Annotated in this window: 42 protein-coding genes and 2 pseudogenes; 19 read left to right on the forward strand and 25 right to left on the reverse strand. The window is 45.6% G+C overall.

All coding sequences use genetic code 11. The features are described from left to right. The 5 genes from CH376_RS12855 to CH376_RS12880 form a co-directional block, all read right to left on the reverse strand. The coding region (locus CH376_RS12855; protein ID WP_207769139.1) for a flagellar basal body P-ring protein FlgI at positions 1–475 on the reverse strand (475 nt) is incomplete at its 3' end. Further along, positions 472–1,194 (reverse strand): flagellar basal body L-ring protein FlgH, encoded by a 723-nt coding sequence (locus CH376_RS12860; RefSeq protein WP_100784266.1) that lies wholly within the window; start codon positions 1,192–1,194, stop codon positions 472–474. The genes CH376_RS12855 and CH376_RS12860, both read right to left, overlap by 4 nt. Continuing rightward, positions 1,191–2,084, reverse strand: coding sequence for a flagellar basal body P-ring formation chaperone FlgA (gene flgA, locus CH376_RS12865; protein WP_100784265.1), 894 nt, complete (start codon positions 2,082–2,084; stop codon positions 1,191–1,193). The genes CH376_RS12860 and flgA overlap by 4 nt, the downstream gene beginning before the upstream one ends. An 18-nt stretch (positions 2,085–2,102) precedes the next feature. After that, complete coding sequence (gene flgG / locus CH376_RS12870; RefSeq protein WP_100784264.1) at positions 2,103–2,897, reverse strand: flagellar basal-body rod protein FlgG; 795 nt, start codon at positions 2,895–2,897, stop codon at positions 2,103–2,105. A gap of 558 nt (positions 2,898–3,455) precedes the next feature. Then, positions 3,456–4,616 (reverse strand): DNA methyltransferase, encoded by a 1,161-nt coding sequence (locus tag CH376_RS12880; protein WP_100784263.1) that lies wholly within the window; start codon positions 4,614–4,616, stop codon positions 3,456–3,458. Positions 4,617–4,969: 353 nt separating this feature from the next. Here CH376_RS12880 and CH376_RS12885 point away from each other — a divergent pair, with 353 nt between their 5' ends. The 3 genes from CH376_RS12885 (at position 4,970) to CH376_RS12895 (ending at position 8,834) form a co-directional block, all read left to right on the forward strand. Continuing rightward, entirely contained in the window at positions 4,970–5,488 is a 519-nt protein-coding gene (locus CH376_RS12885) for a hypothetical protein (RefSeq protein WP_100784262.1), read from the forward strand. 15 nt (positions 5,489–5,503) lie between these two features. Beyond that, positions 5,504–6,367 (forward strand): penicillin-binding transpeptidase domain-containing protein, encoded by an 864-nt coding sequence (locus tag CH376_RS12890; RefSeq protein ID WP_243394673.1) that lies wholly within the window; start codon positions 5,504–5,506, stop codon positions 6,365–6,367. 241 nt (positions 6,368–6,608) lie between these two features. After that, positions 6,609–8,834 carry a cation:proton antiporter gene (locus tag CH376_RS12895; protein ID WP_100784260.1) on the forward strand — a complete coding sequence of 742 codons (2,226 nt, stop codon included), beginning with the start codon at positions 6,609–6,611 and terminating at the stop codon, positions 8,832–8,834. Here CH376_RS12895 and CH376_RS12900 read toward each other — a convergent pair. From CH376_RS12900 to CH376_RS12930, 7 genes are all read right to left on the reverse strand, one after another. Then, positions 8,820–10,043 carry a multiheme c-type cytochrome gene (locus tag CH376_RS12900; protein WP_100784259.1) on the reverse strand — a complete coding sequence of 408 codons (1,224 nt, stop codon included), beginning with the start codon at positions 10,041–10,043 and terminating at the stop codon, positions 8,820–8,822. The genes CH376_RS12895 and CH376_RS12900 overlap by 15 nt on opposite strands. Next, on the reverse strand, positions 10,031–11,476 hold the full coding sequence (locus CH376_RS12905; RefSeq protein ID WP_100784258.1) for a sulfurtransferase: 1,446 nt from the start codon (positions 11,474–11,476) through the stop codon (positions 10,031–10,033). Before CH376_RS12905 ends, CH376_RS12900 begins: the two co-directional genes overlap by 13 nt. 12 nt (positions 11,477–11,488) lie before the next feature. Further along, complete coding sequence (locus tag CH376_RS12910; RefSeq protein ID WP_100784257.1) at positions 11,489–12,439, reverse strand: hypothetical protein; 951 nt, start codon at positions 12,437–12,439, stop codon at positions 11,489–11,491. A gap of 87 nt (positions 12,440–12,526) precedes the next feature. Next, positions 12,527–12,895, reverse strand: a complete 369-nt coding sequence (locus tag CH376_RS12915) for a hypothetical protein (RefSeq protein WP_207767159.1) — start codon at positions 12,893–12,895, stop codon at positions 12,527–12,529. 87 nt (positions 12,896–12,982) lie between these two features. Beyond that, entirely contained in the window at positions 12,983–14,413 is a 1,431-nt protein-coding gene (locus CH376_RS12920; protein ID WP_100788123.1) for a rhodanese, read from the reverse strand. A gap of 273 nt (positions 14,414–14,686) precedes the next feature. Beyond that, positions 14,687–15,295, reverse strand: coding sequence for a helix-turn-helix transcriptional regulator (locus CH376_RS12925; RefSeq protein ID WP_100784497.1), 609 nt, complete (start codon positions 15,293–15,295; stop codon positions 14,687–14,689). Between the two features lie 248 nt (positions 15,296–15,543). Beyond that, positions 15,544–16,758, reverse strand: a complete 1,215-nt coding sequence (locus tag CH376_RS12930) for a DUF2029 domain-containing protein (protein ID WP_100784255.1) — start codon at positions 16,756–16,758, stop codon at positions 15,544–15,546. A 173-nt stretch (positions 16,759–16,931) separates the two neighbouring features. Here CH376_RS12930 and CH376_RS12935 point away from each other — a divergent pair, with 173 nt between their 5' ends. Continuing rightward, positions 16,932–18,023, forward strand: a complete 1,092-nt coding sequence (locus CH376_RS12935; protein ID WP_100784254.1) for a DNA-methyltransferase — start codon at positions 16,932–16,934, stop codon at positions 18,021–18,023. Here CH376_RS12935 and arsS read toward each other — a convergent pair. The 3 genes from arsS to CH376_RS12950 all read right to left on the reverse strand — a co-directional run bounded on the left by arsS (position 17,972) and on the right by CH376_RS12950 (position 19,959). Continuing rightward, positions 17,972–19,015, reverse strand: a complete 1,044-nt coding sequence (arsS, locus tag CH376_RS12940) for an arsenosugar biosynthesis radical SAM (seleno)protein ArsS (protein ID WP_100784253.1) — start codon at positions 19,013–19,015, stop codon at positions 17,972–17,974. The genes CH376_RS12935 and arsS overlap by 52 nt on opposite strands. Before the next feature lie 29 nt (positions 19,016–19,044). After that, the gene (locus tag CH376_RS12945) at positions 19,045–19,383 is read right to left on the reverse strand and encodes an arsenosugar biosynthesis-associated peroxidase-like protein (protein WP_100784252.1); all 339 of its coding nucleotides are present in this window, start codon (positions 19,381–19,383) and stop codon (positions 19,045–19,047) included. A gap of 90 nt (positions 19,384–19,473) precedes the next feature. After that, entirely contained in the window at positions 19,474–19,959 is a 486-nt protein-coding gene (locus tag CH376_RS12950; protein ID WP_100784251.1) for a DUF4395 domain-containing protein, read from the reverse strand. A 242-nt stretch (positions 19,960–20,201) separates the two neighbouring features. Here CH376_RS12950 and CH376_RS12955 point away from each other — a divergent pair, with 242 nt between their 5' ends. From CH376_RS12955 to CH376_RS12990, 7 genes are all read left to right on the forward strand, one after another. After that, the gene (locus CH376_RS12955) at positions 20,202–21,077 is read left to right on the forward strand and encodes a sulfurtransferase (protein WP_100784250.1); all 876 of its coding nucleotides are present in this window, start codon (positions 20,202–20,204) and stop codon (positions 21,075–21,077) included. Continuing rightward, positions 21,074–22,450 (forward strand): multiheme c-type cytochrome, encoded by a 1,377-nt coding sequence (locus CH376_RS12960; protein WP_165783625.1) that lies wholly within the window; start codon positions 21,074–21,076, stop codon positions 22,448–22,450. The genes CH376_RS12955 and CH376_RS12960 overlap by 4 nt, the downstream gene beginning before the upstream one ends. Continuing rightward, complete coding sequence (locus CH376_RS12965) at positions 22,447–23,157, forward strand: glycosyltransferase family 2 protein (protein WP_100784248.1); 711 nt, start codon at positions 22,447–22,449, stop codon at positions 23,155–23,157. The genes CH376_RS12960 and CH376_RS12965 overlap by 4 nt, the downstream gene beginning before the upstream one ends. After that, positions 23,154–24,569 carry an MptA/MptB family glycosyltransferase gene (locus CH376_RS12970; RefSeq protein WP_100784247.1) on the forward strand — a complete coding sequence of 472 codons (1,416 nt, stop codon included), beginning with the start codon at positions 23,154–23,156 and terminating at the stop codon, positions 24,567–24,569. Before CH376_RS12965 ends, CH376_RS12970 begins: the two co-directional genes overlap by 4 nt. Before the next feature lie 160 nt (positions 24,570–24,729). After that, complete coding sequence (locus CH376_RS12975) at positions 24,730–28,023, forward strand: efflux RND transporter permease subunit (protein WP_100784246.1); 3,294 nt, start codon at positions 24,730–24,732, stop codon at positions 28,021–28,023. A 791-nt stretch (positions 28,024–28,814) separates the two neighbouring features. Next, positions 28,815–30,389 (forward strand): FAD-dependent thymidylate synthase, encoded by a 1,575-nt coding sequence (locus CH376_RS12985; protein WP_100784244.1) that lies wholly within the window; start codon positions 28,815–28,817, stop codon positions 30,387–30,389. Positions 30,390–30,435: 46 nt separating this feature from the next. Continuing rightward, entirely contained in the window at positions 30,436–31,617 is a 1,182-nt protein-coding gene (locus CH376_RS12990; protein WP_100784243.1) for a M20 metallopeptidase family protein, read from the forward strand. 552 nt (positions 31,618–32,169) lie between these two features. Here CH376_RS12990 and CH376_RS12995 read toward each other — a convergent pair. The 4 genes and pseudogenes from CH376_RS12995 to CH376_RS13015 form a co-directional block, all read right to left on the reverse strand. Further along, a pseudogene (locus CH376_RS12995) lies at positions 32,170–34,353 on the reverse strand (SpoIIE family protein phosphatase); the annotation flags it as partial. 202 nt (positions 34,354–34,555) lie between these two features. Continuing rightward, on the reverse strand, positions 34,556–35,845 hold the full coding sequence (locus CH376_RS13005) for an aminopeptidase P N-terminal domain-containing protein (protein ID WP_100784241.1): 1,290 nt from the start codon (positions 35,843–35,845) through the stop codon (positions 34,556–34,558). Continuing rightward, positions 35,842–36,873 (reverse strand): glycosyltransferase family 9 protein, encoded by a 1,032-nt coding sequence (locus CH376_RS13010; RefSeq protein WP_100784496.1) that lies wholly within the window; start codon positions 36,871–36,873, stop codon positions 35,842–35,844. Before CH376_RS13010 ends, CH376_RS13005 begins: the two co-directional genes overlap by 4 nt. Positions 36,874–36,889: 16 nt before the next feature. Next, positions 36,890–38,008: a thiolase family protein gene (locus CH376_RS13015; RefSeq protein WP_165781692.1), complete on the reverse strand. Its 1,119-nt coding sequence runs from the start codon at positions 38,006–38,008 to the stop codon at positions 36,890–36,892. 146 nt (positions 38,009–38,154) lie between these two features. Between CH376_RS13015 and bfr the strand changes: the two genes are divergently transcribed. The 4 genes from bfr to CH376_RS13035 all read left to right on the forward strand — a co-directional run bounded on the left by bfr (position 38,155) and on the right by CH376_RS13035 (position 41,470). Then, entirely contained in the window at positions 38,155–38,622 is a 468-nt protein-coding gene (gene bfr / locus CH376_RS13020; RefSeq protein WP_100784239.1) for a bacterioferritin, read from the forward strand. Beyond that, positions 38,619–39,872, forward strand: coding sequence for a THUMP domain-containing class I SAM-dependent RNA methyltransferase (locus tag CH376_RS13025; protein WP_100784238.1), 1,254 nt, complete (start codon positions 38,619–38,621; stop codon positions 39,870–39,872). The genes bfr and CH376_RS13025 overlap by 4 nt, the downstream gene beginning before the upstream one ends. A 15-nt stretch (positions 39,873–39,887) precedes the next feature. Beyond that, entirely contained in the window at positions 39,888–41,012 is a 1,125-nt protein-coding gene (locus CH376_RS13030) for a hypothetical protein (protein WP_100784237.1), read from the forward strand. 113 nt (positions 41,013–41,125) lie between these two features. Then, entirely contained in the window at positions 41,126–41,470 is a 345-nt protein-coding gene (locus CH376_RS13035; protein WP_100784236.1) for a DCC1-like thiol-disulfide oxidoreductase family protein, read from the forward strand. On the opposite strand, the gene CH376_RS13040 is transcribed toward CH376_RS13035, so the two are convergent. The 3 genes from CH376_RS13040 to CH376_RS13050 are packed head-to-tail and all read right to left on the reverse strand — an operon-like array spanning position 41,447 to position 44,470. After that, on the reverse strand, positions 41,447–42,142 hold the full coding sequence (locus CH376_RS13040) for an iron-containing redox enzyme family protein (RefSeq protein ID WP_100784235.1): 696 nt from the start codon (positions 42,140–42,142) through the stop codon (positions 41,447–41,449). The two genes, CH376_RS13035 and CH376_RS13040, sit on opposite strands and share 24 nt — an antisense overlap. An 8-nt stretch (positions 42,143–42,150) precedes the next feature. Then, entirely contained in the window at positions 42,151–43,215 is a 1,065-nt protein-coding gene (locus tag CH376_RS13045) for a D-alanine--D-alanine ligase family protein (RefSeq protein WP_100784234.1), read from the reverse strand. Next, positions 43,208–44,470, reverse strand: coding sequence for a KamA family radical SAM protein (locus tag CH376_RS13050; protein ID WP_100784233.1), 1,263 nt, complete (start codon positions 44,468–44,470; stop codon positions 43,208–43,210). The genes CH376_RS13045 and CH376_RS13050 overlap by 8 nt, the downstream gene beginning before the upstream one ends. A 98-nt stretch (positions 44,471–44,568) precedes the next feature. Here CH376_RS13050 and CH376_RS13055 point away from each other — a divergent pair, with 98 nt between their 5' ends. From CH376_RS13055 to CH376_RS13065, 3 genes are all read left to right on the forward strand, one after another. After that, entirely contained in the window at positions 44,569–45,243 is a 675-nt protein-coding gene (locus CH376_RS13055; RefSeq protein WP_100784495.1) for an HAD family hydrolase, read from the forward strand. Positions 45,244–45,286: 43 nt separating this feature from the next. After that, positions 45,287–46,105, forward strand: coding sequence for a GerMN domain-containing protein (locus tag CH376_RS13060; RefSeq protein ID WP_100784232.1), 819 nt, complete (start codon positions 45,287–45,289; stop codon positions 46,103–46,105). Between the two features lie 131 nt (positions 46,106–46,236). Continuing rightward, on the forward strand, positions 46,237–47,469 hold the full coding sequence (locus CH376_RS13065; protein WP_100784231.1) for a GGDEF domain-containing protein: 1,233 nt from the start codon (positions 46,237–46,239) through the stop codon (positions 47,467–47,469). Here CH376_RS13065 and CH376_RS13070 read toward each other — a convergent pair. The 3 genes from CH376_RS13070 to mqnC form a co-directional block, all read right to left on the reverse strand. Then, the gene (locus CH376_RS13070; RefSeq protein ID WP_100784230.1) at positions 47,456–47,818 is read right to left on the reverse strand and encodes an LIC11299 family lipoprotein; all 363 of its coding nucleotides are present in this window, start codon (positions 47,816–47,818) and stop codon (positions 47,456–47,458) included. The genes CH376_RS13065 and CH376_RS13070 overlap by 14 nt on opposite strands. Continuing rightward, positions 47,802–47,936, reverse strand: a complete 135-nt coding sequence (locus tag CH376_RS24740) for a hypothetical protein (RefSeq protein ID WP_276328255.1) — start codon at positions 47,934–47,936, stop codon at positions 47,802–47,804. Before CH376_RS24740 ends, CH376_RS13070 begins: the two co-directional genes overlap by 17 nt. Before the next feature lie 290 nt (positions 47,937–48,226). After that, the gene (mqnC, locus tag CH376_RS13080; RefSeq protein WP_100784228.1) at positions 48,227–49,327 is read right to left on the reverse strand and encodes a cyclic dehypoxanthinyl futalosine synthase; all 1,101 of its coding nucleotides are present in this window, start codon (positions 49,325–49,327) and stop codon (positions 48,227–48,229) included. Positions 49,328–49,772: 445 nt separating this feature from the next. On the opposite strand from mqnC, the pseudogene CH376_RS13090 reads away from it, so the two are divergent. Further along, a pseudogene (locus tag CH376_RS13090) lies at positions 49,773–50,450 on the forward strand (Fe-S oxidoreductase); the annotation flags it as partial. Positions 50,451–50,478: the final 28 nt, after the last annotated feature.

The following is a 50,478-nucleotide window of genomic DNA, read 5'->3' on the forward strand; positions in this document are numbered from 1 at the left end:
TTCCGCGACCGTTAGTTCCCCGTTCCTGTTCTTGTCTTCCTCCGAAAGATATAACACCCGAAGCGACCGCAAAGGTTTTATCCCCCGCAGTTTTCAGAGGAGATTGCAGAAGAACGCCGCCTTCCAAGGACTTAGCGTCTCCGATCGAGGATACTACTACGTTGAGTTTATCTCCTTTGCGGGCGTAAGTCGGAATCGTCGCGGTGATAAGAACGGACGCGATGTTTCTAGTTTGATCCGGTTTTAGGTTCGCCTCCACGCCGAGATTTTTCAGATAGTTTTTCATACTTTCCGAAGTCATCGGGGTTTTGCTGTCGCCGGTTCCGGGAAGACCGACCACGATTCCGTAGCCTGTGATCTGATTTTCACGGACTCCTTCTATCTTCGCGATATCTTTCAGGCGAAGTTCCGTAGCCGCGAGATCAAAAACACCGCAAAAAAAGAATATATAAAATATGGAATATTTGAATTTCATTGTGATTCTCCGAGGAGACGGTTGAGTTGGTTCAGAATGAGCCTTTGTTTTTCCTCTTCCGAAAGTTCGGCTTTTACGGTCACGGATCCGTCCGGATTGGTGATCGTTTTGAGGGCGATCGGAGGAGTCGCCTGTTTAGGGTTGATTCTTCCGTTGTAAGTGACCTGAAGGTTTGCGATTTTATCCGAATCCAAAGAGGAATCTTTTTCCACAAACTCGGGCGCGACAGTTCCCGCAAGGATCAGACTATTCTCTTCCCCGTTAATAACGCTCAGCTTTTGACCTTGGATCGTGAGAAGTCCCGTATTCGGATCGACCGCGGTAACGAGAGCCGTCAGATTTCCTTTGATCTTTCCGATCGACTTGATCTTTCCCTTATTTTTGCGCGTGATCGTACGATCATTGTTATACGAAGGCATGTCGGGGATGATTTTTTTATCCGGCATTGCCTTCAGAGTAAGAGTTTCGTCCGCGTTGGATTCTAGTTCGAACTCCGCCTGAAGACCGTTCCTGATTTTGATATAAAGAGGAGAACCTACTTTGATGTTCTGGCGGACAGAATACGGATTTTTATCGGTCCAGAGGGAGGAATCCTGCGCCCGCAATCGGGAACCGTCCTCTACAAAGACCACGAATATTAATAAAATGTAAACCGTTCCGGCGCCCAGAATTCCCGGAAAAAGATCGGAGATGATTTTTTTGATAGAATCGAATTTCATTCCGTAACCACCGTATTCTTATCCACGACCTTGGCTCTCATCTGACCTTCTCTGGAATGGGTGGTCACTTGCACATCCTCGCCTATGTTCCCGGAACTAAGAGCCTTAACTTTCGTCTTTAAAACGAGACTGCCCTTATGATAGATCATAAGAATTTCCCCGCCTCTCTGAACGTCTGCGATTTTACGGACGTGTTTTTTACGGAAGATTTCACCTTCGTTCATATCCTTCAAAAGCGTTGAGCCAAGAAGTTCCTTGCCTGGAGAATCTAATATTTCTTCGGGAGTCAAGACTTCTTCTTCCTTAAAATCGTCTTCCGTGATTTTGATTCCTTTCTGCAATGCGCGGATCGCCTTTTGAACCCGAACCTTCTGTTCCACTTGAAATCGGATCCTGAGAGTATGAATTTTCTGATTTTGGAAAAAAATCTCCAAGGACGCCATTACCTGTCCCGGATGCAAGCGGGAGGAGAGATTCGCCCAACGAAGTTCGACTCCTTCCTGCGGAACCTTTGTTTCGCCGGATAAAAACGTTAGACGAAATTCTTCTCCCGGATGCTTTTTTTTGATTTCGTTCGCGAGAGATTCGGTGATTTCAAAAGGCTCCAGCGTATGATTGAGGGGAAGAACCAGGGTTTCCTTTCCGGTCACGATCGGATCCAGATCCCTATAGACGTTTAAAATTTCTTTGGAACCGATAAAAACGGGCTTTTTTAAATTTCTGAGGATGACTCGATCTTCGAACCCGTCGGGAATTCTCGCGATCGAAGAAAGAAAGACCTCGTCTCCTTCGACCAAAGCCCGTCCCTTTAGATAAATCCCGGACACTCCTCTTCCGAAAAGAGGGTTAAAAACCAAAATCGAAAGCAGAAGTGTCGCCAAGAGTTTCATTAGAAATTTATAAAATTCTTATCTCTTGAGTGAAATCGCGGTGGAAAGCATGTTATCCGAAGTTTGGATCGCTTTCGAGTTGGATTCGTAAGCCCTTTGAGCGACGATCATGTTCACCATTTCTTCCACGATCTTTACGTTACTCATCTCTAAAAAACCCTGAAGGACGTTTCCGAATCCTTCCATACCGGGTGTTCCCGGAATTTCAGGACCGGAAGCCATCGTCTCTTGAAATAAGTTTTTTCCAATCGCGGTAAGACCGGCGGGGTTTACGAAACGATAGAGTTCCACCTGACCGATGACGATAGGACGGATATCCGCTCCGACTTTTACGGTGACTTCTCCTTGTTCGGAGATCATGAGAGTATTTAAGATTGCGCCTTCCGGAAGAATCAGAGGAGGTTCGAGGAGATATCCGTTAGACGTCACCACTTGCTGGTTCGAATCTATCTTGAAAGATCCGTCCCTTGAGAACGCAAAACTTCCGTCGGGCATCTGAATTTTGAAAAATCCCATCTCGCCGGTGATCGCCATATCGAGTTTATTTCCGGTGGCTTGAAAGGATCCGATCTCGAAAAGTTTTTGCGAGGCCGCCGCGCGAACCCCGTGCCCAACGTTAACGCCGGTAGGAATTTCACTGACGGAAGTGGCGGGAGTTCCGGCCAAAACCTGGTGTTGATAGACTAAGTCCTCAAAGTCGGCGCGGTTCTTTTTAAAACCGGTCGTGTTCACGTTCGCCAAGTTGTTTGAAATCGTATCGATATGGAATTGCTGGGCAATCATACCCGTAGCCGCAGTCCAGAGTGAGCGCATCATATTCCGGTAACCCTCTTCTGAATTTAAGTTCGGTAGAATTTCAAAATTGGTGAAGGGGAAAGCTCGGATTTAGAGACAGAATTCGTAAAAAATGAGAGTTTATGGATGGGGGAAGTCTCCCCCTCGCTGCAGCCGCAAAGCGTCTTACGCTCCCCCCTCTCCGGGCGACTTCTCTCCAATTCAATGCCCGGACCCAAAATGCGATTCGAAAAAACGAATTTGGTCCGGGTTATAATAAACTTCGCCTAAAAAGAAGGAGTTCCCACACCGCAAGGGACGCGGAGGGTTCAGTCTAAAACGAGCGCGAAAAAAGGGAACGTATTCTTTCAAAGTATTTCTTCGCGGCGTTTGAGACCGAGCGAGGCTTCGCGAGCCCGGAGCTGCCCGACCGCGTAAGCGGATGCGACCAAACCTTGTAAGAGATCCTACATATTCTTTTACGAGGACGCCTTTGAAAAAACGAAGGAGTTCCCACAATTTTTCTTATTTACAGCGCGTCCCAAAACCTTATTTTATTTTGTCGGAAAGATCAAGCTGCAAGGTTCTTTCCCTGTTTCAGGACAGGTTCTTATAATTTCGAAAGACCACACAACGATTCGAGTTCGTCCCCTTTTCGTTATTCGAAACGTTCCAACAATTGGAAAGTTTGGTAAATTTCTGGTCGTTGATAAACGTAGTCTCCCATTCCAAACCCGTTTCCGAAGCGGCTTGGATTACGTATTCGTCTAGATTGAAAACGGTCCTTCCTTTTTTGATGTCCCCGACTTCCATCACGCAGACTCCCTGCGGTTTTAGAACTCGTGAAAGTTCTTCCAGGGTTCCGCGTATAAAATCGGTCCAACCCGAAAGGGTCGAGAAGATGCTCGGTTTCTTGTGATCGGGAAGTTCGATCTCTAAGAACCAGTACCGAAGCCAGTTGTCCTCTTCGTAGTTCACCTTATCGAGAAAAGGCGGAGACGTTATGACAAGATCCGTAACCGAGTCTTCCAGAGATTCCAGATGCAACGAAGAATGATTGGTATAACGATTTCTTCCCGAAAACTCGTGGTAAAACGGAGGCAGCGGAGTTTTGAGATCTCTCTTCATCTTCTGCAAGATTCTCGACTTGATCTCCTTGTATTCCGGACGGATTCCCTTCTTCTCGTTGTTTCGCTTTTGAGCGCTCGGCGGAATGGAAATCTGAGGAAAACTATAGACGGAAAAAAATCCGTCGCTGTGTCCGTGCAAACGGGAAAGAGCCGTCACTCCTATGTACTGAATTTCAGGAGACGCGTCTTCCGCGAGAATTCTTTTTAGATTTTTGATTTCGTTTAACGTATCTTTGTGATAGAACGCGAGAAGATCCTTGTCTTCCTTTTCTTCCTTCGTTTTTTTCCCGAGATCCATTCCGGAAAGAATTTTCTCCATACTCTCGATAGACGGAACGATCTGCCTCGACTTCGCTAGAAACAAAGACATCGGACTGATATCGTTGTGAATCGCAGTATGTCCTTCCAGATTCGCCTGAATCGAAGTGGTTCCTCTTCCGCCGAACGGATCCAAGACGACTCCCTTACTTCCCGAAAGATATTTATCCAAAAAGAAAGCCGGCAGTTCCGGTTTGAACGAGGCGCGGTAACTTACGCTGTAATGAATGGAATGAGATTGTCTCTGACGAGAAGTCCAGAATTCTCCGGTTTGAATTTTTCTTTCTTTTCTTTTGAGCGCAGTCGACATCCAGGGGCCTCGTATGAAAAGATTTTCGGTCTTCTCCCGAGTTTCCCGCTGAAGAAAAAAAAGAATGAAAGTTGAGATTCGATTTTTAAAATTAGTAGGTTCGATTCTTTTCCCTTATGTCTCTCCTCGGATCCCGATTTTCCGAAAGATCGAAAACAAGCGGGCCTTTTGAAAATTCGAAAGCGCAAAATTCAAACAAACGTACGTGAATTTCTAAATTCAATTTTTTAGCCTTTTTAGACCGGAGCTTCCTGAAATGAGAATGAAACGGACTCGAATTGATTTGTCATTTCGAGGGCTGAATTTTGCATGGATAGAAGAGGGAAGAATATTCCTTTTTCTTAATTTATCCGATGTCTCAAAACGAAACAAACCTCTATTCCCTCCAGGCAATGGATTTAGAATTCGACAAAGAAGTTTTTTGGAATCGTTTTTTTGAAAGATCCGGACTGATCCTCGGCTACGGGGCCTACCTGGTTTGTTTTATCATAGTTTTCGGATTAAAAATGGAAGCCGTCCAATACGCTTCCCTGTTTTATCTGGGTCTTTTCACCCGATTTTCAAGCCTTCTCATAGGAAAGTTCTATGAGATTCCCTCCGTATTTCGAAATCTTTTTTCGAAAGATTCCGCTCTCGTTTCGGCGAGTCGCGAATATTTAAGAACCCATCGCGAGAAAGCGTTTCTCCGTTTGGCGGCTCGTCTCTACGGCATGAACGACGCCTCGGAACTCTACGAGGCGAACGAGGAAGAGTTGATCGAACTCTTAAAACCCAAAATGGAAAAACCTTGGAAGAAGGTGGGAAAAATCTACTTCTTCTTTTTTTATATCCCGGTCTCTCTTATTTTGATTGGCATTTCCGTTCTCAGCTGATTCAGTCAAACTCAAGTGAAGTCTTTACTCCTATTACCGTGGATCCTCCTCGTTCTATTCTTCTGCAAGAGCGAACCGTCCGTTGTCGCACTTCCTCCCATGCCTTTTGCGGAGAAAAATCTAGACTGGGACGGAAAGTCCGCTTGTGCGGTCCTCGTAAACTTAAGCGCAAGAAACAAAATCTACTTTCAAAAAGAGGAATGTTTTTTTAAGTCCCCGCCCGCCTCTCTTTTTCACACGGTCCTCGCTTTGAACGCGTTGGAAAGCGGTTATCTCAAAGAAGACCAATCCCTATTTTTCTGGGATAAGACCAGACATCCTTATATCCGTTGGCAAAAAGATCAGAATCTTAAATCGGCGCTTGAGTATTCGGTTCATTGGTATTTCGCAAAACTCTGGAACGATATCGGTCCGGAAAAAGGAAAACAACTTTTAGAAAGATTCGACGCTTTCAGCGGCTCGGTTCCGATTACGAGAACTTCGTTTTGGCTCGATGGATCTTACACGGTTTCTCCGTCCGAGTTTGTGGACTACTTGGCCCGTTTGCAGGAATCGAATCCGCCTTTCCGCAGGAAAACGATTCAGACCGTTTTAGGTCTTTTAAAAAGAGACGCCGGGTCCGTCGCTAACGCGAGCGGCAATCACGACCTACCGGGAAACTGGAACGGAATCGAAGAATATAAATCGGACTCCGCTTTTTATTACAACCAAGACGAGGCGAATTCCTGGTTCTGGGCTTTGTTTCAAAAAGAAGGAACACAATGGCTGATCTTAACCCGAGTCCGCACGACTGGACAACCCGCGGCTCCGTTAGAAGCGGCTAAGCTCGCATCCAAAGTCCTTCAAGAAGAATCACTTTTGCTTTCCCCTTTTCCATAAATTCGATTTGTTAAGCGAAGTCGCAATTTCGGAGGAAGACCTTCTTTTTGGAAAGAATGGAAAACGATCAATCGTCCTCTTTTTAGGTCCGACCTTCCTCTGATTTTTTCGTCTGAAACCGTCGCGTTCCGACGAACGGAATCATAAAAATATCAATCTTGAAACGCCGCGTTCCTAACTAAAATCTGAATGACGGATCCAGAATTCGGGAAGAAACTGCTCCCAGACGAGGATTCCCCGTATGAAAAAGATATCTCTATTTTACATTTTTCTAATTTTCTCTTTCGTTTTATCCCTCGCCTTCATACTTCAATCCGGAAAGGATCTGGAACCCAAAAAGGAGAATTTCCATTCTTCTCAGGGTTCGGAAGTAGTTTCCGGAAATCAGAAAAAAAATCCGGTCCAAAACGGTTTGGAAAGACCGGGACTTCTCGACTTCGAATCCGTAGGCAAGATTTTTTCAGGACATATCAAACAACCTCTATCCAGGTTATTGCTCCAATTGATCGTGATCATGATAGCGGCTCGTTTTTTCGGAAAGTTAGCGACTCTTGTGGGACAACCCGCGGTCATCGGCGAAATTCTCGCGGGCATTCTTTTAGGCCCCTCGCTTTTAGGTTTGATTTTTCCGGAAGGATTCAATCTTCTTTTTCCGAAAGAATCTTTGTCCACGCTCCAAATTCTCAGCCAATTGGGGCTTTTGCTTTTTATGTTCGTGATCGGAATGGAACTCGATCTCAAGATTTTGAGGAACCAAGCGGAATCCGCGATCGTAATTTCCCATTCCAGCATTATGTTTCCGTTTCTATTGGGCGCGGGTCTCGCCTACTTCATTTTCATTCCTCTTGCGCCCGAAAAAGTGGATTTTATCGCATTCAGTCTTTTTATGGGAATCGGAATGAGCATCACCGCCTTCCCGGTTTTGGCGAGAATCATCCTGGAAAAAGGATGGACCAAAACCACGTTAGGCAGCCTTGCCATCACCGCCGCCGCCGCGGACGACGTTACGGCTTGGTGTGTGCTTGCGGTCGTGGTTACGATCGTAAACGCCGGATCTTTTTCTTCGGGATTTCTCACGATTCTTATGTCGGTCGCGTATATGATCGTTATGTGGAAAGCGATTCTTCCTCTGATGAGAAGAGCCGGAAACCTCTACACAACCAAGGAATCGATGACCAAAACGATCTCCGCATTTTTCTTTCTTTTTATCTTCGCCTCGGCTTGGATCACCGAGGCGATCGGCATACACGCGTTATTCGGCGCATTTTTGGCCGGGGTCGTAATGCCGGATAAAAAAGAACTTCGCAGCAACTTAGTGGATAAGATAGAGGATTTCAGTCTCACTGTCCTGCTTCCGCTTTTTTTCGCTTTTACGGGGCTTAGAACCAAATTCGGACTTCTTTCCAGCGCAGGTCTTTGGCCCGTTTTCTTCTTAATTCTTTTTGTCGCCGTCTTAGGAAAGTTAGGCGGAAGTGCGATCGCATCCAGGCTTTCCGGTAAAAACTGGAAGGATTCCATCTCCATTGGAATTCTCATGAACACCAGAGGTTTGATGGAGTTGATCGTATTGAACATAGGTTACGATCTTGGAGTTTTATCGGAAGAGATTTTTTCGATGATGGTTCTTATGGCTTTGACTACCACAATCATGACCGGACCCGGCTTAAAAATCGTGGACTGGTTTTTTTCCAAAGAGGAGACGGTTTCGAGATACAGATCCGGAAACGGAATTCTGATTTCCTTCGCGCAGCATTCAAGAGGTTTGGAACTATTAAAGATTGCTTATGGACTTTTTCCCGAAAAGAAAAAGGAAAGAGAACTGACTGCGGTCCATCTTTCACCCGATTCCAATATTTCGGAATCTCACGCGGAAAAATACGAAGCCTCGAGTTTTACTCCTCTCAAAGAACTTTCCAAGGACTTGAATCTTAACCTTAGGACGATTTATAAAACCTCCACAAACATCACGAAGGACATCATCCGTATCGTGGAAGACGGTAATTATAAACTTCTTCTTATCGGGGCCGCACGTTCTTTTTTTTCGGACGATATACTCGGAGGAAAGATTAGGACCATCTTAAACGAAACGGAATGCAATACGGGAATTCTATTCTCTTCGCAATTGGAGGACGTAAAAAACATCCACATTCTTTTCGGATCGGAAAAGGATCTGAATCTTTTACAAATCGCAAGAAGATTCGCTTCGAATTACAATTCTAAACTTTCGATCGTGGATCTAAACGGCTCGGTCGATCGGATCCCATCCAAGATCAAACAAAGTCTCAAACGGGAGAAAGTCAAAATTCTTCAACCCGGATCGAGCGTCTCCGACTGGAAACAGTTCGATCTGATTCTCTGCGATTTGGACATTTGGGAAAACCATCCGGAATTTAGAGTGAACGAACTTCCGAAAGGAGGAGGACTTCTTTTGATCCGTTCGGTGGACGAATTTTTACTCGAAGGATGAACTTTCCCAATTCTTTTCCATTTCAAAGAGCACATAACGCGAGGACTTAACTTTTTTTAAAGCCTCCGAAAGCCTGAGTTCTTCCGAGCCGGAAATACCGAACTTTTTTCTTTGATCGTAGTTCTCCTGAAACATCCTCGAGTAAAACTCGTCTGGTTCGACGATCGCCTGAAATCGAACTTTATCCCCTTTCCTCCAATCGGATTCCAAGATTTCCGCGTTCAAAACTGCGCTTTCTCCCGGATCGAGCCTTGTGTCTTCGAATTCGGTTTCCAAATCGATATCGGTAACCCTGCCGATAGTTTTCTCCGCAAGAGGACGATAGATCTTTCCGTTCCGGACCCAACTCAAAGAAATAAAAATCTTAGGAACGGAATAGGTCGGAAATTTATGACCCGCTCCCGTGTTAGTCAAAGAAGCGACGATCGACAGCTTTTCTTTATTAAATTCGAGAATGAACGATGAAGTAAGAGCTCTTCTTGTGGTTTCGGGATCGTGTATCCCCTTCCATTCGTGAGATCGATCCGGCATATGACAATTTTGGCATGTGATTCCTTCGGTTGCATACCGGCTCCTTTTCCATTCCGAGAAAGTTTCCATCATCCGTTTGCCGTTCAGTTTTTTTCCGTCTTCTGACGATTCGTGACAGGACGAGCAAAATTCGGAAGAATCAAATTCTTTCCGGATCACATAACCGCCGTGAGGCGAAGAACCGCTCGGACTCCGACCCGATCGAGGAGGCGGTCCGTATCTTACGTGGTTTCTCACGTGGCAGGAAGCGCACAAAATCCCGTGTTCTTCATTTCCGGCTTTTAGATACGAAAATATCCGCGTTGAAGATTTCGATTTTTTAAAATACTCTTGTGTTTCGGCTAACGGAGAATGACAGGAGAAACATGCGGAAGACTTTTCCTCACCGAGTCGTTTTAGTTGCCACTGAAGTCCGGAGCCCGCCGCTTTCGAATGCAAACTTTCGTTCCATTTCCGGAACTGCTCTTTGTGGCAGGTCCCGCAGTCATTTGGATCGAGACTTTTTTCCGATTCTCCGTAGGCGATCGGAGGATTTCCTTGCAACGCGATCGGAGCGGACCAATACGATTCCAAAAACGGCCTTTCACAATTTGTGAAGAAGAACAATAGAAGCCGGATCGTTATCGTTCTTCCGACTTCCCTTCTTCTTTCCAGAAGAATTTTGATCAGCCTCCGCAAGCGTTACCGCCCCCGCCACCTCCGCCGCCGGAACTTCCTCCCGCAGATCCGCCGCCGCTACTTCCACTCGTATTGCTCAGATAGAATTTATCCTCGTCGATCAACTGATTCGAAGTCCGAGAGAACGATTGTGCCGTAGTAAAACTCGACTTCGTAATATTCGCATCCGGATTGACCGTGAGATTGTCCGTAAGAACGCTTAGATTCGTCTTCCAAGGCGAAACCGCGGGCAAATTGGACCACTTGAGATCGTCGCTGATCGCACGATCGTCCGTCGCAAGAGATCCCCACTCGATCCAGGAACCGTCGTAATAACGAGTTGGAATTCCAAGAATAGCCGCCGAAGCAAAACCCGTTACCGTCGAACGCACGTTAGTTCTGCAATAAGTTATGATCGTCTGACCGGATACGAACCCGGCGGCCGAGTACAGACTTTGTATCTGAGCCTTACTCTTAAACTGAACCGTAATATTCGTATCTTCTAATATATTTACAAAAGGAAGGCTGGCGGCTCCTTTGATATGACCTTCGATTCCCGTAACACAAGGCGGAGTCGCACAAGTTTTTCCGCTCGGCCCCGGAGTGCTCGAAGCCGTTCCCGCGTATTCGGCCGCGGATCTAGCGTCCAGAAAAAAGACTCCGCCTTTCGGAACCGGAGTTACCTTAAGGAAATTAGAATTTCCGTTCTTTAAAATATGAATCAAGTCTCCGAGAGTCGCCTGCAAAATCGTATTGTCCGTTAGAAGGGATTGAACTCCCTTACCACCGGTCGAATTGAGGGGTGAAAGAAAGAGAGTCGTAAAAAGATTTCCTTGGGACGCATGATAGGAAACTGCTCCATTCAAAATTCCTAAACTTTTTGCGGAAGCTCCCCAATAACGAAGCGCATACCATCCTCTCAAAGCCTGTTGCAGATTTGAGGTAGTCGGAGTATCCGCGGAAAAGATTACAAGATCGTTTTGAAGATCGATCCCGTATTTTTTTAGAAACCCGTCTACTTGAGAACCCTGAGGCACCATCGTCTCAGTATCGACGACTCCGTTGTTTCTCGTCTGTCCGAAAGTCGAATCCGCGTCAGTCATTAAGTGCACATACACCCCGCTTCCGGTTTTCGGAAAGATGTATTGTCCGGAAGGCGTACCGGTTTGAATCTGAAAGATAAAAAGTTTTCCGTAAATTCCGAGCGGTTTCCGATTCGGCCAATCCTGAACCCAAAAATTGAGTTTGGAATAGGTGATAAGACCGAAATTGTTTTGGTTATAATCGTCCGCGGAAGCGTTCGCGATTTCTTCCGCCGAATTGACCTTTATGATCAAAGGAAGACGAATCTTCAAAGCGGCCGGAATAAAATCGTAATTGTTGGATTTATTTCCGCAACTCCACACAAAGACGAAGATAAATAAGAAAAATAGAATATTGTTTAGATGTTTCATCCGGTTCTACTCCTAAAGATTGAAGGGAAAGTTAACGATAAAACCGATCGTCTGTAACTTCGCCGTGTTGTATCCTGCGTAAGTCTGGGAATAATAGAGGTTATAAAAATTACCGTACGAATCGGTAAAACCCAGAGAAGCCTCCGCGTTATGATAGTCTTCCCTTCTTCCCCAGGCGGGACGTTCGTTTTGTACCCAGAGATCGTAGAGATTCACCCCGGGAATCGTATCCGGCACGGTTAAGTTCAGATAATTCAGGGGAGGCGCCTGCCTAGGGTCTGCGAAGGCGTAACCCCCTTGACCTTTCTGCCCTCTGGCACCGATCGTAAAAAAGAAACTTTCAAAAAATCTTAAATAGAATCCGGAATAATAGAGAATGTCGTCCGGAACCGGGCTCTCCCTTCTTCGATAACTGAGTTCGCCTAACGCACCCAAACCGTAAAAATCGAAGTCCTTTGCGAGATAGAGATTGACCTCCCCTCCGTTCGCGCCGTCTCCGAGCGATTGCGGGTTACGATCATAGTCTCCCTTTTTAATCGCGCCCGCTCTCACCGAAATCGTGGGGATCCACCGTTTGTCATGGTCGAATTCGTCTACAACTTTATAACGGATTCCGATTCTGGTATCCAAATAACCGTATTTATCCGGACTTTCCGGAATCTGCATGAGACCTCCATAACGATCCACTAATTTAGCTCTTCCTAATTTACCAAAACCGGTTCCGAAATCAACCGTGAGTCGATCCGTGATTCCGTATTCCAAGACCATATTTCCGGTGCTGATCCTGATATTGTCGTCGTAGTTCGCCTTTGTGTTTGCGAGATACGCCGAGTCGTATTCGGAGTGGATAAAGACCGTCCTTACCCACAACTGTCTCTGATACGGAGACCACGCCTGCTGCGCTTGAATTCCAGAAGCGGTCAAAAGCGTCAAACACCACAGAATTCCAAATCTATAATTCATAATTCATACCAAATATTCATAATTCTTAAACTTATAAGAATCGGATTCTTCATGTTTCCGATCCGTCAGACTTAGAGCGGAGACGGATCATTCCTTTTTATCTTCGAGCTTTACGTTAAAGCGAACGCTCACGAAGTATTCAAGGGAATCCAACTGTTCGGGGGTCAACTTTCCCGCGAATTCTTCGAGGTTGATCCTTTGTTTTTCGCTGTTGGGCAAAGATCCTTGTAGGTATTCAAGGCGTATCTTTTGAGCGGATATTTTAGCCGGGTCAGCGGCGGCCGTGATTTCTATCTCGCGATTGAATACGGATTTACCGAGATGATATTTTTCGCGGTCCTTTCCTTTGGGAATCTGAGCGACTCCCCCTCCGCTAAATCCGCCTGAAGCAAAGGAAGGAATTGTCAAAACGCCTAATAGACCGACGAGTATGCTTAAAATAAAAAATTGTTTCACTGCAACTTCTCCGAAATGTATTTATCAAAGCAGGAACGCCGCGTCGTAATGACGCGACGTTTCAAAAAAATTCTTTTCTATTCCATTCTACTGAATCTTGTAATTCCAATCGTCAATGAGCGTCTGACGCGAAGTAGTCGCGTTCGGATTGACGACGGTTTTATAGTTGGCCGCGTTAGCCGCGTTGAACGTAGGTCCGCCTCCGGACCCGCCCGTGCTTACGGTCAAGTCCGCGGTGTCTGTTGCAAAAGGAGAACCTGCCGGAAGAGTTCTTTTTGTAGGATCCGGATGATTTGCAGAGAGACCGTTCCATTCTATAAAAGAATTCTCATAGAATACGGTCGGCCGTCCGAGGATCACAAAAGTCGAGAGACCCGTAACCATCGATCTTGCGTTCGTCCTGCAATAGTGGAGATAGGTTTGCCCTTGTTGATAACCGTTGGCCGAAGCGTTTTCCGCGTGTCCCCAACCGGAGGGGTTGGACCATAATGCAGCGATAGCCGCCTTCGATTTGAAACGTCCCGTGGTTTGATCTACCACTTGCAGCCAAGGCGCAAAGAATGCCCCTTTCAAATGTCCTTCCGTGAGCGCTTTTTTCGCCGCTTCGACTTCCGCGGCGTTTGTTCCATCAGCCGTCCCGACAAACTCGCGTTCGGTGGAAGTCGTGTTGTGTCTTGCGTCGGCGATGAATACGGAAGAAGTCAATCCGGTCACGCCGTGAGAATTCGGATTTCGTACGATCTTGATCACGTTTTCAACGGGTTGAACGAGCACCGAGTTATCCACAGTACGAAGACTTTTTACGGAATACGTTCCGTCGTTAGGCGGAGAACTTTCAGTTCCGGAAGCGGTCAAATCGGATGCGGAGAATTGAGTACTAATCGGTCCGTCCAAAACCGCAACGTGTTTTGCATCCGCTCCCCAATAACGAAGCCAATACAATCCTCTACCGAGGGTTTGATAGTTGCCGCCCTTCGGAGAAGCGGAAGTTCCCGCGCCGGAATCGGTTCCTGCGGCAAAGACGACGAGATCTTTGGAAAGATCGATTCGATACAATTTTAGAAAAGCGTCAGTTCTCGCTCCATCGGGAAGACCGGTCTGTACGTTGTCGAACAAACCGTTGTTCCTTTTTTGCCTAAAGTTGATATCCGTTCCGCCGCCGTTCGGCCATGAATAAACGTTAACACCGCTGGTCGGTTTAATAAATTCCTGACCGGCCGCTCCCGTATTCGATTGAAGGATGATCAGATTCCCCGATATCGAAGCCGGCTTCTGCCCGGCCCAATCGGATCTCCATCGATTGATCGTTGTGGCGGTCACCAGACCGAACTCGTTGTTGTCGTAGTTATCGTATGATTCCACAGCGAGTTCCGCGGCGGTGTTAACCTTAACTCCGTTTGCGATGATTCCAGCTATGGCCCAAAGGAGAACGTCGTCTTTTTTTTCCGATGGTTTGCAGGTTCCCAGAAACCCCGCAAGAGCCAGCACGATTCCAAATTTACCAAGTTTGCATTTCATGGTTTTTTCCTTACGTTAGTTTCTCCCAGCGGGGTTTCATTGCCCAAAGGAAGTTTTCCCTAAGTTCGGATCGGAGGATTAGAATACTAATATTTTTCCGTTTTAACAGATTTATTATTTACTATAATAAACAAGCATATTGACAATTTGTTAAAAATATTTCATCATATTTTGTCTAACGCATAACGTTAATCCGAAATGGATCGTTTTGAACTGAATTATAATTTGAAAGTTTCAGAAGAATGAAAAGCGGATCCTCAAGGATCCGATCTTTTAGAGGCTTACGGAGGAGCTAATCCAAAACAGGAGCGCTTTGGAAGAGGAAGGATTGAAAATTTCTTGGAGATCTTGAGCGAGAAACACGGCCGTATCCCCCGGTGAAAGTAAATTTTTCTTACCGCCGAAAACCAAACCGATCTCGCCTTCCACCAAGGAAACGGTTTGGGATTTTTGTTTTTGAAACCAGATCGGCAAAGGAAAACTTCCGGGAGACAATTCCACTTCCAAAAATTCGAGATGATTTTCCGAATCCTTATACAAAACACGGGCGCTCAACCTTTCCCTGTTTAGCGTAAGAATCTTCGATTCCTCCTTACGAAAGATCTTTGGGCTGTGCATCGAAACGTCGGGCAAAAATTCCGCAACCTGAGTTCGAAGCGCTTTGGATAATTTCCAAAGAATCGCGATGCTCGGAGTCGTCTTTCCGGTCTCGATCAAGCCCAACATCCCACGGCTGACCTGCGCGATCTGGGCTACTTTTTCCATGGAGAGTCCAAGTTCCAATCTCCGCTTCCGAATCTTATCTCCGAGAAAACTTGTCAAAAAATCGTCAGGAACTTTTTCCGAAGGAGGAGTATCTGAATTATCTAAACTGCGAGCCATAACTGTTTGCAAAGGAAGCACCTCTTTTCTCGATTCTTTCCATCCCGCTTTGAAATTTCGCTTCACCCCATACTCAAAAAAAACCCGGGAATCCCGGGGTAGAAAAGGGTCTTTTTCAGAGAAAGTTAGAGTTAGGACGGATCCAGTGAAGAACCCGTCAAGCAGATAATTTTTCTAAGATATTAGAAAGTCAATTCATATTTCAATATAACATACAGATATGAGTTATATATTGGATCTATTGACAACTATCTTGTCCTTTTTGACAAAAATTTTGGAAGAATTAAGGAAAGAAAAACTAAAGAATACTCTAAAAGCAGAACCCAAAGCGGATTTTCATAAAGTTGCAGTTGGGTCGAAGAGGAAAGGGTTTTACCAGAAATATACGATAAAATGACCACTCCGCAAAATACGATTCCGGGAAAATTTTCGCTTCGAATCCAAAAGAAAAGAGCCCAGAGCAGATACCATGGATTCACAACGGGACTCAAAAGAAAAAACCAAAGAAAACTTTTTCCGAGGGCGCTCTCGTCTCCGTCGTTAAATTCTTTGAGGAAAAAAAGGCCGAGCGTTCCCCAGAGACCAAGACAAAAAACTCCAATCGACCAAACAGGAACGGACACAAATATGATCCTTCCAAAAATCCACTTTAGAAAAGTGTAAAGTGATGAGTTAAACTCCCAGCTTTCTAAAAAGATCGCAAGCCCGTCTTCTCCCACTCCCCCGCGCATCCCGAAAAAAATATACGGCGCCAAGAGTGTAAAAAAGAAGGCAATCAGGAATGAAACTCGTTTTGTTCGGATCAGACAGAACGGTAATAAGATCCAAGCAAAAATTTTGACTCCACACGCGACTCCAAGACAAACTCCCGCAATCCAATTTTGTTTTCTCTCTTTGTAAATATAAGCTCCGCAAAGTAAGACGAGCCCGAAAAAATCGGGATGAGCTTGGATATAGGTTTCGACGATCAGCAAGGGAAACCAAAATAGAATTCGAAATTCTTTTTGTGTGAAGTTTTTTCGAAGCAACCACCACCCTAAGATCTCTATCAAAAAATACAAACACTTGAGACAAACGAGAGAACCCGGAACCAAATACGCCGAGATACAAAATAGGATCTGTAAGGTCGGTCCGTAGATCGTCGGAACCTCCGGATGATTGATCCTGCTCAGGATCTCAACGGTCCAAATCGGAAGTCCCCGGTCTGAAAAAAAAGATGCGGGAGATTTTCCGTAAGGAGAACCGGTCTCCAGCGTTTGATAACCGTCCCATAAAAATCGAGCCCAGTCGTCTTCCCAGACTGGAAAGGTAAAAATTGCCGTTAGACGAAATAGGATTCCCCAAAACCATATACGATTCCATTCTTTCCCGTCTTCGGTTTTCTTTCTTGGATTTAGCATCGGTAGCAAAACGATTCCAAATAGGATCAGATATACGCTTATATAAAGAATCAGTCCCCCCAATCCCGGTATGCTTTTCCAAAAAAGAAAGAGTACTACGTATAGCAGAAAAGAAACCGGTCCGGTAAAATCGCCATACTTCGGGCTTGAAAACAAAAGCGGTCGTTTTATCACAGAAGACTCCGTCGTTTTGAGTGGACAAAGAAACGGATCAAAAGAATTCTATTGATTGCATTATGAAGAAAACGATCCATGAGATTTTGAATCGGGATTCGAGGGAAACCTTTCCTATCGACTCGGAGACCGTGGATTTGATTCTTACTTCTCCTCCGTATCCTATGATCGAGATGTGGGATGAGCTTTTTTTCGGTTTTTCGGAGGAGATTCGGGAGAGCCTGTTTTCGAACCCGAATCTTTCTTTTGAAAAAATGCACCTGGAATTGGACAAGGTCTGGAAGGAATCGTTTCGTGTTTTGAAAGAAGGCGGTTTTTTCATAGTCAACATCGGAGACGCCACCCGGAAAACGGAATCCGGTTTTCAAATTTTTATGAATCACGCTCGTGTGATCCAAGGTTGCAACTCGCTCGGGTTTCAAAGCCTTCCGGGTATCCTCTGGAGAAAACAAACCAATTCCCCGAATAAATTTATGGGTTCGGGGATGTTGCCGGCGGGAGCGTATGTAACCTTAGAGCATGAGCACATTCTAATATTCAGAAAAGGGAATAAACGAAAATTCTCCACCAAGCCGGAAAAATTGGCGAGGGCGCAAAGCGCGTTTTTTTGGGAGGAGCGTAATCTTTGGTTTTCGGACCTCTGGGATTTTAAGGGAAAAAAACAGGGATTGGATTCTTCGGCAGGAAGAGAAAGAAGCGCGGCGTATCCTCTGGAACTTGCTAATCGAATCGTTCAAATGTATTCTCTCAAAGGGGATTTGGTTTTGGATCCTTTTCTCGGAACGGGAACCACAACTCTTGCCGCAATCGGAAACTGTAGGAACTCCGTAGGTTTCGATCTGGATTCCGATCTTCTTCAAAATCCGTTTCAGGATCTGTCCTCTCTTCCGGAGAAACTCAATCGCACGATTGAAAAAAGGAAAACGAATCACGATCTTTTCGTAAAAGCGAGAATCGAAGACGGGAAATCGTTTCTTCACTTCAATCAAAATCTTCAAACACAGGTCGTGACCAATCAGGAAAAATTTCTGACTTTAGAAAAAATCACCCGGATCCAAAAAACCGCAGAAAACAAAATCGAAGTCGATTATTCCCCGCTCTATCACGCGGTCGCGCCTCCGCAACTGGAACCGGCTCCGGCGGTACAGCCGTAACAGTGCTCCGCAACTCGAATCGTTCTTTTTAACAAAAGTTCGCCGTCGTAGTCTCGTATATTCTGTATTTTTCCGCCGACCTTCATATCCAACATCTGATTGAAGTCGCAATCGTAGAGGGAGCCGTCGTATCCTACGCTAAGAGTATTTTTGCACATAACGCCTAAAGCCGCCGAAGGATTGAAGGAATTCACCAGCTTTTCCAAATAGTTTTCTATGTTTCCGCTTTCACGCAGGTATTCCAAATATCTAGAAATCGGCATATTCGTAATCGTGAATAAAGAATTGAACTGGATTCCGTACTCTTTAAGGAGCGAATTTTTAAATTCCTTTTCTAAGGATCCTTGAGCAGCGGGTAAAAATGCGCCTGCTGGATTGTAAACAAGATTGAGAAACAATCCAGAGTTCGGAATTCCGTACCCGACCGAGTTCAGCCGTTTGAGCGCCTCGATCGATCGATCGAAAACACCTTCACCTCTCTGAGAATCGGTTCTTCTTTTCTCAAAATAAGGAAGACTGGACACGACCTCCACCTGGTTTTCGGCGTAAAATCGCGGAAGATCCGCATAACGCGCACCCGCAAGCAGGATCGTCAGATTACAACGAACCATCGCTTTTTTTCCGAGTTTACGTATTTCCTCTACGAGCCAGCGAAATTCAGGATTCATTTCCGGAGCTCCGCCGGTTATATCCACGATCGAAATGGAACTCGTGGCAAGAACGCTCAAACATTCGAGCATCGTATCCTTACTCATACTTTCCTTTCGATCGGGCCCCGCGTCCACATGACAGTGTTTACACGTTTGGTTGCAAAGTTTACCCAAATTCATCTGAAAGATTTCGGTGGGAATCGGATGCAGAGCCCCTACTTTGGTTTGTTCCAGTTTATCGGAAAAAGACGGAAGATTCTTATGATCAAAGACATCTTTCAATATCCGAAGTTGTCGCTCCGGTGAAGAGAGTTCACTCCCCCGTGATTGTAAGGATTTCATTCTTTTTTATTCCTTAAACTTCCGTAAAATCACATTCCGAGTTGTTTGACCTTATTCATCATCTGTACCGAATGTACAAGAGACGCCCCGCCTCGAATCGCAGCCGCTACGTGAACCGCTTCCATAAGTCCGGCTTCACTCACTCCTTTTTCGAGAGTGTCGGTCGTATATGCGTCGATACAATAGGGACATTGAATCGCGTGCGATACTGCGAGAGCGATGAGAGATTTTTCGCGGGCGGTCAAAGCCCCGTCCGCAAAAACGTCTCCATAATAATCAAAAAACTTCTTCGCAAGATTGGGCTGAAATTCCCCGATATTTCCGAATTTTTTGAGATCGTCCGGTACGTAGTAACTTTCCTTAGACATTAATTTCCTTTCCCTTGTAAGTATTTCCGTAAAATTCGATTTCGCTTAACAATCTGCGTTTTGGAAACGATCCTGTTTCGCTTTGTAAAATCAATTCTTCGTTTTGAAGTTTAGATTGTTACACTTTTCGCAAACTTCCTGGGGAATCACTCCCCAGCGCATCAGATAACCGAACACAAAACAGCCCGCGCAAAATCCAACGATGGATTCAAGGGCGGCAAAGAAGGCAAGAATTCCGAGCACAACTTGAAAAATAAATATCTCGCCTTTCAATAAAAGTACGAGAGACGTTAGGCTAAACAGAAATCCGATCGCTTGCGCAAAACGTTTCGGAGGACCCGGCGTCGGCCTTTCTCCTAAACGGAACAACGGTACGATACCATAAATCGCAAGTTTCGCAAAGAGAGAAAATCTCGGCCCATACAAAACGCGAGCGCTAAAACCGTACAACAATGCGAGGTTCAACCAAATCGATTGCGTCGACAAGGTAGCCAAAGCCAGAACCAAAACCAAACCGGCCACCGATCTTGCTGCGTACTCATTCACTGAATCCGGGAAATTTCCGATACGAATCATCGGTCCTCCTCTCCTCTTGGATAACGACAGGTCCGAATCTCAGACCGATTCTCACCGTAAAAGAATGACTGATATTTCTGCAATAATTTTAAATATTTTGTTATAACATCTTATTTTCTGTTATAACGAATCATGACTTGCCACGAAAGAAATACTCAATTCTTCTGGCAAAAAAAGAAATCCAGGCTTGAGATCTTCTAAATGATAGGATGAGAAGATATCCAAACCTGTAGGAAAGAACTTTGAAAACTCGATCCATATTCTTAACATTCTTCCTTATCTTTCCGAGCCTTATCTTCGCGCAAAAATCGGAATCTTGGGTTCTCACTTCGGGCGAGGCGAGAGCCCTCTTACCGAATAGCGTCGTCTTAGATACGAGGTCCCGCTCCGTATTTTACAGAGAACATATAGACGGTTCTCGTTCCGTTTCCTGGGAAGAATTCTCCGTTCCCAATCTTCCGTTGCGCGGAAATCTTCTTCCTCCGGAAACTCTCAAAAAAAAATTCGAATCTTACGGAATCGATAGCAACCGTCCCGTACTCGTAGTCAGTGAATCCAAAAACAATTGGGGCGAGGACGGAAGAATCGTTTGGATGCTTCGTTCGCTCGGACACCGCTCCGCGTTTTTAGTCGACGGAGGTTATTCCGGATTGAAACAACTCGGAGCTCCGGTCTCGAATCAAGGCGCGCCTAAAAATTCAGGCAAATTTCAGATCAAAGCGGATCCGAATCTTATCGCCACTTCATCCGAGATCAAATCGAATCTCAAAAATCGTAGGTATGTATTCTTGGATACAAGGGAAGAAAGGGAATTTTTAGGAGAGACTCCTTACGGAGAATCAAGAGGCGGACACATTCCGGGAGCGAAACATCTCTATTATAAAAATCTGTTAAACCAAGACGGTTCCCTGCTCTCTTCCGAAGAGATCTCGACCAAACTCGGCGAGCTCGGAATCGGAAGAGATTCGATCATCGTTACCTATTGCACCGGCGGAGTCCGTTCAGCTTGGATGACCGCGGTTTTAAGAAACGAAGGTTATAACGCCAAAAACTACGCGGGTTCTATGTGGGAATGGTCCTCGGGAAACGACAAGGATTATCCTCTCACCGCAAAATGAATCGCTCAAGTATATATATTTTTTTGAATATTCTAAAATCATGGAGAATCTTTTGGATCGTCGCCGGCGTATTTGTGACTCTTTCCTCCTTTCTTATCTGCAAAAACGGCTCCGATCCGATTTCTGTAAAAGATCGTTTTCCCGGTCGGGCATGGACGGAACCTATAAACTTGGGGGAATCGATTCCGGGCATTCGAGGTCTTACCGCTAAGGATTGCGGCGGCTGTCACGAAGATCACTATAAGGAATGGAAGACTTCCTCCCACGCGAACGCGTTTAGCGATCTTCAATTCCAAGCCGAACTTTCCAAACCTAATTCTCCCCAGTGGCTTTGTTTGAACTGTCATATTCCTCTTTCCGGACAAAGAAAACAAATCGCTACTCACCTAAATGACGGCGACGTCTTTCAGCCCGTTCTCGTTTCCAATGAGAAGTTCGACCCTGAATGGGAAAAAGAAGGAGTGAGTTGCGGAACCTGTCATCTCAAATCGGATTCTCAAGGTCGTACGATTCTAATCGGTCCGACTGGAGCGAAGGCTCCTCATTCCGTTGAAAAAAACAGGGAGGCACTACACGCACGCTGCAACGATTGTCACAATCAGGACTACAAACTCAACGCCTCGCTCGTATGTTACTTTAAAACCGGAGACGAATATGCGGAAAGTATTCATTTTCCGAAAGCGGATTGCGTTAGCTGTCACATGCCTTCGATAAACCGAAGCGTCGTGCTACCTTCTTTTCTCGCCGAAAAACGGGATTCTCACAGACATACTTTTATCGGAGGCGGCGTTCCAAAAACTTTTCCGCTCTTTGACGCGCAGTGGAATGGATACAAAAGCGGGCTCAAAATCGAAGAGCCTCGGTGGTCGTTTATCAAAAATGAAATCGTTCGATTGAATCTGATTCTGGAAAACTCACTCGCGGGTCATAGCGTTCCGACCGGGGATCCGGAAAGACATCTTTTAATAGAAGCGATTCTTCAAGACGCGGACGGAAAAGAAGTTTCGAAACATATCAGCAAAATCGGACAAATCTGGGAATGGTATCCCGAGGCAAAACTCGTCGGTGATAACAGGATCCGTTCAGGCGAAAAACGAAATATCGAATTGACTTTGAACACCGGAGCCGGCAAAAAACCGACCTTCGGTATTTTAAGAATTCTGCATGTTCGCTTAACAAAAGAAAACGCGGAGCATATAAAAAAGAACTCCGGACGAGCGCCGAAGGAAATCGGAGATAAACTCAAACAAATAGAACTCCACTATCCGTTTGCGAACGTATTTTACGAATCCAAAACGGATCTAAGAACGGGGAAAATCCGGATCACTTCCAAAGAAGGATTACTTTTCTCTTCCAAACGGGGAAATCCGTGAACAAGCTTTCCGTGAGCATCGTTATACCCGCGTTAGACGAAGAAAAATCGATCGCTTTTGTTCTAAAGGATTTGTCAAGAATCGCGGAAGCGGATATCTTCGAAATCATAGTCGTGGACAACGGCTCCAAGGATCGGACCGCGGCCGTTGCTTCCGAAAACGGAGCCGTGGTTCTTCAAGAATCGGAAAGAGGTTACGGAGCCGCTTGTTTAAAGGGAATCCGTAGAATTTTAGAATCAAATCCCGCGCCTGAACTCGTCGCCTTTGTGGATGCGGACTATTCCGATTGTCCGATCGAACTCTTGGATTTGTTAAACGAATTCCAAAATCCGAATGTGGAACTCGTGATCGGTTCACGGGCCTTGGGCAAAGCGGAAAAGGGTTCGCTATTGCCGGTTCAAAGATTCGGAAACTGGCTTTCCACGTTTTTAATCGGAATTTTATATGGAGTCAAGTTTACGGATCTCGGACCGTTTCGTGTGATCCGTTTGGATTCTCTCAAAAAATTGAATATGCAGGATCGTAATTTCGGATGGACTGTGGAAATGCAGATCAAGGCCGCCAAACTCGGAATGAACTGTGTGGAAGTCCCCGTCAGTTATAAAAAAAGAATCGGAGTCTCCAAGGTGAGCGGAACGATTTCCGGATCGATCAAGGCGGGCTGGAAAATTCTTTATACGATCGCCAAACTTCAATTCACGAGATGAGCAAAGAATATCTCCTCTTTTTGTTCTTTTTTCCGAGCGTCCTATTCCAATTTTTCGGAGAAAGAAAAGACTTCGCACTTTTGATCTTTGCAAATCTTCCGGCCTTCGCCGCCTATTTCCGGATCGTTTTTTCGGACAAGATCGAGGACCGTTTCCGATTTTCAAAAACGATTGATAAAATTCTAATATTCTTTCCCGGAATTTCGAACGCGAAGGTTTCGTTTAAAACCTGGATATTTTTCGGACTTGTCTTGAGAATTACGACTTTTTTTTCGAACCCGATTTTATCGGAGGACGTCTTTCGTTTTTTATGGGACGGCCTTTTGATCAACGAAGACTTTTCTCCGTTTTCCATTCTTCCCAAAGAATTGAATCTTTCCGTTTTCGACGATTCGGTCCGAATTCTCGCGGCACAATTGTTAAACGAAATGAACTCCTCGAAATTTTATTCGGTGTATCCTCCCGTGCTTCAATTTCTTTTTTTTATCGGCGCTAAAGGTATGCTCTGGTTTCAAAACGTCTGGGCCGGAACTGCGATCTGGAAAACGTTTTTGATTTTTTCGGAACTGGGAATTTTATGCTTTCTCTGCAAGATCCTAAAAGAAAACGGACTTCCGATCCGAAGGAGTCTGATCTACTGGCTAAACCCGCTTGCGATCTTAGAGATTTCGGGTAACGCACATCCGGAACCGATTCTTCTTTTGTTTCTGATCGGAGCCGTCTATTTTCTTTGGAAATGGAACGAGGAACAAAGGACAAAGGATTTTATTCTGCACGTTTCTTTTTTGGCTCTTGGAATCTTAACCAAAATCACCCCTCTAATCCTTGTACCTTGGATGTTTTTTATTCTTTTGGAACGAAGAAAATTCCGGCTTTTTTTTCTGACTTCGCTTTTTGCGTCCGCGTGTGCGTTAGTAGGTCTTTTGTTTTTTTGGAATGATCTTTTTGAAAAACAGAAAGAATCGGGGATCGGAGTATTCTTCCAGCTTTTCGAATTCAACGGCGGTTTTTATTATCTTTTGAGGGAATCGTTAAGAATATCGGGCGAGAACTTTTATCTCGCGGGAAAGATCTGCGGTTGGGCCACGTTATTCTTCGTTGTCGCGTATTCTTATCGCAGAAAAAAGGAAAACGACCTACGCGGTTTTTTTAGTTCCGCGGAAATTATCTATTGGATCTTTTTTCTTTTTTCCACAACCGTTCATCCCTGGTATATTCTTTCTTTGCTCGTCTTTAGCGTGTTTTCAAAGAACGTTTCGCCTATCGTATGGTCCGCTTTGATCCTAGTTTCCTATTCCACCTATTCGGTCGTTCCGTATCGGGATTCTTTTTTTTGGATCGCAATCGAATACGGTATTCTATTCTTCTTTTTGCATATTGATTACAAACTCGCCTCATCGTCGAATCCATAGGCACGAATTTCTAACGCGACCTAAATCAATCCGGAAGGATCCATTTTTATTCCGATTCTTGCGAAGGTCGCGTCGTAGAATCTTTCCAAAAAAACCTTTCATCTCTGACCTTTGGAGGGTTTTCTGACCATATAGTCTTTTTTAGAGTTCTTCGACACACATGATTGATAAACTGATCCGCGCCTCCATTAAGAACAGAGCCTTGGTTTTGGTTCTCACGTTTATGATCACCCTCGTTGGTATCTACAACGCTTATCATCTTTCCATCGACGCGATTCCAGACGTGACCAACGTTCAAGTTTCCGCGGTTACCGCCTCTCCCGGACTTTCTCCTCTCGAAGTGGAACAGTTCATCACATATCCGATCGAGATGGAATTCACCGGTCTTCCGAACGTCACCGAGATCCGTTCCATCTCTAGAACCGGCGTAAGTTCTGTCACGGTGATCTTCAAAGACGGAACCGATATCTACTTCGCGAGGCAACTCGTAAACGAAAGAATCAAACAGGCGGAGGCAATCATTCCTCCGGGATACGGAAGACCGGAGCTTTCTCCGATCGCCACGGGTCTCGGAGACATTTACGAATTCGTATTAACGTCCGACCGCCATTCTCCCGAAGAACTGAGAACCTATATGGAATGGGAACTCGCAAGAGAAGTAAAATCGGTCGAAGGCGTGATCGACGTGAACATCATCGGCGGTCAGGTTCGTCAGTATCAAGTCAAGATCGATCCGAGAAGACTCGCGGTCCACAACCTCACGCTTTCGCAAATCTATGATAAGCTGGAATCCGCCAACCAGAATACCGGGGGCGGTTACATCACCAAGGGCGCCGAGCAGATCGTGATCCGAGGGGAAAGTCAGTACAAGTCGATCGAAGACTTGCGTAACACGGCCGTTACTACCGCGGGAGACGGAATCCCTCTCCTACTCGGTCAGATCGCGGAGATAGAAATCGGTCCCGCGCTTCGTTTCGGTCTTGTGACTAAGGATTCGAAAGGCGAGGTTGTAGGCGCGACTGCGATGATGCTCATGGGCCAGAATTCCCTCGAAGTGGTTAAGAAGGTAAAAGTTCGAATCGAAGAAATTCGAGAAAGACTTCCTCCGGGAATGAGAATCGAAACCTATTACGATCGTTCCGAGTTTATCGGAAGAACGTTAGGCACCATCTTTACGAATTTGGCCGAAGCCGCCGTCCTCGTTATCATCGTTTTGATCGTCGCGCTTGGAACCGTAAAGGGCGCGTTACTCGTCGCTTTGGCGATTCCGATTCCGATGCTCGTCGCGACTATCTTTATGAACGCTTTCGGAATCGTGGGGAATTTGATGTCCTTGGGAGCCCTCGACTTCGGTCTTCTCGTGGACGGAACGATCGTGATGCTGGAATCGATTCTTCACGGATTTATTTTAAAACGATCCTTTTACGAGATGCAGACAAAACTCGAAGACAGGGAACTTGCAGCCGAAGAAATCATCACCGACGCCTGTGTTCGAGTCGGTCGTGCCGCCACGTTTTCAGTCGCGATCATCATGCTCGTCTATCTTCCTCTGATGAGTTTGGAAGGTGTGGAAGGAAGGATGTTCAAACCTATGGCGATCACGGTCGCCCTTGCCCTCGGAGCCGCCCTTCTTTTTTCACTCACGACATTTCCTGCGGCGGCGAGCATTCTTTTCAAAGAACCGGTCTTTCATCACAGCAAGTATTGGGATATCATCACCGAAAAATACAAAAAGCTTTTGGATTTCGGAATGTCTCGAAAGAAAGAATTCTTATATGCGGGAGTCGGAGTCGTCGCCTTCGCCCTTCTTTTGGGTTCGACCCTGGGTTCCGAATTCTTACCAAGAATCGACGAAGGTGAGATCGCGGTCGACATAAAACGCCTTCCGTCGACTTCTCTGAATTATTCGAGAGATACGAACACGGACATGGAAGCCGTCCTGAAAAAATTTCCGGAAGTAATCAGCATCGTTTCTAAAATGGGTCGAGGAGAATCCGCAGCGGAGCCGATCGGCACGGACGAAGGCGAAGCGATGGTGAAACTTAAACCCCGGAAAGAATGGGTGAGCGCAGACGACAGAGAAGAACTCATGACGAAGATGAAGGACGAAATTCTTAAATACATTCCTTCGAGCACCGTGAGTTTGTCGCAGCCGATCGAGAACCGTGTGAACGCGCTTCTTTCCGGTTCGAAAGCCGACGTCGTGATCAAGATCTACGGAGACGACTTGGTCAAACTCAAGGACATCGCCGGACAATTCGCCGAAAAGCTGAAAGGCGTGAAAGGGGTCGCGGACTTACGAGTGCAGAGAGTTTTAGGACTTCCTCTTGTGGAGATCAAAGTCGATCGCGAGAATATGGCCCGATACGGAGTGCAAGCCGAGGAGATTCTTGCAACCGTCGAAGCTCTTCGTTTGGGAAGAAACACGGGCAAGGTCTTCGAGGGTTTCAAACGTTTTGATCTTGTGGTCCGTCTGAAAATCGACGCGACCGATTTGGAACAAGTGGAGAACATTCCCGTCTTTACTTCCTCGGGTTCCACGGTTCCCCTCGGCCAAGTCGCGGAGATCCGACTCGTCGAAGGCCCGGCGGCAATCTACAGAGAATCTTTAAAAAGAAGAATTATGGTCGAGACCAACATTCGAGGAAGAGACCTCGTAGGTTTCGTAAACGAGGCCCAGAAAGTCACGGAAGAGATCGAAAAGAATCTTCCTCCCGGTTATCGGACGGATTGGGGTGGACAGTTCGAGAACTTCACGCGTGCGAAAGAAAGACTCGCGATGGTGGTTCCGATCGCTCTTGCGATCATCTTCTTTATGTTGATGGCGGCCTTCGGAAGCATCTACTACGCGTTAGGCGTCTTTATCGTTGTGCCTCTCGCGGTTTCGGGAGGAATCATCGGTCTTGTTTTGAGAGGTCTTCCTTTTAGTATTCCTGCGGGCGTCGGTTTTATCGCCGTGAGCGGGATCGCCGTTTTGAACGGGGTCGTCTACGCATCCACCCTTCGGGAAGAATTGGAAAAGGGAGCCTCGATCGCGGACGCGGTCTACTTGGCCGGAATCCATTCTCTTCGTCCGGTTATGACGACCGAGGTGATTGCGGCCGTTGGTTTTATTCCGATGGCGATCTCGACGATGGCGGGCGCGGAAGTGCAGAGACCTCTTGCCACCGTCGTAATCTTCGGAGTAATCGTCGCAACCGTCTTCTCTCGGGTCTTGCTTCCGATCGTGATGGAATATCTTTTGAACGTCTACGAATCTCAGGAAAAGAAAAAAACAGCAAAGAGAAGGCTCTTGGAAAAACAGACCTTTGGTGCGAATTCCGACTTCGGACACGATAACGGAGAATGGATACATTCTCAGGCAGACTTGGAGGAAATCACGACCGAGGAAGATTCCGAAAGAGAATCCAAATCCCGTTCTTCGAAATCGAAAAAGACAAAGAAGAAGAAATGAGGAAAGCCTTTTAGAAAACGATCTTCTGCCTTGTCGTAACTACGACATCTCTTGTGAAAGTTGCGCGCGCCCCACCCTGCGGCGCGATCCGTAGAGAACGCCGCGCTGAGTTTTGGGTGGAGGTGGTGGGCTCGTGGGAAAAAACGGGAGACTTTCCACTATCACAGAAAAACTCTCTCTGCAAGAAGAATCCGCTTCACCTCATTCTGTAGGAACTCCGACAAAACCAGGAGAAAACTCTCTTTCGAAAAAAGTCCCTGTCGTAACTACGACATTCTTTTGTGAAATGCGCGCCGAACCCGCAACTAGGGTGGAGGGTGATGAGCGACTCATAGGGAGCGAATCATAGAGTTTCCGCGGTGGGACACGTTCGGAAATTCTTCCTATCTCAAAAAATCAACCTTCCGAGGACATTCTCCACCTCAATCGCATAGGAACTCTGACAAAACCTTCTACACGGCCACTCGCTCTCTATGGATCGCGGTCCTCGTTTGCAACAAAGAGCCAACGACCACGCTCCGCTGTCTTTTGGCTAATTCGCTCTCTATGGATCGCGGGCTTTGTTAAAAACAAAGAGCCAACGACTACGCTCCGCTGTCTTTTGGCTAATTCGCTCTCTATGGATCGCGGGCTTTGTTAAAAACAAAGAGCCAACGACCACGCTCCGCTGTCTTTTGGCTAATTCGCTCTCTATGGATCGCGAATTATGTCCAAAAAAAGAGTTTCCGGTCCGGTTTCTCTCCCCAGGATTGTTCTACCGGGGATTCCCAAATCCCGCCCGGAGATTTTCGATGTTAACCCAAAAACCAATCGTATCCCTGCTCGATCACAGCAAAGATCCTTTCAATCTAGCAATCGCGACCGCGAGGACTTGCTATTCTTCCAAAGGAATCCTTCTTCCTTCAGACATGGTGTCTTCGGAAAAATCCATTGAGATTCGAGACCGCGTTGCAAAGTCCACCAAAAAAGCCGGACATCTCACCACAAGACAACATCCTCAATTCATCTTCACCCTGGATAAAGTCTCCCGGCAATTTGTATGGTCCTTCTTGCATTCTCATCCGTTTTATAACTCGGAACAAGTATCTCAAAGATATGTGGAAGTAAAAAAGGAGAATTACTACGTTCCGCCTGGACTCAGCGGAAAACTTTTGGAACTCTACCTGGACGCGGTCGACTTTGCAAGTCAGGCGTATTTTTCTTACAACGAAATTCTTCATCCATTTATCCAAGAAGAATACTTTAACATCTACAAGGCCCGAGCCAATTATCCGGACAAGTGGCAGGGACCGATCAAGAAAAAATGTCTCGAAGTGGCACGTTATCTGCTACCTCTCGGAACTTATACCTATCTCTATCATTCGATCAACGGACTTACTCTTCATCGTTATTATCGATTGATGAATTCTTACGACGTACCCGAAGAACAAAGAGCGGTAGTGACCGAAATGGTCAATCAAGTCCGCGCGGTCGATCCTCTCTATGCGGACGAAATGGACGATCCTTTGCCTCTCGAAGAAACTACCGAATACCGTTTTTTTGAATCCGTGTTCGGAACTTCCAAAAGAGAATTCCATCCGGAAGCCGCGAACTCCTTCGTAAAAGAATACGACGCCGAAATCGGAGAGCGCTATTCCAGACTCGTATCCCATTCTTCCAACGGGCCCGAGATTCTCGCAAAATCGGTCCGATCTATATTAGGAATTCCTAAATCTTCTCTCGGCGATCAGGACGCGATCGATCTCGTCCTAAATCCTTCGAAAAATAAACATCTAACTTCGACCTTGAACGAAAGTTCTCTGAGTCCGATCACGAGAGCGCTCTTTAACGTTCAATATTCCTTCCAAAAAAGAATTTCTCACACCGCCGACAGTCAGGACCAGAGACACAGGATGGTTCCCGGAGGAAGACCGGTCCTTATGTCCCAGTATGCGGGAACTCCGGATTATATTACTCCCCTTGTGGTTCAAAAATATCCCCAACTCAAAGAGAAATACGATTCCGATATGAAGCGGATCTTCGAAAAGTTGAACCGCTTCCTCGACGCGGGAGGTTCTCCTGAATACGGAACCTATCTTCTTCCTAACGCCTTCCCGATTCGTTTTTACGAAAGCGGCGATCTCTTAAATCTTCATCATAAATGGAGATCTCGAACCTGCTACAACGCACAGGAAGAAATCTTCCAGGCATCGGTGGAAGAACTCACGGACGTCTTAAAAGTTCATCCCGAAATCGCAAAGTGGATCAAGGCCCCTTGTTGGATCCGTCTTCAAGGAGAAGTCAAACCCTACTGCCCGGAAGGCGACCACTATTGCGGAACCCAGGTTTGGAAAAGGGAGTTGTCCGAGTATTCCAGAGTGATCTAAAATTCTTTCCGAAAACGATTCTAAGCTGTAGAATGGTCGAAGAAGTATGAAACTCACAGTGACCGACGACCGAACGAAAGAACTCATTCGTTACAGAAGACAAATCCACAAACATCCCGAACTCCGTTACGAGGAAAATCAGACGGCGGGGTTCGTGATAGATCATCTCAAATCCCTCGGACTTTCCTTTCAGGATAAGATCGCGAAGACCGGAGTGGTCGCGTTAGTCGATTCCGGAAAACCCGGGAAAACCCTCCTCGTCCGCGCGGACATGGACGCACTTCCCATCTTTGAAGAATCCAAAGCCGAGTATAAATCCGTTCACGAAGGCGTTATGCACGCTTGCGGTCACGACGCACATACTTCCATTCTTATGGGACTCGCTTCCGATATCAAAGAGGATATCCGTTCGATTCTTCCTAAAGGAAAAGTTCTCCTCGTTTTTCAACCCGCCGAAGAAGGCGGACAAGGCGCGGATAAAATGATCGAGGAAGGAATATTAGAAAAATATAAAGTGGACGCGGCCCTCGCGCTGCACGTCTGGAATCACATTCCCGTAGGAAAGGTCGGAGTCGTCGACGGACCGATGATGGCAGCGGTCGACGAATTTACGATCACGATCACCGGAATCAGCGGTCACGGAGCGATGCCACAACACACTGTTGATCCGATCGTAGTCGGAGCGCAGATCGTGACGGCTCTTCAGACGATCGTTTCTCGAAATACGGATCCGTTGGATTCCTGCGTCGTAACCGTGGGAAGTTTTCACGCAGGAAACGCGTTTAACGTGATTCCGGAGACGGCCGAACTCAAAGGAACCGTAAGAACGTATTCTAAAAAAATGTTCGAGGAAGTTCCCGGAAAACTCGAAAGAGTCGTAAAAGGTATCGCGGACGCACTCGGAGCAAAAGTCTCCATTCACTACGAAAGGACGAACCAACCCACGATCAACGAACCCTTTATGGCGAATATCGTCCGCAAGGCTTCCTTGAACGTTCTCGGAGCGGATAGCGTAACCGAAGAACATACCAAGTCCATGGGCGGAGAGGATTTTTCCGCGTTTCTCATGAAAGTTCCGGGTTGTTACTTTTTCATAGGATCGATGAACGAATCCAAAGGACTGATCCATCCGCATCACAGTTCCAAGTTCGATATAGACGAGGATTCTCTTTCCATCGGACTTTCCATACTAAAAGAAGCGATCCGAATCTATCTTGAAGAAAATTAGAATTCTTCGGTAAAAAAATCCAACGGAGAAAGATCGTAAACGAATGATATCATACGATCGTTTTCATACGGCTTCCAGGGAATTTTTCACCTGCATTGCCTTTCCGTTTTTAGGATCGATGCGAAGCGCTCTCTCAATCAGTTCGTTTGCGCGGGGAAGAATATTCAAAATTCTGTATATATCCGCAAGATTGATCAGATTTTTAAGCAGAGACGGATCCTGCAAAAACGCTCTTTCTCCGAGATCCGCCGCCTTTTGGTAAAATTTCAACATCTTGTAACAGAGCGACGCGTGATACAAAAGATCGCTCGAATCCGCATTCCTATCCAAAAGGGTTTCCCAATATCCGATCGACTTCGCATAATCTTTTTCTCTCAGATAAAATTTTCCCAATACCTTCAGAATTTGTTCGTTCTTAGGATGGAGTTCCAGGGCCTTCTCTAAAGTTTCCAAACCTTCGGAAATTCTATTTTTTTCGAGAAGTTCCTTCCCGTAATCCAAGGCTTCTTGATAAGACTTTGTAGGAAGCGGCGAAATAGAGGAAACCTCCGCCTCGGGGTGATAGGTGATTTTTAAGAGGGTAAAATCGTCGACCAGGGCGCCGAACTTTAGAATTCTATCATATACTTCCCTTAGATCCCCGTATCCCTCCTCTACTCTTCTCAAAAATTGTTCCTGATCTTCGTTGATGATTCGGTCTTCCGCTCTGCCGATCAAAAGATCGTCCCTTCCATCCGATCCGATTACGATCGTATCTCCCGGCAACATCCGAAACGTTTTGATCGTTAGATGTTGTTCGTTTTCCGGGATTCCGATCTTACGAAGAGTGAGTTCGTCCTCTATGTAAGAAGCGACACGATCCCTATACAAAACGGTCCAAGGGTGTTCGGCGTTGATATAATACAGCAATCCGGAGGATTCTTCCACCAAGCCGAGAACGATTGAAATATACATCGATCCGTCAAAGGATTCGAAAATTTTCTGAAGTTCTAAAAATGCCTCTTTTAACCATCGTTCCGGCGATTTGTCTTTTTGAGAATTGATTCCGGACCTGGTCAGGATCGTGTTGAAAACGGTCCCCATCACCAAAGCTCCGCCCGCTCCTTGAATGGACTTACCCATCGCGTCCCCGTTTACAAATACCACATAACGTTTCCCGCCGAGTTCCACGTTACCCGAAATCAGAATGTCTCCTCCGATCTCGTAAGTTTTACCTTTAAACTCGAACGACTTTTTTTGTTTGGTGTAAAATTCGGTTTTAACGATTTCGCTCGTATTCTTATTGGAAGAAAGCGGATTGATGAGAAGAGAAGTCAAAAAGTAATCCGCATCCTGCTGTATCTTCAGTCGATTGACTTGTTCCAAGGATTGTTTGAGTTCTTCGGTCCTTTGTTCCACTTTTTTTTCGAGGCCTTCGTTCAGCTCTTCGACCTCTTCGTTTAGTCGGACAAATTTATTGGCCAAAATAGTGGCGATGCTCAAGATAAAGAAAAGAAAAGCATAACCTGCGACTCTCGGAAAAACGATTACGTTGCGGGCTCCCAAGGTATCCAAAACTCCCGAAACGACGACGACTAAAACGCCGATCAGAATAAAAAGAGCGTCCCGATCCTTCTGGGCCATTCTTCTGACGAGATAATACGAAATGAGTCCGACATAAAGAATCCAACCGTATTGAACCACGTGCTTATTTAGAAGATTGTAATGGATCACGTTATTTGAAAAAAGATAAAATACGGCGAAAGCAGCATAACTTCCGTCCAAAACGTTCAAAAACAGATTTCTTGAATACTTAAAATACACGCGGACAAAATTCCCGAACATCGGAATCAAAACGGTGAGAATAATATATTCCACCTTTTTCATATAGATAAATTCTATTCCGAGATCGTATTTGATCTGGTTTCTTAATAACTGATAGAGAAAGAATAAGATAGTAAACAGACCGTAGTATAAATTTTCCTGATCGGAACGGCGTCTAACGTATAAAAACAGAAAGTATCCGCCTACCGTAAGATAAATCATCAATAAGAATGTCTTAATATACTCCGCACGAAGAAGATCCTTTAACACAAGAGAACCGTCGCCGATAAGGGTTCGATCCTGCTCGATCCCTACTTCCCGGTCAAAAAACTTTTTTACCTGTATTACGATTATATTCTTTTCGCCCCTCCGAATCAAATCGTTTGAAATCGGATAAACTCGAATCTTATCGTAGGCTTGCGGAAGTTTTTCGTTTAGATCTCCCGTTGCGCCGATTAAAGTTCCGTTGAGATAAGTCCTATCCTTATCGTTGATCGTCCCCAACCGGACGGAAAGGCTCGGCGCGTTCCATTGTTTCGGAGCAATAAATTTTTTAACGAGATAAACCGTCTGAACGGATTCGTCCTTTAACTTATGAACGCCCGGCGCGTTATAGACCTCGAATGGAATCGAACTTTTCCCGCCTTCCAAATACGATTTGGAAAATGAAACCGGATCCAAAGGAGAAGTCGTAATTTCCCAGCGATGCTCGGGACTGGAATCCAAACTAGTAAGCGTATCAAAGGATGAAATTTTCTGGATCGTTTCCGAATAAACCGAAAAAGGAAGCGCGAGGCAAGCGACCAAAAAAAAGACGGGAAGACCGGTAATCCAAAACTCGTTCGTACATCCGATTCGATTCAGAAGCCGATAAGAAAAGGATTTTGATTTCTCGTTGGAAACCGGATCGAGGGCGTGTTCGAATAAAAACATAAAAAACGACTCTTCCTTAGTTCTTATTGGATTCCTGAGTCAGAACTTGATTCGAGAATTTGGAAATGAAAACGATACAACTAACGTTCTTATCTCGGTTAAGACAAGGAAAAATTTGCTTTTTTTAGAATGTAGAATTTCTTTTTATAAAACAAGTCCTCATTCAGAACGAACGCATCGTTCCGACTCTAATGACTTCGGTTTAACGTTTGAACGCTTCGATTTCTGAGATTTCTTTCGGAATCATCTCCGTCAGATTGAGCGGATTCTGCCCTTGAACCAAAACGTCGTCTTCGATTCGAATTCCGATCCCCCGAAAACGTTCCGGAATTTCCGAATCTTCCGGATCAAAATACAATCCCGGTTCGATCGTGATAACTTGACCATTCTCCAGTTTTTTGGAAGAACCGCTCTGATAGTAAGTCCCAACGTCGTGAACGTCCATACCAAGATAATGACTCGTCCTATGCATATAATATTTTTTGAATGTTCCCTGTTCAAGAACGGAATCGAGCGGACCTTCCAAAAGTCCCAAATCGATCAACCCTTCGCAGAGAGTTTTTACCGCCCGGTTATGAATCGCAACGAATTCCACACCTTCTCTCGTATGCAGAACCGCTTCTTTCTGGGCCTTCAATACGATTTCGTAGACTGCTTTTTGTTCGGAGGAGAATTTTTTTCCAACCGGGAAGTTGCGCGTAACGTCAGCCGTGTAATATCCTTTTTCCGCGCCGCTATCCACGAGAACGATTTCGCCTTCGTTCAACTGACAGTTGTTAGACGTATAATGAAGTATCGTCGCGTTCTTTCCCGCGGCGACGATATGACCGTAACCGCCGCCCCAAGCGCCGTGTTTGAGATACTCGGATTCCAGGATCGCTTCGAGTTCGTATTCGAACATTCCGGGTTTGGATTCCCTCATCAGGCGTTCGTGACCGAGAGCGGTGATTCTCGCGGATTCCTGCAGCGCTGCGATTTCGACCGGCGACTTGAACATCCTCATCCAATGCAGAAAATCGGGAGACTCGATTCTTCTTGGACCGAACTTCCCCTCCCTCGAACGCTGATTGAGAGAATAGATCCACTGGATGAGTTTGGAATCTCGAACCAAGTCCCTTCCGAAAAAGTGATAGAGAGTGTGCTGATCGACGAGGATTTCGTCTAACTTTGATTCCCATTCGTTCGTATCGAACGCCTCGTCGAGACCCAGAAGCGATTTCGCCTTTTCTTTTCCGATCCGAATCCCGGTCCAGATTTCCTTTTCCTTATCCTTAGGAAGCATAAAGATGGATTTATAAGAATTTTTTAATATAAGAATTCCGTCCGCTTCGTCCAAACCGGTCAGATAAAAATAATCCGAATCCTGACGGAATTTATATTCCACGTCCCGATTTCGAATTAAATGAGACGCGGCAAAGACCATCAGAACCTCGCCTTCTTTGAGTTTTTTCTGAACCTCTATGATTCTTTCCTTATAAACCGAATGTGTCATGGTTGAATTCCCTTTTCTAATTGGACTGCGACCGAAAACAATTTGTCCGGATCCTGTTCCTTCATACAGCGGAAATGTCCTTCGGGACAAACCCTTCCTCCGTGAATTCCGCAGGGACGGCAGGAAAGTCCGGAAATCCCGGAGATAAAGGAGAGATCCGCCAAAGGAGTGTATCCGAAATCAGGAACCGTGGCTCCAAAGACGGCTAACGTGGGAACGTTAAAAGCTGACGCAAAATGGATCGGAGACGAATCGTTGCTGATCATAAGAGAGGCTTTGGAAACCAAAAACGAAAGCTCTTGCAGATTTGTCTTTCCGGCGAGATTGATTCCGTATCCGGAGCCGACCTCCTCGCAGAGTTCGATATCGCCTTTGGAACCGATAAGAACGATTTTTTTTCCGGATTCATTGGAGAGTCTTTCGCCTAACGCGCGAAACTTATCGGCCGGCATCCGTTTTGTTTCCCAGACGGAACTCGGAGCAAGAAGAATATAATTTCCCGTCTCCAAGCCGTTTTCTTTCATCAAAACGCGGACTCGAAAAACCGATTCTTCCTTCCAGAACAATTCCGGACGTCTGGAAAGGTTCGAGTATTCCTTTTCTTCGTAGATCAAGGAAAATAATTTTTCAACCTCGTGTTTCCCTCGCAACGGACGGGGAATCCTCTTCGTGAGAAGAAAGGAGAAACCGGCGCTATCGTAACCGATTCTTACTTTGGCGCCGCTCGCAAAACCCATGAGCGTGGATCGAAAGGAAAAATGAGGAAGAAGACAAAGAGTATATTCTTCTTTTCTTAAATTCTTCAGAAAAGATATAAATTTCCAGAACGACTTCTTGAATTCTTTTTTATCGAGAGGAATGAGTCGGTCGATATGAGGATTTGCCTCGAGAACCCCTTCGGTGCCTTTGTTGACTACGACGGTGAGATGAGAATCCGGATACTTACGTTTTACTTCCCGAAAGAATGCGGTCGTCAGGATCAAGTCGCCGAGAAACGCGGTTTGAATCAAAAGTATTTTTTCAGTCACGGTTAAAATTCCATTCTTATACTTTGGAAAGAATCGTTGCAAAATTATTCACTCCAAGACCTCCGATCGAAAGAGCCAGTCCGTTTTGAAAACGGTCTTCCCGATACATCCAAGTCTGAAGTTCTGCGATCTGCGCGAGCCCCGAAACTCCGACCGGATGGCCTCTCGTTTTCAAACCTCCGGACGCATTGACCGGAAGTTGTCCGTTCGGATGGGTTTTTCCCTCTTTCACATAACGTAGGGCTTTTCCTTTCGGAAACAACCCCGCGTCTTCGGCCCCAATCAACTCGAAAGGAGTGAAGGCGTCGTGAAGTTCTGCGATATGGATATCTTCCGGTTTTAGGCCCGCTTCCTTATAAGCCCCCGCAAACGCGGCGACGCTCGAAGGAAAACTCAAAGCCCCCGGAGCGGAAGAAAGATTTCCGATCCCGTGTCCGATTCCGGAGATCTTCAACACCTTGGAGGAATCGGTTTTTTCCGAACTCAAAAGCAACGCGCAGCTTCCGTCGGAGAGAGGCGATATATCGTATAAACAGAGCGGACTCGTAAAAAGCGGAGATTTAAAATATTCTTCTTCCGTAATATTCTTTCGGATATGAGCGTTCTCGTTTTGAAGCCCGTTGTCGTGAAGTTTTTTAGAAAGTGCGAAGAGATCCTTTCGATCGTATCCGTGTTCGTAAAGATAACGAGTAGCGATCATTCCGCCTCCCTGCGCCATCGACATCGCAAATCCTCTTTGACGATCCGACAAAACGCTTCCCAAAAGCAGATTGTTCTGCTCCCTTTCGAGGCGACTCATCACTTCGGTTGCGATTACGATTCCTCTTTGAAACGCCCCCGATCGGAGAAGATACGCCGCGGTGTGTAACGCGCTCGCGCCGCTCGAAGAAGCCGTCTCGGTCCTGATTACAAAAAGATTCTTAAGACCTAAACTTTCTTTGATTCTTGCCGGAAGAAAAATTTCTCCCGTGTAACGCTCCGGCGCCATCGCCGCAAAAATAAGAAATTGAGGTTCAAAATCAGAATTTCGTTTCAGAAGGGAGATCGCGGTTTGATAAGATAGAGAATGATAATCAAGTTCAGTTTTACCGAAGCGGCTGAGTTGGGAATCGATGACGAAAACGGACGAAGACACTTCGTCTATGTTTTTGAAAATTGTGAGATTGAAAATCAAAAAAATTAAATCGATGATAGGCGAACGACTTTTCAGAAGGGCTTAGAAACTATCCTTGCAAATTTAAGAATGATTTTTATACTGAAAGGATAGAAGGGGAAAACACGATGAAAGGAAACAAAGAAGTTCTTGAAATTCTCGGCGAAGTTCTTGCCGCCGAACTCACAGCTATCAATCAATATTTTATTCACGCGAAGATGAACAAAAACTGGGGGTTTAAAAAACTCGCAGACTTTATGAAACACGAATCCATCGACGAGATGAAACACGCGGACGAAGTCATCGATCGTATTCTTTATCTGGACGGGGTGCCCGATCTTCAGAGGTATATGAAGATCAGCGTAGGCAACAATATCCAGGAGATTCTCAAAGCGGATCTGGAACTGGAATACGCCGCGGTAGAAAGATTCAACAGAGGAATCGCGATCGCGGTTAAGAACAACGACAACGGCACCCGTGAACTTTTCGAAAAAATCCTCGTTTCGGAAGAGGAACACGTGGATTGGATCGAAGCACAACAGGAAATCATTCGTCAGATCGGCGTTGAAAACTATCTGGCGCAACAAATCGAGTGACGAATTTTAGAGGTCCCGCCCCCAAAAAATCCCTGAGGCTGAAAGTTAAAAAGCCGACGGGACGTTCCTCCTTTTCGGATCGCCCTAAAGAGAAAGAAGTCCCATCCAAAACGGAATGGGATTTTTCAAAACCGGATACTTTCGAATACCACGCATCCTGTCCGGACGGCCTTTCCGGTTTGCTTCGGGAAGAAATCTTAGAAGCGAGACTTACCGTGCTCGCCGAAAATCGAGGCGGAGTTTTCTTTCAAGGTTCGGTCAAGGCCTTAAAGGATTTTATCCTCACCACAGGAATCGCATCCGGAATCAGCGTTTCTTTGCGTTATTGGAGGGTCGATAGTCCGGAAGACCTTTATAACCAAGCGCTTCAATTTCCTTTTGAAAAGATCATCACATCGGAACAATCCTTTCGGATCGATTCTACGACTAAGGATTCCCTGAAGGATTCGCGTTATGCGACATACAAACTCAAGGACGCCATGTTCGATCGTTTTCGTTCCAAGGGAAAGGAACCTCCTCAGGTTTCCAGAGAAGAACCCGATTTTTTATTCTATCTTCGCTCCCATTCCGATCACGCAAAACTTTCTTTGGGTTTAAATACAAAACCTCTCCAACAACGCGGACACGGAAGAATCGGAGGAGAAGCTCCTATGCGCGAAATTCTCGCGTCCGCTCTGGTTCGTTATTCCGGATGGGACGCCAAATCTGTGTTATACGATCCATTCTGCGGTTCCGGAACGATCGTGATCGAGGCCGCCCTCAAACTTTTGTACGGCGGTTATACGAATTACAGAAGTCTGGATTCTTCCCTTCCGTTTAAAAAACTTTTCGGCGAGCCGAATCTCAAGGAAGACGCGGGGAAGGTTTCAAAAACTCTAATATTCGCGTCCGACTCGGACGAAAAGGCGCTCGGCTTGGCGAAGCTAAACGCAAGAAACGCGGGCGTGGATCACCTCATAGAATTTTTTACCGCGGACGCGACCGTTTCGGAAAATGAAAGAGAAATCAGGAACGGTTTTATCGTCACCAATCCTCCTTACGGGGTTCGCCTCGGAACCAAGGAAGAAGCCAAAGAAATCTACTTGGCCTGGGGTAAAAAATTAAAAGATCATTTTGCGGGAAACGTTCTCGCACTCGTATGCGGAGACACTTCTCTACTGGGATTTCTCAAACTTAGAAAAGACAAAGAACAATCGCTTACAATCGGCAAGCTGAAGGGAAAATTAGTTGCCTACACTTTGGGCAAATAATCCAATCGATTCGGAATGAAACATCAGGAAATTCTTCTTAAACTCTTAGAAGTCACTGAGAACACGAAGGATTCTTTTCAATTCTTAAAACTCTTTCGTTCCATCGAACCCGAAAAGTTCGCGGTGATCTACGCCGATTCCGGAACTTTGATGGAATCTGCGGAAGCCCTTCTTTACAATCTCAAACTCCTTCACAAACTGGAGCTCTATCCGGTTGTGGTTTTAGATAAGAACGGAATTTCATATACGAATCTTTTTTATAGAAATCAGACGAAAGAAGAAACTGGTTCCACTCTTCCCGGAAAACTCTTTCGTCATTTCAATCAGATCGAATCTTCGGTGGCGTCCGCTCTGACGGAAAAAAAACTTCCCGTATTTATCGCCGAGGAAAGAGGAAACGGACTCTTTGAATTCTTAAACAATCTCTGTTCTTCCTTAAAGACGAAAAAACTCATCTATTTGAATCCTCGCGGCGGAATTCATTCCGGCGGAGAAAAAATTTCGATCTGCGACGTGGATTCTACCATCGAGCCGGATCCGATCGACTCGGTTCTCTTTCACGCGTGCAACGAACTTTATAAAAACGTAAAGGACCCTGACTTCGGAATCGCGATCACTTCGGCTTCTTCTCTTTTAAAGGAATTGTTTACGATCAAAGGAAGCGGAACTCTGATCCGAAAAAAAAACCGGATCGATTTCATTTCCGATCTCAACTCCGTTCCAAAAGATAAGATCAATCATCTTATCGAAAGGGCGTTTCAAAGACCTCTGAAACCGAATTTTTGGGAACAAGAGTTCGCGGGAATTCTTCTCGATTCGGAATACAAGGGCTGTGCTTTGGTTAAGAAAACTCCCTACGGTTTTTTTCTTTCCAAGTTCGCGGTAGACGAAATCGCGAGGGGAGAGGGAGTAGGAAGGGATATCTGGGATCAAATGGTCCAAAGATTTCCCGTTCTTTTTTGGAGAGCAAGAAAAGAGAATTCCATCTCCAAGTGGTATATGAAAGTCTGCGACGGAATGCAGAAAGAAGGAATCTGGATCTACTTTTGGATCGGCGTTTTGGAGGAACATATTCAACCCATTTGCGCCTTTCTAAAAAATCTACCTCAGGATTTGGAAGCACCGTCTAACACTGGGTAGGCGGAGAATAAAATAGAATTCCTTCCGAGCCATGGTCGATTTTTTTTTGGGTGATACGTCGGAACTATGGCAAGAAGAATTCAAATTTTACCTCACAACATTAGAGAAACCTCATGAACGCACTTGTCTTTTTATACGATGGAGATTGCACTTTTTGCGGCGACTTAGCTCAAAGGCTACAATCTTACAATCTCAACCCTAAGATCCGTTTTCAGTCGTTTCGTGAATTTTCGGAAAAAGAACTCAAGGAAATTCACCCGAGCTTGAATCTGCAGGTAGCGGAAGGAAACGTTCAAATGATCGCGGACGGAAGAAGATATCCCGGATTCTTTGCGGTTCGAAAACTCAGCCATTCTCTACGAGGTTATCGCTGGATCGCCCCCTTGCTCTATCTTCCTCTGATTCCAATCTTCGGGATGATCGGAATGAACGTCTTAAAGACCCTGAAGAGCCGATAGACCTTCGTAAAAAACCAATCTCGCGTCCAGAGCCAGACGATTTCCTTCCATCACACGGTTTCTTTTTTCGTCCGAGTCGGCCACCGATTCGATCAGACGGAAAAGTTTTTCCGAATGAGATTCGTCGGCGTCCAAATTCACTTGGAAGAATTTTCCCTCCGGAAGCAAAATCCGCTCTTTTAGGCTCCGATAGGACATGAACATTCTTGAATATTCTAGTTTAAGCAAGTATTCGTTTGCCGGACCGAGCGCTCCCAGTGCGGAATAAAAATCGGTGGTGGTGATTCTTTGCATCAGATCGAGATAGGCCTTAGTCTGAGGAAGGCGATGCGACTCAAAAACCGTCTCTCCCATATCGGAAAGGAATTTCTTTAAGATCGAAACGTGAGAATCTTCCGCCTTACCTTCTCCCAATTCTTCCCAGATATTTTGAACGAGCACGATCTTTGCGTCCAGCTTATCGCTGATAGCCGCGGTATTTAAAAACCAGTTCACGAAGTCCACGCTCACGAAATATTCCTGACGCAACCAAAGAAGAAGATCTTCCTTTTCCATTCTTCTTTCTTTGGATTCCAACCAAAGATTTGCGGTCAGGACGGGATGATTCCGAACAGACTCTTCCAGAGAAGTCCGAAAGGAAACCGCGGCTTGAGAAGAATGAAACGTCTGCATATCTAATATTATTTTTTGAGAATGGAATCGGTCTTTAACTTAGAATATAAAAACCGGGGAGACTCACCTTCCAAACGTGCGATCTCAAGAATCTCTGAAAACAAGGTTTTTTCCTCCCCCAAGCTCTGACGATAACAAATCGGAAACGTGGAATAAAACGGAGACAAACCCGGAGTCAGATTGATTTCCAAAAGGAAAGGATCTCCCGCTTCGTCGCATTTCCAATCCAGACGGACCGGGCCGGAAGTTCCCAAAGACTTGCAAAGCAAAAGACTCTGTTCCTGAAGGAATGATTCTCGCTCCGCCGGACAATCAAAAACCAGGGTCTCCGGCATGACGTGCTTTGACTTCGTTTTTTCTCCGTAGACTTCCTCCACCTTCAGATCGTCTTGAAGGATCAGACGTCCCGGGCGACTCGCACGATAACCGAAAGCCGAAGAACCCATTACAGAAATTGTATATTCAGAACCTTTTAAGTATTCTTCCGCCAAATACGGAAAATATTCCTCGGGTAAGGTTTGTAGACGGGAACGGAGGTCCATTTCGTTCCAAAGAATACTCCCCTCTCCGATCCCGAGACTCGAACCTTCTCCGGACGGTTTTAAAAAACAGGGAAAAGCGAATTCTTTCGGCGATACGAAATTCATCCGATCTTCGTAGGATATGGAGAATCCCTTCGCCGCTGGAATTCCGAGCGAGTCCGCAAAAATTTTCGTAAGATTCTTGTCCAAAGATACGTTTTGAGCGAATGCGTCCGAACCCGTGTGCGGAAATCCGAAAAGTTCGGCGGCCGCGGGGATCAAGGATTCCCGATTTCGGGAACGAAATCCTTCCATAAGATGAAAAATCACGGGCCGGTTCTTAAATCTCAAGGAAGAATATAGATTCAATTTTTCTAATAGACTTTGCGGAGTGGCGACGAGCTCGACTCGTTCTCCGAGTTCGTTTAACAATTCCGTGATTTTTTCTACGGAAGCGGCCGATTCCCATTCTTGTTTATAAGAATCCGGAAATTCTCCCGAAAACTCGTGGAGATCCGCGTAAACGAGTACGGTGGGAACTCCCTCATTCATAAGGGTTTTTATCTTTAGCTCCGAAACTTTCGGGATAAATTCTTTCCCATATTTCCCGCGTGATTTCTGGATAACTTTCTTCCATCCCGGAATCGGGAGGTTCGGGGCTCAAGTGATAAGTTCCGCGTAACGCGGAACGAAAGACGTGAGTTCTTTCCGGTTTGTAGTAACCGAGATACCAATCGGGAGTCAGAGTGATTTTCCCTCCTCCGCCCGGAAGGTCGTTCACGAACTGAGGAATTCCCATTCCAGCGATCTTTCCCCGAAGATATCCCACGATCTCGATTCCCTTTGCGAGCGGAGTTCTAAAACCGCGGGATCCCGGAATCAATTCCGGATCGTACATATAATAGGCGCGGATCCGAAGCTCCAACAGTTTTTTATGAAGTTCTAACATAGCTTCCCCGGAATCGTTGATTCCCTTTAGGAGAACGCATTGATTTCCTACGCTCACACCGACTTTCAGAAGTTTCAGAATCGCCTCTTTCGCCTCGGACGTGCATTCCTTCGCGTGATTGAATTGAGTGTTGCAGAAGACGGACAACCGTTCCGTGTTGTGGGACTCGATTACATTACAAAGTTCTGATGTGATTCTGAACGGAAGTGTGACCGGGTTTCTCGTTCCTAGTCTGCATATTTTTACGTGTTCGATTTTTTCCAGTCTTTCCAAAATCCAATCGATCTTAGAATCGCTCAGGTTCAGCGGATCGCCTCCGGACAAAACGACGTCTCTGATTTCGGAATGGGATTCTATGTAATCGAAACAGGCTTCCAGATCTTCGGTCGTCATCCTTTCCTTAGAATCGGAGACCTTTCTTCCTCTCATACAATGTCTGCAATAAACCGAACACTCGTGATTGGTAAAAAGAAGAACCCGATCCGGATACATGTGGGTAAGTCCCCGTACAGGAGAAAGTCTTTCCTCGTGAAGAGGGTCGATCGATTCTTCCGGAGAAAAAATAGATTCCGCTTCTCTCGGAAGAATCATCTTTCGGATCGGATCCTCCGGATCGTTCGGGTCCGTAAGAGAAATATAATATGGAGTCGCGGAAACGTTCAGTCGAATCGTCTCTTTCAATCCGATTCTTTCGCTCGAAGTCAGTTCGAAATAACGTTCCAACTTTTCACCTTGAACCCGATTCTGCAATTGCGCCTTATAATCGGTCCAAACAAAGGAAGAAAAGAGTTCGGTGCGGTTCCGCAAAATTCTTTGGGAAGAAGAAGCGCCCGTTTGACTGAGATCCGAAGTTTTCATGCAGGAGATACTTCCTATTTTCTCCGCGTCCGGGGAAAATCAAGCAAAGGGAAAAAGAAAATGCCAAAAGGATCCGTTTTCAGAAACTGTCCTCAGAAATGACTTCTTTTTCCAGCGATTCTCTCCAGGCCCTTGCCTTCGACGTAGACGGAACCTTGTTTTCCTCCGAGGAAATCATTCTCGAAGTTTATAAGGACGCAATCGAACATTTTTCCCAGAGCTCGGGAATTCCCATAGAATTGCCTTCGAGAGAAAGAATCATGGATGAGATCGGAAAACCGGTCAAAACCATTTTTCTCAACCTTCTTCCTCAACTCAGAGAAGAAGAAAGAGACAGGATCTCCGACAGCGTCCTTCGTTTTCTCTGTCAGAAAATCCGAAACGGCGAAGGGGAATTTTATCCAAAAGTAAAGGAGACGATCGAGTCCCTTTCCAGAAAGGGCTTTCGCATCTTAGCCGCTTCGAACGGACGACGGGCTTACGTAGAAACCATTCTCGAAGTCGCTGGCGTTCTCCCTCTCTTTGATCCGATCCTCGTGATCGACAACGAAAGGATCAAAACAAAGGGAGGAATTCTCAAAGAATACGTAAAACTCTACGGCTTCGAACCGGAGAAGATTCTCATGATCGGAGACAGACTTTCCGACCACGAAGCGGCTCGTCAAAACGGCTGTCCCTTTGCATTCTGCGCGTACGGACATGCCAATCCCGGAGAAATTCCCGACTTCGAAATCGAGCTCAAAAACCTTTCGGATCTCGCCCAACTCCTCTGATTTTTGCCTGCATAGAATCCGAATTCTTTCCGAAAATGATAGAGTGCCGGATTCGGAAAAAAGAAAAAATCTCATCTTCATATTAACGGGGATTATTTTTACGTTAGTGCTTTTGGATAAAAGCACGGGCTCCGGATTTTCCCTTTCGGGAGCCGGGTTTCAAGGTTTTCGAAATATCGGTAAGATGAATCCGGAATCCCAAAATTCCAACCGGGGAAATCTCAATCACAAAGAAATGATGGATCAAGCCGAAGACGAAATCCTCGGGGAGCTCCTACAAAACGGAGACGTTCAAACCTCTTCTTCTGAAAATACGAACTCCGTCGAAGAAGATCTAAACGAAGAAAATTTAGTTCCCGTTATGGATCCCCAGATTTCCGAATCACAAAGCAAAGGATCCGCGACTTCTCTTCCAACGGAAAAAGGGGAACTGGCCCTCTACTTTCTCAAGTTTTACGGAAAAGGAAGCAAGAGTCATTCCAGACTCGTAAAGGTTCTGCGTCTTTCGAAAGGAGGAGATCGAGTAAAACTCATCCTGAATTCTCTCATCGCCGGACCGGTCGCCGCGGAAAAAGAAAAAGGCATTCTCAACTCGATTCCTTCCGGTCTCAACTACAATTCCGATTACAGGATCGAAGACGGAATTCTAAAAATTTCTCTCAGCGGAGATTTGGAAAGAGGCGCCGGCCCTGAAATTCTCAAAGACCGGATCGATCAACTCACCTACAGTCTTATGGAGAATCTGCCGATTTCCGGAGTTTCCCTCCGAATCAACGGAAAATCGGTTCGCTCTCTCGGAGGAGAAGGAATGCCGCTTCCTTCAGTCCTGACAAAAAATCCCAGAAAGATCGTCGTTTTTTAAAATTCGACACAGTTATTCTTTTACAAATTCGGTCGAATTCCTATGTCCGGGAACTCGCACAAATCCTGATTGTTTAAACCGGGCCGTTTTTAAAATGGGGAGCGAGATCCGGTTTTACAGTTAGAAAATAAATGAGATATTCTTTCGGAAACAATCAAAAAATCAAACTCCTCGCTCGAAGAGTTTTTTTCAATCCGTTCCCGAATGATTATCTGAAAATCTATCAGTTGGATATACGAAGAGCTACCGTAATTTATTTTTTTCTTTGTATCGGAATCAGCATTCTTTCCGCTTTGGTTCCCGACGGAGCCGACCCTTTCGGAGAAGAAAATCGTCTCTTGATTTACTCTCGTTTGACTGTGATTTTTCTCTCAGGGTTTTTCGCATTCTTACTTATAAAATGGAAGCACCTTTTCCGAAGGAGCATCGAAAGGTTCAGCATCCTTTCTTCGGGGACAATCGTATTCTCCTTGCTTCCCTTTGTCTTTTTGGATTCAGGAAGAATGGGGCTTTACTTCCATTTTTTCACCGCCTTGGTCGTAAGCGGGAACATTCTCCTCTGGTTTACGGGAACCACTGTGATCTTTTTCAATTCTCTCTTTTACTTCTCCCTCGTAGTTTGTACGACGATCACAGGTTTTGCAATGCCTCTGCAACACGACTTTGCGATCATTTTGATTTATCTTACGACAGGTGTGATCGGAAATCTTCTGATCAACTTCTGGAGGGTGATGGATCATCGCGCCAAAAAAAAGCTGCAAAAGGCGGTGAACAAACTTCGGGATAAGAATATTCAGATCGAAAAAATTTCGAAGGTGGACGAACTCACCCGTCTTTACAACAGAAGATATTTGATCGAGCAGTTCGAACTTTTTTTAAAGAGAGCGCAACGTTACCGCTTTTCTCTCGCGATGATCATTCTGGATATGGATTACTTAAAAGAGATCAACGATTCCTACGGACATCTGGCGGGAGACCAGGCTTTGAGAACGATCTCGGAAGTGATGAAACACAGGGTAAGAGCCACCGACATTTGTTCCCGAATCGGAGGGGACGAATTTTGTATTCTTCTCGACGCGATCAAAAAAGACGATCTCTCGCAACTCTGCGAAAAACTAAGGCTCGACGTTTCCGAAAAGGAACTTTCCTATCGGACAAAAACCGGGGATCCGGTAAAGATCACCGTTTCCATCGGAGCCTGCATCTTCGGCCCCGAAGAAGAATTCAGTTTTGACGATATCTATCATTCCATCGACTCGGCGCTTTACGAATCGAAAAAGAAAGGACGAAACCGGGTTTCTTTTATCGAACCCGTTCGTTATTTTCCGAAAGAAATTTCCGGATCTTCGACTACTGCTTTTTAGGAATCGGAAGTTCGTAGTGATAAGTGATTTCACAGTAAACTCCCTCTTCTAAATACTTCGTATTCTTTAACTCCAAAAAAAACTGTCTGTTCTTTTGTTCCGGTTCGAGTTCCTCGAGTTTCCGAGTCGCGATCGTTTTCGCCGCGGTGCAGGAAGTATTCTGCATCTTGAATTTATCGTTCTCTTCCACCGAAGAAGACGAGGCCTGGCCGATCGAAACGAGCTCGTATTTATGAGGCCCGAGCGTTTTTACGGTAACTCCGGTATCCACGTGAATTCTTTCTTTGACTTCATGAGCGCAGGAATTAAAAGCCAACGCAAACACCAGAATGCTATTGAAAATTTTCATCGATTTCTCCTAACGTCTCTTCGCCGGAAAAGACGTCGTCTAATGTAAGACCCTTTCTCCATCTAAAAACGGATTCTCTTTTTTTATTCTTATCTCGAAATCCGAGGGAATGAGCCATTTCCTTGTTCCGCGATTTCCTTTTTTGAATCGGAATTACTCCGGATTTTAAGTCTGTTCCAAAGTAGAATCCCGCACGATCAATTCTCAAAGAAGAATTCGAACACGTTCGGATATCGACCTTGAAAAAAACATCCGGCCGAAGAAACGTTTTACTCTTTTTTCTCCGGGAAAAATCGCTCAAAGAAGAATTTCTCAGGTTCGGATTCCACTGATTAGAGAACAAACTCGGGAATCAAAATTTTCCTCTTTTTTAAAACGGGAAAACGGTAAGTTTCCGGAAAAATTTTCTCAAAGGCTCTGAGCCAATTCGTTTCCGTAACGGTCGTAGTTGTAGAGAAGGTCCCTTCGTTTCGGAACAAATCCGCCTTCTTTCAAAAACTTGATCGCTTCTTTTTCCGTCTTGAGTCCGTAGGAACGAAGAACGTTCTCTTCGATGACTACGGAAGAGATATCGTCCGCGCCGCTCGTCAATGCCAACTGCCCGACGCCTTTCCCGAGAACCATCACCGAAGTTTCGATATGAGGAATGTTGTCCAAGAAGATTCTGCAAATTCCGAGAACCTTTAGATATTCTTGCGTGGAAACCGCTCGCACCTTGAAACGTTTTGTCTGCGGTTGAAACGTCCAGGGAATAAAGGATAAGAATCCTCCGGTTCGGTCTTGAAGATTTCGCACAACGCTCAAATGTTCGATCACTTCTTCTTTTGTTTCTTCGGAACCGAAGACTATATTCGCGCTTCCCGGAAGTCCGGCCTCGTGACAGGTTTCCATCGCGCGAACCCATTCTTCCGTGGTCGCTTTTTTGGGAGAGATGATATTGCGCATCCGATCGGTAAGAATCTCCGCTCCCGCTCCTGGCACGGAATCAAGACCGGCTTGTTTCAAAATTTGTAATACTTCTTTGAGAGGAAGTCCGGTGATCTTTTCTAAGTTGATGATTTCCACGGGAGAAAAAGCGCGGATATGCATGTCCGGATATTTCTTTTTTACGGAAGAGATTACATTTAAATAATATTCGAACGGGAGATCCGGATAAACGCCGCCCTGGAGAAACATCTGATCCGCGCCTTCTCCGACCGCGTAGTCCATCTTTTCCAAAATTTCTTCGGCGCTTAAGACGTAACCCTTTCCGCTTCCGATCTCGTCCATGAAGGAACAAAAACTACATTCCACGTTGCAGAAGTTTGTGTAGTTTACGACCCGGAACATCGTATAACTCGCTTGCGTGTGAGGGAGAATTTTTTCTCTTAGGGTTCTTGCGGCGGCCATGATCTTCAGATGATCCGCGTCTTTGTAAAGCGATAAGGCTTCTTCCGGAGAGATTCGAACTCCATCGAGGGCTTTTTCTAAGATGATATCGGTGGGATGGGATGAAAAAATTGAGGCCACGTCTGCTCCTTATCGGCCATTCTAAAAAAGAACGTCCTTCAATCTTTGGACTGATTCCTTATTTTGCATCTTCTTTTTTAGAGGAAGAATTTTCGCTGTCAAGACAGTTTGAATAAAAGAGACCTTGTCTCAATTGAATGCAAGTCCGCTTTGAAAAAAGGTAAGAGTTCCCACACCGAGGTTTCACCGAAGGGTCAAGATCGCGCTTCGGGAAAACGTAAGAGTTCCCACACCGAGGTTTCACCGAAGGGTTCGGATCCTCCGCGTTCCAAAGAAAGTAGGAACTCAAACAGAGGTAGATTCCCTCAAAAAATCATTGAGTTTCAATCTCAAGAACGATCGTTCTACCCAAGGTCGTCGATTTGAAAATTCCTCGACAGGGAGGTTCTGGATTCCTACGGTGTAAATCAATCCACCAATCCAAAAGAAAGGGTAACTCATCAATATGGCTATTTCACAAATCGCCTTTCACGTGATCTTTACGATCCTCTTCGTCATCGCGAACGTAGTTTTTATCCGTGCGATTCTTTATCGTCTTCAACTGATCTTCAACGCAAGAAAAGCGGCCGGGACCGAGAACTTTCTGGAAAACCCGAACTGGGGATTTAGAATCAACAGTTTTATCCAGAACGTGATTCTCCAAAAGAAGAACTTCAAAGAACCTCTTCGCGGAATCATGCACGCATTTATCTTTTACGGCTTCATCACCTATCTCCTTCATACCACAAGCCAGATGATCTCCGGAATGTTCGGATACGGAATGGATGATCCCTACAAATTCTCTCTGATCGGTTTTCTCTTTGGAGAAAGCGCGGGACATTTGTATGAGTCCATCGTTCAAGTCGTCTCCATTCTTGTTTTGATCGGTCTCGGATTCTTTGCCTGGAGAAGATGGGTTCAAAAGGCGAAAGGACTCGACGTCCATTCTCCCGCTTCCGCGATCGTAATTTCCATGATTTCCATTCTTATGATCTCCACACTTTTGGGTGAAGGTGCAAAAGCGGTCGGAGCGGTTTACGACAGCCCGACTGAAAATGCTTCCTTGATCGCTGCGGGAATCGGAGCGGTTTGGAAATCGATCGGTGTGGAATATTCCACCGCGGACTTGGTCGTTCAAATCATGAATGCGAAGACGGAAAGAATGTGAACCC

The organism is Leptospira adleri, assembly GCF_002811985.1.
Classification (GTDB): Bacteria; Spirochaetota; Leptospiria; order Leptospirales; family Leptospiraceae; genus Leptospira; species Leptospira adleri.

Coding starts and splice junctions, on each gene's coding strand:
- CH376_RS12945 (WP_100784252.1), bottom strand. CDS start 19,383: ATGTCTAAGGAAAGTTACTACGTACCGGACGATCTCAAAAAATTCGGA.
- CH376_RS12880 (WP_100784263.1), bottom strand. CDS start 4,616: ATGTCGACTGCGCTCAAAAGAAAAGAAAGAAAAATTCAAACCGGAGAA.
- CH376_RS13035 (WP_100784236.1), top strand. CDS start 41,126: ATGAACGCACTTGTCTTTTTATACGATGGAGATTGCACTTTTTGCGGC.
- CH376_RS12970 (WP_100784247.1), top strand. CDS start 23,154: ATGAGCAAAGAATATCTCCTCTTTTTGTTCTTTTTTCCGAGCGTCCTA.
- CH376_RS12935 (WP_100784254.1), top strand. CDS start 16,932: ATGAAGAAAACGATCCATGAGATTTTGAATCGGGATTCGAGGGAAACC.
- CH376_RS13070 (WP_100784230.1), bottom strand. CDS start 47,818: ATGAAAATTTTCAATAGCATTCTGGTGTTTGCGTTGGCTTTTAATTCC.
- CH376_RS12960 (WP_165783625.1), top strand. CDS start 21,074: ATGAATCGCTCAAGTATATATATTTTTTTGAATATTCTAAAATCATGG.
- CH376_RS12910 (WP_100784257.1), bottom strand. CDS start 12,439: ATGAATTATAGATTTGGAATTCTGTGGTGTTTGACGCTTTTGACCGCT.
- bfr (WP_100784239.1), top strand. CDS start 38,155: ATGAAAGGAAACAAAGAAGTTCTTGAAATTCTCGGCGAAGTTCTTGCC.
- CH376_RS12905 (WP_100784258.1), bottom strand. CDS start 11,476: ATGAAACATCTAAACAATATTCTATTTTTCTTATTTATCTTCGTCTTT.
- CH376_RS12860 (WP_100784266.1), bottom strand. CDS start 1,194: ATGAAATTCGATTCTATCAAAAAAATCATCTCCGATCTTTTTCCGGGA.
- CH376_RS12885 (WP_100784262.1), top strand. CDS start 4,970: ATGTCTCAAAACGAAACAAACCTCTATTCCCTCCAGGCAATGGATTTA.
- flgA (WP_100784265.1), bottom strand. CDS start 2,084: ATGAAACTCTTGGCGACACTTCTGCTTTCGATTTTGGTTTTTAACCCT.
- CH376_RS13005 (WP_100784241.1), bottom strand. CDS start 35,845: ATGACACATTCGGTTTATAAGGAAAGAATCATAGAGGTTCAGAAAAAA.
- CH376_RS24740 (WP_276328255.1), bottom strand. CDS start 47,936: ATGGCTCATTCCCTCGGATTTCGAGATAAGAATAAAAAAAGAGAATCC.
- CH376_RS13065 (WP_100784231.1), top strand. CDS start 46,237: ATGAGATATTCTTTCGGAAACAATCAAAAAATCAAACTCCTCGCTCGA.
- CH376_RS12975 (WP_100784246.1), top strand. CDS start 24,730: ATGATTGATAAACTGATCCGCGCCTCCATTAAGAACAGAGCCTTGGTT.
- flgG (WP_100784264.1), bottom strand. CDS start 2,897: ATGCGCTCACTCTGGACTGCGGCTACGGGTATGATTGCCCAGCAATTC.
- CH376_RS12990 (WP_100784243.1), top strand. CDS start 30,436: ATGAAACTCACAGTGACCGACGACCGAACGAAAGAACTCATTCGTTAC.
- arsS (WP_100784253.1), bottom strand. CDS start 19,015: ATGAAATCCTTACAATCACGGGGGAGTGAACTCTCTTCACCGGAGCGA.
- CH376_RS13055 (WP_100784495.1), top strand. CDS start 44,569: ATGACTTCTTTTTCCAGCGATTCTCTCCAGGCCCTTGCCTTCGACGTA.
- CH376_RS13030 (WP_100784237.1), top strand. CDS start 39,888: ATGAAACATCAGGAAATTCTTCTTAAACTCTTAGAAGTCACTGAGAAC.
- CH376_RS12950 (WP_100784251.1), bottom strand. CDS start 19,959: ATGATTCGTATCGGAAATTTCCCGGATTCAGTGAATGAGTACGCAGCA.
- CH376_RS12985 (WP_100784244.1), top strand. CDS start 28,815: ATGTTAACCCAAAAACCAATCGTATCCCTGCTCGATCACAGCAAAGAT.
- CH376_RS12925 (WP_100784497.1), bottom strand. CDS start 15,295: ATGGCTCGCAGTTTAGATAATTCAGATACTCCTCCTTCGGAAAAAGTT.
- CH376_RS12920 (WP_100788123.1), bottom strand. CDS start 14,413: ATGAAATGCAAACTTGGTAAATTTGGAATCGTGCTGGCTCTTGCGGGG.
- CH376_RS12895 (WP_100784260.1), top strand. CDS start 6,609: ATGAAAAAGATATCTCTATTTTACATTTTTCTAATTTTCTCTTTCGTT.
- CH376_RS13050 (WP_100784233.1), bottom strand. CDS start 44,470: ATGAAAACTTCGGATCTCAGTCAAACGGGCGCTTCTTCTTCCCAAAGA.
- CH376_RS13040 (WP_100784235.1), bottom strand. CDS start 42,142: ATGCAGACGTTTCATTCTTCTCAAGCCGCGGTTTCCTTTCGGACTTCT.
- CH376_RS13045 (WP_100784234.1), bottom strand. CDS start 43,215: ATGAATGAGGGAGTTCCCACCGTACTCGTTTACGCGGATCTCCACGAG.